The organism is Guyparkeria sp. (genome assembly GCF_041687595.1).
In the GTDB taxonomy this organism is placed as follows: Bacteria; Pseudomonadota; Gammaproteobacteria; order Halothiobacillales; family Halothiobacillaceae; genus Guyparkeria.
Window position 1 is genome coordinate 61,909 of record NZ_JAWLBP010000001.1, and the last position, 45,886, is coordinate 107,794.

Annotated in this window: 41 protein-coding genes; 28 read left to right on the plus strand and 13 right to left on the minus strand. The window is 67.0% G+C overall.

The window, feature by feature from the left end; all coding sequences use genetic code 11:
* The 3 genes from ACESL5_RS00330 to ACESL5_RS00340 form a co-directional block, all read left to right on the plus strand.
* On the plus strand, positions 1 to 1,080 hold a 1,080-nt coding region (locus tag ACESL5_RS00330; protein WP_372590784.1), incomplete at its 5' end, for a TolC family protein.
* 55 nt (positions 1,081 to 1,135) lie between these two features.
* Positions 1,136 to 2,269, plus strand: coding sequence for an efflux RND transporter periplasmic adaptor subunit (locus ACESL5_RS00335; protein WP_372590785.1), 1,134 nt, complete (start codon positions 1,136 to 1,138; stop codon positions 2,267 to 2,269).
* Positions 2,266 to 5,586 (plus strand): efflux RND transporter permease subunit, encoded by a 3,321-nt coding sequence (locus tag ACESL5_RS00340; protein WP_372590786.1) that lies wholly within the window; start codon positions 2,266 to 2,268, stop codon positions 5,584 to 5,586. Before ACESL5_RS00335 ends, ACESL5_RS00340 begins: the two co-directional genes overlap by 4 nt.
* Before the next feature lie 189 nt (positions 5,587 to 5,775).
* Here the strand turns inward: ACESL5_RS00340 and ACESL5_RS00345 are convergent, their stop codons facing one another.
* The 4 genes from ACESL5_RS00345 to ACESL5_RS00360 all read right to left on the minus strand — a co-directional run bounded on the left by ACESL5_RS00345 (position 5,776) and on the right by ACESL5_RS00360 (position 9,486).
* Positions 5,776 to 6,369 (minus strand): ABC-type transport auxiliary lipoprotein family protein, encoded by a 594-nt coding sequence (locus ACESL5_RS00345; protein WP_372590787.1) that lies wholly within the window; start codon positions 6,367 to 6,369, stop codon positions 5,776 to 5,778.
* 108 nt (positions 6,370 to 6,477) lie between these two features.
* On the minus strand, positions 6,478 to 7,446 hold the full coding sequence (locus ACESL5_RS00350; protein WP_372590788.1) for an MlaD family protein: 969 nt from the start codon (positions 7,444 to 7,446) through the stop codon (positions 6,478 to 6,480).
* A 17-nt stretch (positions 7,447 to 7,463) separates the two neighbouring features.
* Positions 7,464 to 8,183, minus strand: a complete 720-nt coding sequence (locus tag ACESL5_RS00355; protein ID WP_372590789.1) for an ABC transporter ATP-binding protein — start codon at positions 8,181 to 8,183, stop codon at positions 7,464 to 7,466.
* A gap of 94 nt (positions 8,184 to 8,277) precedes the next feature.
* Positions 8,278 to 9,486: an MlaE family ABC transporter permease gene (locus ACESL5_RS00360; protein WP_372590790.1), complete on the minus strand. Its 1,209-nt coding sequence runs from the start codon at positions 9,484 to 9,486 to the stop codon at positions 8,278 to 8,280.
* A 241-nt stretch (positions 9,487 to 9,727) separates the two neighbouring features.
* On the opposite strand from ACESL5_RS00360, the gene rluB reads away from it, so the two are divergent.
* The 6 genes from rluB to ACESL5_RS00390 all read left to right on the plus strand — a co-directional run bounded on the left by rluB (position 9,728) and on the right by ACESL5_RS00390 (position 14,915).
* A complete protein-coding gene (gene rluB, locus ACESL5_RS00365) occupies positions 9,728 to 10,708 on the plus strand; it encodes a 23S rRNA pseudouridine(2605) synthase RluB (RefSeq protein ID WP_372590791.1) in 981 nt (326 codons plus the stop codon).
* A 115-nt stretch (positions 10,709 to 10,823) separates the two neighbouring features.
* A complete protein-coding gene (locus ACESL5_RS00370) occupies positions 10,824 to 11,390 on the plus strand; it encodes a YqgE/AlgH family protein (protein WP_372590792.1) in 567 nt (188 codons plus the stop codon).
* Positions 11,390 to 11,878 (plus strand): Holliday junction resolvase RuvX, encoded by a 489-nt coding sequence (gene ruvX / locus ACESL5_RS00375; protein WP_372590793.1) that lies wholly within the window; start codon positions 11,390 to 11,392, stop codon positions 11,876 to 11,878. The genes ACESL5_RS00370 and ruvX overlap by 1 nt, the downstream gene beginning before the upstream one ends.
* A 120-nt stretch (positions 11,879 to 11,998) precedes the next feature.
* Entirely contained in the window at positions 11,999 to 12,529 is a 531-nt protein-coding gene (gene pyrR, locus ACESL5_RS00380; protein WP_372590794.1) for a bifunctional pyr operon transcriptional regulator/uracil phosphoribosyltransferase PyrR, read from the plus strand.
* 5 nt (positions 12,530 to 12,534) lie between these two features.
* Positions 12,535 to 13,548, plus strand: coding sequence for an aspartate carbamoyltransferase catalytic subunit (locus tag ACESL5_RS00385; RefSeq protein ID WP_372590795.1), 1,014 nt, complete (start codon positions 12,535 to 12,537; stop codon positions 13,546 to 13,548).
* Positions 13,545 to 14,915: a dihydroorotase gene (locus ACESL5_RS00390; RefSeq protein ID WP_372590796.1), complete on the plus strand. Its 1,371-nt coding sequence runs from the start codon at positions 13,545 to 13,547 to the stop codon at positions 14,913 to 14,915. The genes ACESL5_RS00385 and ACESL5_RS00390 overlap by 4 nt, the downstream gene beginning before the upstream one ends.
* A gap of 45 nt (positions 14,916 to 14,960) precedes the next feature.
* Here the strand turns inward: ACESL5_RS00390 and ACESL5_RS00395 are convergent, their stop codons facing one another.
* Together ACESL5_RS00395 and ACESL5_RS00400 are read right to left on the minus strand one after the other, a co-directional pair.
* Entirely contained in the window at positions 14,961 to 15,698 is a 738-nt protein-coding gene (locus tag ACESL5_RS00395) for a ThiF family adenylyltransferase (RefSeq protein ID WP_372590797.1), read from the minus strand.
* Between the two features lie 55 nt (positions 15,699 to 15,753).
* Positions 15,754 to 16,569, minus strand: a complete 816-nt coding sequence (locus tag ACESL5_RS00400; RefSeq protein ID WP_372590798.1) for a TatD family hydrolase — start codon at positions 16,567 to 16,569, stop codon at positions 15,754 to 15,756.
* 244 nt (positions 16,570 to 16,813) lie between these two features.
* On the opposite strand from ACESL5_RS00400, the gene ACESL5_RS00405 reads away from it, so the two are divergent.
* Together ACESL5_RS00405 and ACESL5_RS00410 are read left to right on the plus strand one after the other, a co-directional pair.
* Positions 16,814 to 17,266 carry an HIT family protein gene (locus ACESL5_RS00405; RefSeq protein WP_372590799.1) on the plus strand — a complete coding sequence of 151 codons (453 nt, stop codon included), beginning with the start codon at positions 16,814 to 16,816 and terminating at the stop codon, positions 17,264 to 17,266.
* 103 nt (positions 17,267 to 17,369) lie between these two features.
* The gene (locus ACESL5_RS00410; RefSeq protein ID WP_372590800.1) at positions 17,370 to 19,961 is read left to right on the plus strand and encodes a putative bifunctional diguanylate cyclase/phosphodiesterase; all 2,592 of its coding nucleotides are present in this window, start codon (positions 17,370 to 17,372) and stop codon (positions 19,959 to 19,961) included.
* Positions 19,962 to 20,016: 55 nt separating this feature from the next.
* Here ACESL5_RS00410 and polA read toward each other — a convergent pair whose 3' ends face one another.
* Positions 20,017 to 22,734, minus strand: a complete 2,718-nt coding sequence (gene polA, locus ACESL5_RS00415) for a DNA polymerase I (protein WP_372590801.1) — start codon at positions 22,732 to 22,734, stop codon at positions 20,017 to 20,019.
* Positions 22,735 to 22,924: 190 nt separating this feature from the next.
* Between polA and ACESL5_RS00420 the strand changes: the two genes are divergently transcribed.
* The 8 genes from ACESL5_RS00420 (at position 22,925) to ACESL5_RS00455 (ending at position 29,082) form a co-directional block, all read left to right on the plus strand.
* Positions 22,925 to 23,644 carry a TIGR00730 family Rossman fold protein gene (locus ACESL5_RS00420; RefSeq protein WP_372590802.1) on the plus strand — a complete coding sequence of 240 codons (720 nt, stop codon included), beginning with the start codon at positions 22,925 to 22,927 and terminating at the stop codon, positions 23,642 to 23,644.
* Positions 23,645 to 23,680: 36 nt separating this feature from the next.
* Positions 23,681 to 24,658 carry a homoserine kinase gene (locus ACESL5_RS00425; RefSeq protein WP_372590803.1) on the plus strand — a complete coding sequence of 326 codons (978 nt, stop codon included), beginning with the start codon at positions 23,681 to 23,683 and terminating at the stop codon, positions 24,656 to 24,658.
* On the plus strand, positions 24,655 to 25,221 hold the full coding sequence (locus ACESL5_RS00430) for a TRAP transporter small permease subunit (protein WP_372590804.1): 567 nt from the start codon (positions 24,655 to 24,657) through the stop codon (positions 25,219 to 25,221). Before ACESL5_RS00425 ends, ACESL5_RS00430 begins: the two co-directional genes overlap by 4 nt.
* A gap of 3 nt (positions 25,222 to 25,224) precedes the next feature.
* On the plus strand, positions 25,225 to 26,610 hold the full coding sequence (locus ACESL5_RS00435; RefSeq protein ID WP_372590805.1) for a TRAP transporter large permease subunit: 1,386 nt from the start codon (positions 25,225 to 25,227) through the stop codon (positions 26,608 to 26,610).
* 115 nt (positions 26,611 to 26,725) lie between these two features.
* Entirely contained in the window at positions 26,726 to 27,655 is a 930-nt protein-coding gene (gene dusB / locus ACESL5_RS00440) for a tRNA dihydrouridine synthase DusB (protein WP_372590825.1), read from the plus strand.
* A 150-nt stretch (positions 27,656 to 27,805) separates the two neighbouring features.
* Positions 27,806 to 28,114, plus strand: a complete 309-nt coding sequence (locus ACESL5_RS00445) for a helix-turn-helix domain-containing protein (protein ID WP_372590806.1) — start codon at positions 27,806 to 27,808, stop codon at positions 28,112 to 28,114.
* A gap of 337 nt (positions 28,115 to 28,451) precedes the next feature.
* Entirely contained in the window at positions 28,452 to 28,631 is a 180-nt protein-coding gene (locus tag ACESL5_RS00450) for a PA3496 family putative envelope integrity protein (protein WP_372590807.1), read from the plus strand.
* A gap of 49 nt (positions 28,632 to 28,680) precedes the next feature.
* On the plus strand, positions 28,681 to 29,082 hold the full coding sequence (locus tag ACESL5_RS00455; RefSeq protein WP_372590808.1) for a DUF423 domain-containing protein: 402 nt from the start codon (positions 28,681 to 28,683) through the stop codon (positions 29,080 to 29,082).
* Positions 29,083 to 29,100: 18 nt separating this feature from the next.
* Here ACESL5_RS00455 and ACESL5_RS00460 read toward each other — a convergent pair whose 3' ends face one another.
* Entirely contained in the window at positions 29,101 to 29,583 is a 483-nt protein-coding gene (locus ACESL5_RS00460; protein ID WP_372590809.1) for a hypothetical protein, read from the minus strand.
* Positions 29,584 to 29,732: 149 nt separating this feature from the next.
* Between ACESL5_RS00460 and fabA the strand changes: the two genes are divergently transcribed.
* Entirely contained in the window at positions 29,733 to 30,251 is a 519-nt protein-coding gene (gene fabA / locus ACESL5_RS00465; protein ID WP_372590810.1) for a 3-hydroxyacyl-[acyl-carrier-protein] dehydratase FabA, read from the plus strand.
* Positions 30,252 to 30,258: 7 nt separating this feature from the next.
* Entirely contained in the window at positions 30,259 to 31,476 is a 1,218-nt protein-coding gene (fabB, locus tag ACESL5_RS00470; RefSeq protein ID WP_372590811.1) for a beta-ketoacyl-ACP synthase I, read from the plus strand.
* 87 nt (positions 31,477 to 31,563) lie between these two features.
* Here fabB and ACESL5_RS00475 read toward each other — a convergent pair whose 3' ends face one another.
* Complete coding sequence (locus ACESL5_RS00475; RefSeq protein ID WP_372590812.1) at positions 31,564 to 33,183, minus strand: ABC transporter ATP-binding protein; 1,620 nt, start codon at positions 33,181 to 33,183, stop codon at positions 31,564 to 31,566.
* Between the two features lie 189 nt (positions 33,184 to 33,372).
* Positions 33,373 to 33,909, minus strand: a complete 537-nt coding sequence (locus tag ACESL5_RS00480; RefSeq protein ID WP_372590813.1) for a hypothetical protein — start codon at positions 33,907 to 33,909, stop codon at positions 33,373 to 33,375.
* Positions 33,910 to 34,022: 113 nt separating this feature from the next.
* On the opposite strand from ACESL5_RS00480, the gene ACESL5_RS00485 reads away from it, so the two are divergent.
* The 3 genes from ACESL5_RS00485 (at position 34,023) to ACESL5_RS00495 (ending at position 37,743) form a co-directional block, all read left to right on the plus strand.
* The gene (locus tag ACESL5_RS00485; protein ID WP_372590814.1) at positions 34,023 to 34,820 is read left to right on the plus strand and encodes an alpha/beta hydrolase; all 798 of its coding nucleotides are present in this window, start codon (positions 34,023 to 34,025) and stop codon (positions 34,818 to 34,820) included.
* 51 nt (positions 34,821 to 34,871) lie between these two features.
* Positions 34,872 to 37,103, plus strand: a complete 2,232-nt coding sequence (gene rlmKL / locus ACESL5_RS00490; RefSeq protein ID WP_372590815.1) for a bifunctional 23S rRNA (guanine(2069)-N(7))-methyltransferase RlmK/23S rRNA (guanine(2445)-N(2))-methyltransferase RlmL — start codon at positions 34,872 to 34,874, stop codon at positions 37,101 to 37,103.
* A 64-nt stretch (positions 37,104 to 37,167) separates the two neighbouring features.
* Positions 37,168 to 37,743, plus strand: a complete 576-nt coding sequence (locus ACESL5_RS00495) for a C40 family peptidase (RefSeq protein ID WP_372590816.1) — start codon at positions 37,168 to 37,170, stop codon at positions 37,741 to 37,743.
* 45 nt (positions 37,744 to 37,788) lie between these two features.
* On the opposite strand, the gene xseA is transcribed toward ACESL5_RS00495, so the two are convergent.
* Both xseA and ACESL5_RS00505 read right to left on the minus strand, forming a co-directional pair.
* The gene (xseA, locus tag ACESL5_RS00500; protein ID WP_372590817.1) at positions 37,789 to 39,312 is read right to left on the minus strand and encodes an exodeoxyribonuclease VII large subunit; all 1,524 of its coding nucleotides are present in this window, start codon (positions 39,310 to 39,312) and stop codon (positions 37,789 to 37,791) included.
* 153 nt (positions 39,313 to 39,465) lie between these two features.
* A complete protein-coding gene (locus ACESL5_RS00505; RefSeq protein ID WP_372590818.1) occupies positions 39,466 to 39,789 on the minus strand; it encodes a hypothetical protein in 324 nt (107 codons plus the stop codon).
* A gap of 214 nt (positions 39,790 to 40,003) precedes the next feature.
* Here ACESL5_RS00505 and guaB point away from each other — a divergent pair, with 214 nt between their 5' ends.
* From guaB to abc-f, 4 genes are all read left to right on the plus strand, one after another.
* A complete protein-coding gene (gene guaB, locus ACESL5_RS00510; protein ID WP_372590819.1) occupies positions 40,004 to 41,458 on the plus strand; it encodes an IMP dehydrogenase in 1,455 nt (484 codons plus the stop codon).
* Between the two features lie 181 nt (positions 41,459 to 41,639).
* Positions 41,640 to 43,241 (plus strand): glutamine-hydrolyzing GMP synthase, encoded by a 1,602-nt coding sequence (gene guaA / locus ACESL5_RS00515; protein WP_372590820.1) that lies wholly within the window; start codon positions 41,640 to 41,642, stop codon positions 43,239 to 43,241.
* A 40-nt stretch (positions 43,242 to 43,281) separates the two neighbouring features.
* On the plus strand, positions 43,282 to 43,737 hold the full coding sequence (gene tadA, locus ACESL5_RS00520) for a tRNA adenosine(34) deaminase TadA (RefSeq protein ID WP_372590821.1): 456 nt from the start codon (positions 43,282 to 43,284) through the stop codon (positions 43,735 to 43,737).
* Positions 43,738 to 43,819: 82 nt separating this feature from the next.
* Positions 43,820 to 45,712 (plus strand): ribosomal protection-like ABC-F family protein, encoded by a 1,893-nt coding sequence (abc-f, locus tag ACESL5_RS00525; RefSeq protein ID WP_372590822.1) that lies wholly within the window; start codon positions 43,820 to 43,822, stop codon positions 45,710 to 45,712.
* Positions 45,713 to 45,775: 63 nt separating this feature from the next.
* On the opposite strand, the gene ACESL5_RS00530 is transcribed toward abc-f, so the two are convergent.
* The coding region (locus tag ACESL5_RS00530) for a TerB family tellurite resistance protein (protein ID WP_372590826.1) at positions 45,776 to 45,886 on the minus strand (111 nt) is incomplete at its 5' end.

Below are 45,886 nucleotides of genomic sequence, written 5' to 3' on the forward strand. Positions count from 1 at the left end.
GGCTGGCATCAAAACTTCCAGACCTCCCTGAAGCTTCAGGTGCCGATCTACAACGGCGGCAAGATCCGCGAGATGCGCACGCAGGCCCAGGCCCTGTTGCAGGCCGCCGAGGCTGGCGACGAGGCGGCCCGCCAGCAGCTGGTCTTGCACACCATCGAGGCCTATGCCGGCATCAATACCGCGGAGGCATTCGTCGAGGTCGCCCATCAGGCACGCGAAGCGGCCGCCTCCTATCGCGATCTCTCCGAGAAGCTTTACAACGAGGGCGTGGTGACCAAGGCCGACCTGCTCAAGGCCGAGGTGAACCTCGGCGAGCGGGAACTGGACACGGAGGCCGCGCGCAACCAGGCGGACAACGCCGCCGACGGCCTCAAGGTACTGGCAGGGATCGACACTGGCCGCGCGATCGCGCTGCCCGAATCCATCGACGTCTCCCTGCCCGAAACCGACCTGGCCCAGGCACGCAACATGGCGATGGCGAAGAACCCCCGCATCCTGGCGCTCCGCGGGCGGATCGACGCGGCACGTGCCGAGGTCGACGTCGCACGTGCCGAATACAAGCCGCATTTCAACCTGATGGCCCAGCAGGACTTCAATGACGACTCGCTGGGCCTGCGCAATGACAGCTACACCGTCGGTGGCGTGCTCACCTGGCGGGTGCTGGATTTCGGCGCCCGTTCGGGCCAGGTCGACCGGGCGCAGGCGAAGGTCAACGCGAGCCTTGCCGAACGCCAGCAGGCGCTCAACCAGCTCCTCGGCCAGGTCGGCGAGGTCTGGCGCGCCGCCGACATGGCGGAAAAACGAGTCGAGGTGCGCCAGATGGCCATCCGGCAGAGCGAGGAAGCCGTCCGCCTCGAGAAGCTGCGCTATCAGCAGGGCCTGGCCACCATGACCGAGTTGCTCGCCACGCAGACCGAACTCGACAACGCCCGCGCCGAGCTCATCAAGGCGCACTTCCAGCGCACCATGCAGCGCGCCGCTCTCTGGCTGGCCATGGGCGAGCTGGCGCCCGATCGGGTGACAAACGAACCCGGCAACGCTGTCGCTGCGGCCCTGACGACCGCGTCGACCACCGATTGATCGGTCGCCCCAGACGGGGCGGCATTTCACGAAACATCGAGACGAGATCCATCTGATGACGAAACACGAGCCCAACCGGACATTCCCTCGTGCCTTCAGCCGAGTCCTGCTTGTCCCCGGACTGGTCCTCGGACTGGGGCTGGCTGGCTGCGGGGGCGACGACGTCGAACAGCAGCCGCCGGCCAACGCCGGCGTCGAGATACAGGGCGACTGGCTGACCGTGGACACGAGCCAGGTGGACGATACCGCCCTCTTCCCCGGTAGCGTGATCGCCAGTGACCAGTCGCCGATCGCCTCGCGCATGATGGGTTACATCCGTTCGATCGACGTGCGCGAGGGACAACAGGTCGAAAAGGACCAGGTCCTGCTGACCATCGATCAGAGCGACGTCGACAGCCAGATCCATCAGGCCGAGGCGGCGCTGGCCAAGGCCCGCTCGGGACTGGCCAACGCCCGTTCCAACTTCGAGCGTTTCGAGCGTCTCTACGCCGAGAACGCGGTCCCCAAGCAGCAGTTCGAGCAGATGCAGACCGCCTACGAAGTGGCCCAGGGCGACTTCCAGGCCGCCCAGGCCGCGGTCGAGCAGGCTCGCTCGCAGGTCGCCTACGCGCAGATCCAGGCGCCGTTCGACGGCACCATCGTCCAGCGCATGGTCGACCCGGGCCAGCTCGCCACCCCGGGCCAGCCCCTGCTGATGCTGCAGGGATCCGGCGACCGCGAAGTGCAGGTCGAGGTGGACGACCAGGCCTACGCCACCCTCGACGAGGGTGACGAGATCGAGATCGGTTACCGCCGCGCCGACGGCAGCCCGGCGACGTTCCGTGGAGAGGTGCTCCGCCTGGTAAGCGCGGCCAATCCGATCACCCGCACCCACACGGTGAAGATCAGCGTACCGGCGGACCTCGAACTCACCCCGGGCAACTTCGTCACCGTCAACATCGTGCTCGACCAGAAGCCGGCGGTGATCATCCCGGCGGACGCCCTACATGATCGTGCCGGCATGACCGGCGTGTTCGTCCTCGACGACGAGGACCAGGCCCGCTTCCGCGTGGTTCGCCTGGGCCAGGAGCGCGGCGACCAGGTCGTCGTGCTCGGCGGCCTAGAGAACGGTGACCGGGTAATCACCTCCGCCCAGGGACACCTGGCCAACGGCGTGACGGTAGTCAAGGCAGGTAACGCAGCCTCATGAGCAAGTCGCAGGAACAGGACAAGCCGAAGCTCAACCTGGCCGGCAAGCTAGCCGGCGGGTTCCTCTACTCCAAGATCACCGCCCTGATCATGATCGCCCTGACCCTGTTCGGGCTCATGGCGGTGCTGATCACCCCGCGGCTGTACAACCCCGAGATCGTGGTGCCCGGTGCGCAGATCTTCGTCCAGCGGCCGGGAAATTCCGCGGCGCAGATCGAGGACCAGGTGGTCAAGCCGCTCGAGGCCCTGATGGCGCGGCTGAAGGGCGTGGACCACACCTACGGCGTGGCCATGGATGACGTGGGCATGGTGACGGTCCAGTTCGAGGTGGGCAGCAACGAGGAAGACAGTCTGCTGCTGCTCTACAACGAGATCTCGCGCAACATCGACCGACTGCCCCCGAACACCAGCATGCCGATGGTCAAGAGCATCGGCATCACCGACGTGCCGATCATGTCGGTCACGCTGAGCTCCGACGCACTCGACAGCACCGAACTGCGCGAGGTCGGCCAGCGCCTGCTCGAACAGTTGCAGAACGTCCCCGAGGTGGGCACCAGCGAGGTGATCGGCGGTCACAAGCGCATTCTCGCGGTCAACGTCGATCCGCAGCGGCTGGCCGCCACCGGCGTGTCGATGACGCAGTTGAGTCAGATGCTCGAGGGCGCCAACGTCGTCCTGCCCGGCGGCGCAATCACCCATGACAACCGACAGTTCCGACTGCGAACCGACGCTGCCTTCAAGGGGCCCGGGGACCTGGAGAAACTGGTAATCGGCCAGCACGAACAGCGGCCCATCTACCTCGATCAGGTCGCCTCGATTCGGTACGCACCGGAGGAAAACGACCAGATCACCACCCACGCCTTCGGACCGGGCAACGCCGCCGGCAAGCCGGCCGGGGACCCCAAGGCCGCGGTGACGGTCACCATCGGCAAGCGGGCGGGCGCCAACGCGGTCAACGTGGCCGGGGCCGTGAAGGAAAAACTTGCGATCATCGAGCGCGAGCTTCTGCCCGAGCAGGTCGAGATGAGCATCACCCGCGACTACGGCGATCGGGCCGATGACGCGGTCAACACGTTGATCGAGCATCTCGGCGTCGCCGTGCTCGTGGTGCTGATCATCCTGTTCTTCTTCCTCGGCTGGCGGGAGGCGCTGATCGTCACCCTGACCGTTCCGCTGACGCTGTTCGTGGTGCTGGGCGTGGGCTGGATCACGGGCCAGACGATCAACCGTATCTCCCTGTTCGGCCTGATCCTTTCGCTGGGCCTGCTGGTCGACGCGGCGATCGTCGTGATCGAGAACATCCACCGGCACCTGCACGAGGGCAAGAATCCCTCCTTCTCCGACCTGCTGGTCCGCGCGACAAACGAGGTCGGCAATCCGACCAACATCGCCACGCTGGCGGTCATCCTGGCCTTCGTTCCGATGGCCTTCGTCTCGGGGATGATGGGCCCGTTCATGCTGCCGATCCCGATCAACGTGTCGGTGGCCATGATCGCCTCGCTGATCCTGGCCTACATCATCGTGCCGTGGACCGCCTACCGATGGCTGGGAGCCAAGGCGCGCAAGGCGCTCGCCCACCGCGAAACGCTCGAGGGCGACCCGAACCACGAGGACTGGCTGATGCGCAACTACAAGCGCATCACCAGGCCACTGCTGGGCTCCCGAGGGCTTTCATTGGTGTTCCTGCTCTTCGTCCTCGGACTGATGATCGCCTCGATGCTGATGCCGGCGTGGCAGTTCGTCCGCGACTCCGGCATGAACGGGCCGCTCTCCCCGGGCGGGGTGAGCCTCAAGATGCTGCCCGAGGGCAACGTGGATACCTTCCTGCTCGAGGTCAACACGCCCGAGGGGACCGCCACCGAGCGCACGGCCATCGTGGCCGACGCCGTCGGCGCGGTACTGGCCCGGAACGAGTACGTGACCGACTACCAGACCTACGTCGGCCGGACCGGACCGCTCACCTTCGCCGGCATGGTCCGGGGCGACATGATGCGCCAGGCACCCAACATGGCCCAGATCCGCGTCAACCTCATCGATCGGCACCATCGGCCGAACACCAGTGACGTGGCACTCGAGGCCTGGGAGCAACTCGGCTCGGTTCGCGAGCAGTTCGCGGACTCGCGCATCAAGCTCTTCCTGACGCCTCCGGGACCACCGGTCCGCGCCCAGGTGCTCGCCCGCATCCACGGCCCGGACTACGAGACGCTGCGCGAGATCGCCGGTCAGGTGAAGGAGCGCTTCGGCGACGTCTACGGCATGATCAACATCGACGACACGGTCACCTCGGACGCCCCGGAATACCGGATCGAGGTGAACCAGACAAAGGCGCTGCAGTCGGGGGTGGCACCGGCGCAGATCGCCAAGGTCGTGCACGAATACGTCAACGGGCAGACACTGGGAACGGTGCACGGCACCGACACCTCGGAGCCGGTCAACATCGTGCTGCGTCTGGATCAGGCCAACCGCGCCTGGATTCGCCAGATCCGCGACCTGACGGTTACCAACCAGCAGGGAACGGCGGTCAAGATCGGGAACCTGGTCGACATCCGCGAGGGCAACGTCACCAAGCCGATCATGGACCGGGATCAGCATCCGGTAGTGTTCGTCCAGGGCGACCTGCTCGGCTCCAGCCCGGTCTATGCCACGCTGACGCTAAACAAGTGGCTCAACGAGATGGAGCTGGCGAACAACGTCGAGATCAGCACCGGCAATCTCGGCTTCGTCGATACCCAGCCGGACGACCTGGAGGGCTACCAGGTCCTCTGGGGTGGCGACATGCGCCTGACGCTGGACGTGTTCCGCGACCTTGGCGCCGCGTTCATCGTCGCACTGGTGTTCATCTACCTGCTGCTGGTCGCCTACTACCAGTCGTTCATGCTTCCGGTGATCGTGATGGGTGCGATCCCGCTCACCCTGGTCGGGATCTTCCCGGGCCACTGGCTGTTCGACATGCCCTTCAACGCCACGTCGATGATCGGCTTCATCGCACTGGCGGGGATCGTGGTGCGCAACTCGCTGCTGCTGATCGACTTCATCCTCGATTACCGGAAGGAAGGTTACGGCCTGATGGAATCGGTGCTCGAAGCCGGTGCCGTGCGGTTCCGTCCGATCCTGCTGACCGCCCTGGCGATCATGTTTGGCTCGGCGATCATGCTTACCGATCCGGTTTTCGGCGGCCTGGCCGTCTCGCTGATCTTCGGTACCTTCGCCTCCACGATGCTGACGCTGCTGGTGATCCCGATCATGTACTACTTCTGGCAGCTCGATCAGCAGATCAAGGCCGAGAAGCGGGCACGCAAGGCCGATAACGCCGCCTGACGCGGATCGCTCCGTAGCATCACAAGAAAAGAGCGGCCACCTGTCTCCAGGTGGCCGCTTTTCTTTTGCTCATGGGTACTGACGGAAAAGCCCGGATCGCCAAGCAATCTGGCTGGAGGCGCGTCCCGGCCCGAAATCCAGCCGGTCAACTGTCTCGATTCGACGGGACACCCCTTCTCCAGTGGAGGATCAGTCGGGTATGGCACCCTTCGACGAGATCGCGCGGGCCGCCAGCTCGCGCCCGTCCCGAACGAGCTGGGCAAGCAGAACGTTCACGAGTTCCTGCGTCCCCCGTGCATAGTGTGCTGCATCGTTTTGATCGATTTCGACCTGCTCGTTGAACACCATCGAGTGGACCAGTACCCGCTCGGCCGCGCGCGACCAACTGCAGGCCACCCTCACTTCCACCCGCCCCGCGTCTGCCTCGATGACGTGTTCGAGACGGTTGATCTCGCAATACAGGCCCAGATCGGCGGGCACTCGTGCCCCGCCCCGGACCACCCCGCGCACCCATGGCTGGGCGGTAAGCGTCTCGTCTATGACCTCGTTGAGCATCACGGCCGGCGAAGCAGCCCAGCGGTTGTCCCGGTAGTACGCGATCGACTGCTGATCGGTGCTGTAGGCCATGTCGCGGCGGTCGATGCCGCTGGCAGCTCGCGTCTCGACCAGGCGCAGCACCACGCGACGGTCGTCGGCAAGCGGCGCGCTCGTTTCACCGGCAGGCAGGAAACGCCACTGTCCCGGCTCCTGGCCGCGCTCCGGCAGGGAGGCACAACCCGCCATGACGGCCCCGACCAGGATCAGCGCCGATCCGCCAACGAACCGGACCGAATTCCGTGTGGGAACAGAAGGTTGGGCAACAGTATTCACATCATGACTCATCATTTCGTTTCAGCGTTCCTCTCCCGGCCCGGGAGGACGTTCGGTGCCGCCGAAGAACACGCGAGAAGGGTCTTCGTCCAGCGTCGAGGTGAATGCCGACAGTCGGCGCGAGAGCTCGCGCACGTCCCGGATCAAAAGGCTGATGTCGGGCAGTGTCTGGCGCGAGATCTCCTCCGCCGCCTGCTCACCCGCCGAGCTGAAGCGCACGGTCGCCTCGGTCGCCTGGGCGACATCATCGGCGGCTGCCTCGAACGTGTCCATGGTGCCGGAGACCCGGATGATCGCCCGGTCGAGAGCATCGAGCGTCGATTGTGCCCGGGAGACGAGTTCGGCGCCTCCGGCGGTCATCTCGGCGGTGTTCTCGGCCGTTCGCGAGGCATTGCGGACCAGCGCCTGCAATTGCTCCCTTTCCTCGGCCAGTGCAGTCGATAGCTGGTTGAGGTTGGTCAGGGTCTGCTCCAGTGCCACGAGGTTCTCCTCGGAGAAGACCCGGTCGAACCGCTCACTGATGTTCACCACCTGCACCATCGCTTCGTTGATGCCGCCTTCCAGCTTGGAAAACAGGGACGGTTCATAGGGGATCTCGGGGCAGCACTGCCCCTCGGCCGCCTTCAGGCGCTCCCCCACCGCCCCACCCTTGAGGTTCAGCACACTCAGGCCGGTGACCCCCTGCAACTGCAGTCGTGCGGTGGTATCGCTACGGATCGGCACCGTCGACTCGATCATCACGTCGATGCGGATCTTCTCGGGATTCTCGCGATCGATACGGATTGCGTCGACGTAACCGACATCCACGCCGTTGTAGTAGACGTTGCTGTTGCTGTTCAACCCGGTCACGCTGTCCGTGGCGTACACGACGTAGGGCGTGTACTGCCGGGCCGATCCGCCCGTGTACAACCACCACGCGGTCACCAGGCCGGCGGCGAAGAGGATCAGCACGAACAGGCCGACGACGCTGTAATTGATCCTGGATTCCATATGTTTCCCGTATTGACCTATCTCGAGCTCTCGGCCAGTTTTGCGTAGCTCTCGGAGCGCTCCCCACGAAAATAGGCCTGAAGCTCCGGTTCGTCACGTCGGGCGAGCGCCGCGGCGGGCTCGAACGCCAGCACGCGCTTGCGGGCGAGGAATGCGACCAGGTCGGAACCCCGCCAGATCGAATCGAGATCGTGGGTCGCCTGCAGGACCGTCAGCCCGAGCGAGTCACTCAGCTCCCGGATCAGTTGATCGAAAGCGGCCGCCGAGATGGGGTCCAGCCCGGAGGTCGGCTCATCGAGCACCAGAAGCCGCGGATCGAGGGCCAGCGCCCGTGCCAGTGCCGCGCGCTTGACCATGCCGCCGGACAACTCGACGGGGTACTTGCCGGCGGCATCGGCCGGCAGACCGGCCAGCAGCACCTTGCTCATGGCCAAATCCTCGAGCCACGTTCCGCAAATGCGGGTGTGCTCGCGGATCGGGAGCATGACGTTCTCCAACACCGTCAGTGCCGTGAACAGCGCCCCACCCTGGAACAGCAGGCCGATGCGGCGACGCAGGCGGCGGCGGGCCTCCTCTCCCATGTCGCTGACATCCCTGCCGAACAACTCCACCCGCCCGGCATTCGGTTCGCGCAGCAGGCTCAGGGTGCGCAGCAGCACGGTCTTGCCGCTGCCCGACCCACCGACGAGCGCAACGATGCGACCGGCCGGTATCTCGAGATCCAGGTCCTCATGCACGCAGGTCTTCCCGAAACAGTTGCGTATGCCCGTCAGTCGGACAATCGGGCCTTCGCGGGAGGCTGATTTTTCTGTCTCGTTCACGACCGCCTCCCTAGTAGCCCATGAGGTTGAACAGCACGGAGAAAAGCGCGTCGATGACGATCACCAGGAAGATGGCCTGCACCACGCTGACCGTCGTCGCCCGGCCGACCGCCAACGCGCTCCCTGACACGCGCATGCCCTGCATGCAGCCGATTAGCGCGATCACGACGGCGAATACCGGCGTCTTGACCAGACCCAACATCAGTGTAGTCAGGTCGACCACCTCGGGAACCCGGTCCATGTAGACCGTGAAACCGATATCGAAACGATAGGCCGCGACAACCGCCCCGCCCAGCAACCCGAGGAGATTGGCGAACACGGTCAGCAACGGCATTACCACCACCAGCGCTATCACCTTGGGCAGGATCAGCATGTCGAACGGCGAAATGCCGATCGCGCGGAGCGCGTCGATTTCCTCGGTAATCCGCATGGTGCCGAGTTGCGCCGTGTACGACGAGCCGGTCCGCCCAGCGACGATAATCGCCGCCAGCAGGGGCCCCATCTCGCGGAGCGTGATGATCGACACCAGGTCGACGATCAACACGTTGGCCCCGTATTCAGACAGGGCCGCCCCACCCTGATAGGCCATCACCATGCCGATCAGGAACGACAGCAGGCCGACGATGCCCAGCGCCCGCAGACCGGCGGCCTCGATTTCGGCGATCACCTCGCGCCAACGAACGCGCCACGGCAAGAACAGCACTCGCCCACCGCGCACGGCCAGTTCCCCGATGAATGCGAGAAAGGCGTTCGTCTCCACGAGCTTGCCCACTGTCCCGCGTCCGATCGCCGCAAGCCACCCATCCCGATGGGGCGCGGATCGGTCCCGCGGGGGCAGTTTCTCGCGCACCAGGCGAATCAGCCGAACCTGCTCATCGGGGAGGGAGTCGATATCGACTTCGCGCCCCTCCGTCTCGAGTCCGTCGACCAGCCGCGCGATCACCAAGGCCCCGGCACTGTCCATCTCCTCGGGCGATCCGACCAGGCGGACGGCCGTACCTTCCCCGCCCAAGGCGGGCAGCCGCTGAGCAGGCTGCTCGAGCCAGTCACCCGAGTCGGGAAGCGCTTGGAGCGTCCACCGCCCCGCCACACGGATGGCCGGAATAGCCCCCTCGACACGCTCGAGCTCAAGGGTCGGCGCGTGTCCCGAACGCTCGTCCTCGGGGAGAGCGCGGGAGGGTCGTTCCGTGTTGCTGCTCTGCGGTCCGCTCGCCGGCATGGTTCGCTGCACTCAGGGGGGGTGGTCGGGCAGGCCTTCGCCGACGGGCGCAGACAGCTGCCGTGACCTTCAGGTTAGGTGCAATCGCTACCGGATTCCATCCCGGAGCCCCTCGGGGCCGTCGCGGCCTCATGTCAGGCGCGGGGATTCCTCATCCCGAACGCCAGAACCCGGCCGGGCTGTTAGAATGTCGCCCCATTTCCGACGGGGTCCCGGTTGTCCGCGCGACACCTTGCCCCGCATGACCGAGACGAGAGGCTTTCCCATGGAAAAACAGCGCTTGCAGAAGGTTCTGGCCGCCATGGGACTCGGTTCCCGGCGGCGGATCGAAGGCTGGATCAGCGAAGGGCGGGTTCGGGTCAACGGCCAGACCGCCTCGCTGGGCGACCAGGCAGGTCCCGGCGATGCCATCGAGGTGGACGGCAAGCGGGTCGTGGTCCCCGACGTGCGACCGGTTCGCCGCGTGCTGATCTACCACAAGCCCGAGGGGCAGATCACCGCCAACCACGACCCCGAAGGCCGGCCGACCGTCGCCGAGAATCTCCCGCCGATCACGGAAGGCCGCTGGATCACCGTCGGGCGCCTGGACTTCAACACCAGCGGCCTGTTGCTGGTCACCAACGACGGTGAACTGGCCAACCGCCTGATGCATCCGAGCTACCAGATCGAGCGTACCTACGCCGTGCGCGTGCTGGGCGGGCTCGACGACGAACAGCAGAACCGGCTGATCGAGGGCGTGGAACTCGAGGACGGCCAGGCAAGTTTCACGCGACTCGCCGATGCCGGCGGCCAGGGGGCAAACCACTGGTACCACGTCACCCTGCACGAGGGGCGAAACCGCGAGGTCCGGCGCATGATCGAGGCGGTCGGGGGGCAAGTCTCCCGCCTGATCCGGATCAGCTACGCCGGCGTGACGCTGCCGCCGCGCCTGCGGCCCGGCAAGATCCAGGAACTTCCGCCCGAGACCGAAGGCGCACTGGCCGAGCTGGTGGGGCTCAAACCGGAAACTCGCCACAAGACCCTCGGGCGACACGACGCGCGCCGGGCGCACAAGCCCTTCAAGGCCGGCAAGCCGGCCCGGGCGGCCCAAAAGCGCCCCTCCCGTCGCGACGGCAAGGGCCCGGAGGTCCATTCACTCAAGCGCGACACCACAATCCGGTCCCGCAAATCGCGCAACCGGCCCGAACGCGGCACAGGCGGCAAGCGCGGCGGGACTCGCTGAGCCGAAACCCCCGGCTCCTGCGACCTCACGCCGTGGCCTCGGCTCGGCCCCTGCACCCTCATTCAAACCGGGGGTCCTTGAGACCGGGGCGAAAGACACCAATACTCGGAACATCATGCAAGAAGAACGCACCAACCTGACAAACCAGTTGCTCATCGCCATGCCCACGCTGGAGGACCCGAACTTCAGCCACAGCGTGACCTACGTCTGCGAGGACAACGACGACGGGGTCATGGGCATCACTGTCAACCGGCCGCTCGATCTGAACCTCGGCGACATCTTCGACCACATGAAGATCACCTGCACCGATCCCGAGGTCCGGGCCCGACCCGTGTTCATGGGCGGGCCGATCGACCTCGAGCGCGGCTTCGTGCTGCATGCTCCCCACGGTGGCTGGGACTCGACCCTCGAGGTCACCGACCGCATCGGCCTGACCACCTCCAAGGACATCCTGCAGGCACTGGCCGATGGCGCGGGCCCCTCGCGGGTGATCGTCGCGCTGGGCTACTCCGGCTGGAGCCGCGAGCAGATGGACAGCGAGATGGCCGAGAACAGCTGGCTGAACGTCGAGGCCACCGAGGAAATCCTGTTCGAGCAACCGGTCGAGGAGCGCTGGACCACGGCGGCACGGCAACTGGGGATCGACATCAACCTGCTCTCCGGCGAGGCCGGACACGCCTGATGACCGGGCCGGCGGCAAGCGTCGAACGCGTGCTCGGCTTCGACTATGGCGAATGGCGCATCGGCGTGGCCGTCGGCGACCGGCGCATCGGCAACGGTCGGCCGCTGACTACCCTGCACAACCGAAATGCCGACCAGATCGATTGGCAAGCCGTAGAGGCGCTGGTCGAGGACTGGCAGCCCGACGCCCTGGTGCTCGGCTGGCCCATCGACGACGCGGGACGGTGCTACCCGATCGCCGCGGCCATCCGCCGCTTCGGCAACCGGCTCCGCGAACGGACGGGTCGGCCGGTATTCGTCGTCGACGAGCGGCTGAGCTCCGAGCAGGCCGCCGAGCGTCTCGGTCGCCGGGCGATCGACCGCGACAAGGGCCGGCTCGACGCCATGGCGGCGGCGGTCATCCTCGACACGTTCCTGGAGCAACCCGACGCCCGCTCGATCGAGACGGTGCCCCGCAGCGAGGTAATGGAGAACCTCGTAGGCAGGTGAACGGCGGGGCACGACTTTCGGCGGCACGAACCGCTCCGTGGTGCCGCCCTCGACTGCTAGAATGCGGCCTGACCGGGCCGGAAGGGCCCTTAACCACAGAAACCGCGAGACGCCCTCGGAATGACACAGACCGACCGCCTGCAGCCGGCGAACACCGCGATCGAGTACCTGGAGACGCAGATCCGCGCCTCGCTGGACCGGGGCGAACTGGACAACCCGCTCATCGTCGGCATCCATACCGGCGGCGTCTGGGTCGCCGACGCCCTGCACCGGGCACTGGACTGCCGTGACCCGCTGGGCCGTCTGAACATCACCTTCTATCGTGATGATTTCAATACGCTAGGCCTGCATCCGCAGGTGAGCCCCTCCGATCTGCCGTTCGCCGTGGAGGATCGCGATATCATCCTCGTCGATGACGTGCTGTTCACCGGACGCACGGTGCGCGCGGCGATGAACGAGCTGTTCGACTACGGACGCCCGCGCCGGATCGCCCTGGCGGTCCTCTACCAGCGCAATGGCCGGGAGCTGCCCGTCTGCGCGGACTGGATCGGCCAGGAACTCGAGCTCGGCGACGACGAGCAGATCCACGTGGATGGCCCCGACCCGATGACCGCCCGCATCGTCACGAGCAAGGAAGCCCAGGAGAGCTGAACACCATGGCCGTCAAGTTCGTTCGACCGAAGATCCCGAAATTCGCTCCCGATCCCTGGGCAATCCAGTTCGACGACCAGGGGCGCCTGCGGCACCTTCTCACCATCGAGGGCCTGGGCCCGGAATGGATCACGCGCATTCTCGACACCGCCGAAGGCTTTGTCTCGGTGACCGACCGCGAGATCAAGAAAGTGCCTCTGCTGCGCGGGCGCACGGTGGTCAACCTGTTCTTCGAGGCGTCGACCCGTACGCGCACTACCTTCGAACTCGCCGCCAAGCGCCTGTCGGCCGACGTGCTGAATCTCAACCTGGCCACGTCCGCGACCAAGAAGGGCGAAAGCCTGCTCGACACCCTGCACAACATCGAGGCGATGCAGGCGGACATGTTCGTCATCCGTCACGAGGAATCGGGCGCGGCCCACTTCATCGCCCGGCACGTTGCCCCCCATGTCTCGGTGCTCAATGCCGGCGACGGCTGGCACTCGCATCCCACCCAGGCGCTGCTCGACGCCTTCACGGTGCGCCGGCACAAGGGCGACTTCACCCCGCTGCGGATCGCGATCGTGGGCGATATTCGTCACTCGCGAGTCGCCCGCTCGCAGATGCACGTGTTCAACTCGCTCAACGTCGGGGAACTGCGGGTGATCGCCCCGCGCACCCTGCTCCCCACTGACGTGGACAAGCTCGGCGTGCGGGTCTTCCACGACATGCGCGAGGGCCTGAAGGACGTGGACGTGATCATCATGCTGCGCCTGCAGCGCGAGCGCATGGAGTCGGGCCTTCTGCCCAGCGAGGAGGAGTACTACCGGCTCTACGGCCTGACCGAGGAGAAGCTCGGCTGGGCGAAACCGGATGCCATCGTGATGCACCCGGGGCCCGCCAACCGGGGGGTGGAAATCGAGTCGTCCGTCGCCGACGGGCCGCAGTCGGTCATCCTGGAACAGGTATCCAACGGCATCGGTGTGCGCATGGCGGTAATGAGCCTGTGCATGAGTGCCAGTGCCACGGGGGAAGCATGAAGGACGCACCACGTAATCTCGGCATCGACTACGACCCGGTGCGCCACCCGGAAGGCTGCCGCCCGGGCATCGACTGCGCCCACTGGGTGATCCGTGGCGCACGGCTGCTCGACCCGGCCTCGGGCCTCGACCGCGTCGACGACCTCTACCTCGCCGACGGGCGCATCGTCGCGATCGGCGAGGCCCCGGGCGACTGGCCGGGCGACCATGCCGAACACGTCTGCGCCTCGGGCCACTGGCTGATCCCCGGCGTGATTGACGGCTGGGCACGGCTGCGCGAGCCGGGCCTGGAGCACAAGGCCAGCATCGCCACGGAGAGCGCCGCTGCCGTGGCCGGCGGCATCACCACCCTCGTGATGCCGCCCGATACCTCGCCCGTGCTCGACACCGTGGCCGTCGCCCGCTACATCAAGCGCCGCGCCCAGCTCGCCGGGCGGGCCCGCGTGGTGGCCATCGGTGCGATGACCCAGCAGCTCGGCGGTGAACTGCTCGCCGAGATGGCCACCCTCGACGAGGGTGGCTGCGTGGCCGTGTCCAATGCCCATTACCCGTTCGCGGACCTGCGTCTGATGCGCCGGGCGCTGGAGTACGCGGCGACTTTCGACCTGCAGGTGCTGATCCAACCACTCGACCCGTCGCTTGCCGCACGCGGTTGCGCCCACGACGGTGCCGTAGCCACGCGTCTCGGCCTGCCGGGACTGCCGGTCTCGGCCGAGACCGCCCCGCTGGCGCAACTGATCGCCATGATCAGCGAGACCGGGGCCCGGGTTCACATCCCGATGCTCTCCTCGGCCGAGGCGGTGCGGCTGGTCGAACGGGCACGGGCCGACGGCCTGCCGATCACCGCCGGCGTCACCGCCCACCACCTGTGGCTCACCGAGATGGACACCGACGCCCTGGACCCCAACAGCCACGTGATCCCGCCGCTGCGCACGATCCGTGACCGTGATGCCCTGCGTCGCGGCCTGGCCGAGGGCGTGATCGACACGGTCGTCTCGGACCACCAGCCGCACGAGCCGGACGCCAAGCTCGCCCCCTTCCCGGCCACCGAGCCGGGCGTCTCGGGCCTGGAATCCCTGCTGCCGCTGGTCCTCAAGCTGGCCGACGAGGGCGAGATCAGCCTCGAGCGGGCCCTGTCGGCGGTCACCCGCAACCCGGCAGCCCTGTACAACCTCAACGACGCCGGCTCACTGGCCGTCGGTCAGCGAGCCGACCTGGCCCTCATCGACCCGGACGCGATGTGGAGTCTCGACGAGGTAGGCATGCAGTCGGCAGGCGAGAACTGCCCGTTCACGGGCTGGGACTTCGGCCACCAGGTAACGGCGACCTGGGTCAACGGGCGACGGGTCTTCCTGCGCGAGGAATGAGCCCTTCGGCTGCGAGCCGGTCGACCACCGTGGCGGGCCTTGGGCTCAACGCTCGCCTTCGAGCAGGCGACGGATGATCTCTCCGGCCACCATGTGGCCAAAGAGGTTGGGCAGATAGCTGATAGTGCCGTTGACCGCCCGCGGCTGGCTGCCGTCTGCAGTCGGTTCGTGCGGGGCGGGCTTGCGCGGCATCTCCTTGGAATAGACCACCGGGAAGTCGGTCGGGGCACCGGCCTTGCGCAGGCGCCGACGCAGCACCCGCGCCAACCCGCAGCCGTGCACGTCGTCGAGTTTTGCCACCCGCATCAGGCGCGGATCGATGCGGTTGCCTGCCCCCAGGGCCGTGAAGCTACCCCGCCCCTGTTCCCGCGCCACCGCCAGCAGACGCGCCTTGACGGCGATCGAGTCGATGCAGTCGGCGACGAAGTCGGGCTGGTGCTCCGCGAGAAAGCCTTCCACCCCCGAGACGTCCAGGAACGTCGGGCAGGCGACCAGCTCGACGTCGCTCCGGATCGACGCCAGCCGCTCGGCGGCCACCTCGGCCTTGGACCGCCCCAGGACCGGCCGGGTGGCAAGGAGCTGACGGTTGAGGTTCGAGGCCACGAAGTGGTCGTGATCGAGCAGCAACAGCCTGCCGACACCGGCCCGCGCGAGCGACTCGGCGCAGGCACCACCCACCCCGCCGAGCCCGGCGACCAGCACGGTCGTCCCTCTCAGGCGCTGCAGCCCCTCCTGGTGGATCAGGAGTTCGGTTCGCTCGTCGACGGCGTTGTTCTTGTGCACGGAAGGCCTCCTGTCTTGGGTGGGCGCATTGTACCCAAACGCACCCGGCCGGATTTCATGCCCCGGCGCAATCGGCGGGCAGGCCGAACAGTCGGGCCGTGTTCCCGTCGATCACCGCGGCCAGTTCGCCGATCTCCATGTCGCGCAGGCGCGCCAGCGCATCCAGGTTCTCCGGAAGGTAACCGGGCAGATTGCGCTCGCCCCGATGGGCGTGTCCCGGTTGGTTGGGCGCGTCGGTCTCCAGCACCAGGGCCTCGAGCGGCAGCTGCCGGATCATACGGTGAACCCGGTGCGCCCCGGGATGGGTGACCGCCCCGCCGACACCGATGAAGAAGCCCTCGTCGATGAACTGCTTGGCCTGCTGGACCGAACCGACGAAGCCGTGCACGACGCCGCCGGCATGACGGTGCCGCCGCAGCCAGTAGAGCAGCCGGTCGGCCGACTTGCGTTCGTGAAGGATCACCGGCAGACCATGCGCCCCGGCCCAGTCGAGCTGGGCGACGAACAGCGCGTTCTGCCGATCGGGCTCGACGTCCGCGGCGAAGTCGAGCCCGACCTCGCCGACGGCCACCATTGCCGGCTCGTCACACGGCGTTTCCTCGCCGAGCCAGAGCCGATCGAGCGCAGCGATCGCCGTTTCCGGATCCACCCGGTCGGCCCACCACGGGTGGCTACCGAACGCCGGCAGCACCGGCAACCCCTCGGCGCGCACGGTGTCCATCGCCTGTCGCTGGGCGGGAAAATCCTCCGGCGAAACCCCCACGGCCACCAGGCGCTCGACACCATGTTCCAGGGCGTGCCTCGCGACCTTGCCCAGATCGCCGGCAAAAACCTTGGCCTCGAGGTGGCAGTGCGTATCGGTCAGCGGCACGGGACATCTCCTCCAGGGTCGTCTACTCGATCGCAGACAAGCATACGCGAGACGAACCGTGTATCCCGCCGCCTCTCACGAGGTACAATCTGCTTATGCCGACGACGGGCCGACGGCGGAACGCATCAGCCCGCACCGAACCAATGGAACCGCCGGTGCCCCGGGCCGTCGAAGCGTCAGAACGGTGCCGCCGCGCACTGTCGCTACGGCCGACCGGATGTCGGCACCGACCTGGGAGAAACGGATGACCGAACCTGCCCGACCCGTCCACGAGGGCTGGACCCTTCACCCGCGGCTGCTGCTCGACAGCATCCCGATCGTCGAACACGACGACATCCAGTTCCGTCTGGTCAACGATCGCCGGTTCGTCTGGGTTCTCGTGATCCCGATGCATCCCGGCGCGGAACAGCTCCACCGTCTGCCGCCAAAGATGCGCGAGAACGCGCTCCGATGGGTCGACGCCACCTGCGCCACCCTCGACGAAGTCTATGACCCGGAGCGGGTGAACGTGGCCGCGATCGGCAACGTCGTCGAGCAACTGCACATCCATTGTGTCGCCCGTTTCTCCGATGACCCGGCCTGGCCCGGGGTCGTCTGGGGATTCGGCGAACGCGAGCCGGCCGAACCCCTCGAACTGCTCGGTCGGGTCCGGCGAATTGCCGCTGGACTCGCGAACAGGCATGGGCGACACTCGTAATCTGTTTCATCCGGACCCCGATCTGCCAGGACGGCAAGATAACGTGCCGCTGCCGTCAATCCGACGACCGGACAACGACTGACAAGGAACCAGGACGACCCGAATGAGATTGCTCCCCCTCTCGCTGCAATTCCTGATTTTCATCGGCATCCAGCTGGCCCTGAGCCTCGGACTGGTGTTCTACCTGGGCAACCTCGCCCAATCGAACTACGACACCTTTGCCGAGGCCAGCCGGGGCTTCGTGGAGACGCAGAAGACCATCGAGGACATCCGCAGCGACTACGCCGTGGTCGCCGCCCGGGTCGAGAGCGAGACCGCGGCCTTCTCGCCGGGCGAACGCCGTGATGTCACTGAACTCTCCAGCGAACTCAAGCAGATCGCCGCCACCGCCAGGAACAGCGTGGCGCTGTCCTCCCTGCGCGAGAACCAGCCCGAAGCCATCCAGGGCTTCGCCTCCGCCGTCGACCATCAGGCCGCCAGCCTTATCGCTGCCTCGCAGGAAGTGCCCGCGGCCGACGAGCGGCGCGTGGCCCACATACAGGAACGGCTGGCCGAGGAACGAGCCGCCGTGATGACGGCCGGCTTCGGCCGACTGATCGACGCGGCCAACCGTGAACTCGAGAGCACCATGCGCGCCATCCGCAGCGCCAACTCGGCGGTCATCGGCAACTACCAGATGATCCTGATCGTGTTCGTGGCCCTCCAGGCCCTGCTGCTCGCGGTCGTGCTCTGGCTCGTCAACCGGCAGATCCGGCAACTGGCCGACGTCACCGAGCGGATCGTAGCCGGCGAGGCCACCACCACCGGCAAGCAGCACAAGCGTCACGATCAGCTCGGACGCATCGCCCGTGCCGTGCACCAGTTCCGCAGTTCGGTCGTCGCCCTGTCGAACTCCCGCGAGCAGCTCCAGGCGATACTCAAGAAGCACGACAAGGAATCGCTGAGCCGCCGCCAGGCCGAGGACTCCCTGCGCCTGACAGCCTCCGTGTTCGACGAGGTCCAGGAGGCCGTGCTGGTCACCGACGTCCAGGGTTACGTCACGCGCGCCAACCCGGCCGCGGAGAAGCTCCTCGACCTGAACGCCTCGGACCTCGGCAAGCGGCCGCTGCTCGAGATCCTGCTGGCCCAGCCCGCCCGGGTCGTCGCCCCCATCTGGCGACACGTCCTGGAGAAAGGCGAATGGCGCAGCGAAATCGAATTCACGAGGGAATCGGACGGCAAGGCTCTCGTGGCGCTGGTCTCCATCCGCCTGGTAGGCGAACCGCGGGAGAAGCGCGGCCACGTGATCGTCGTGATCAACGATCACACCGATATCCGCGCCCGGGAACGCGAGATCATTTCCCTGGCCCGCGAGGACGTGGTCACCGGGCTACTCAACCGGGGCTTTTTCGTCCAGCAGGTCGACGACCGCATCCACGCCCAACCCGAGCAGCCCTTCGCCATGATCGCCGTCGGCCTGGACCGCTTCACCTCGTTCAACGAGGCACTGGGCCGGCGCTTCGGCGATCGCATCCTCAAGGCGATGGCCGAACGCCTGGAAAAGCTGACCGAGCCGGCAAGCCTGCTCGCACGCATCGATGGCGATACCTTCGGCTTCCTGGTCTTCGCCGAGAATGCCAGCGATCTCGATGCCATCGCGGCCCAGGCCATGAAGCGCTGCCAAGCCGAGATCACCCGGGAACTCGAGCTGGCCGGCTACCGCCTGGACATCCGCGCGAGCGTGACCTCCGCCGACTACCCGGACGAGGGGAAGAACGCCGAGGACCTGCTGCGGATCATCGACAATGGCCTGTCGCAGGCCAAGGCCAGCGGTGGCAACGCCATCGTCGGTCACGCCGAAGGGCATACCCAGGCGGCGCAGCGCCGTTTCGAGCTGACCCAGGCGCTGGGCAAGGCGCTCGGCAACCGCGAGATGCGGGTCTACTACCAGCCCCAGGTGGCACTCGGCACCGGCGCCACGCTCGGCTTCGAGGCCCTGATGCGCTGGCGCTACCGGGGCGAGTGGATCTCGCCGAACGAGTTCATCCCGCTGGCAGAGGAACACAACCTGATCGGTGAGCTGACCGAGTGGGCACTGTCCCATGCCTGCCGCCGAATCGCCGACTGGCAGCGCCAGGCCGGCCAGGAACTGACCATCTCGATCAACCTGCCGCCGCAACTGCTGCTGCTCGACAAGATCGACCAGCAACTCGAGGGGCTGGCCCGCTCGGCCGACCTGCCGACGTCCTCCGTCGTGCTGGAGATCACCGAAAGCGACTTCGGCAAGGATCCCAGCCTGCTGGTGGAACAGCTCCACCGGCTGGCGATGCGCGGCTTCTCCATCGCGATCGACGACTTCGGCACGGGGCATTCCTCGCTGGCCTACTTGAACAGCCTGCCGATCAGCAAGCTCAAGATCGACAAGCGATTCGTCGACGACATCGTCACCAGCGAGGACGCCCGCAAGCTCTTCGGCTCGATCCTCGCCATGGCCGAGCAACTCGAGTTCGAGATCGTGGTCGAGGGCGTCGAGACCGAGCAGCAGCTCGTCGAGCTGCGCAAGTTCGGCAGCCGCCTGCAGGTGCAGGGCTTCGTCTTCTCCCGTCCCTTCGACGAGGACTACTGGGACGGCGAGTTCATGCACGGCAAGCCGGGCAATTACCCGGTACCCAACATTCAACCCCAGCGCTCCCCGACGCAAACGGCCGGCAACTGATCGCCGGCCGGGTCATCGAGCAATACCGGGCCCGTCGGCCCGGGCCCGCGTCGGCTCAGTGCGCCTCGTCCCAGCTCTCGCCGATGCCGATGCCCACTTCCAACGGTACCTTCAGGGAGGCGGCGGCGATCATCGTCTCCTCGATCTCGCGGGCCAGCGACTCGGCCTCGTCCATAGGGACCTCGAAGATCAGCTCGTCGTGCACCTGGATGATCATCCGCGCCCTTCCGGTCGACACCACGCTCTCGTGCAGTGACAGCATCGCCCGCTTGATGATGTCCGCCGCGGTGCCCTGCATCGGGGCGTTGATGGCCGTTCGCTCGGCATACTGGCGACGCTGGTTGTTGCGGCTCTTCAGTTCCGGCAGGTACAGCCGCCGGCCGAACACCGTCTCGACATAGCCTCGCTCGTGGGCCCGCTCGCGGGTCTCGTCCATGTAGCGGGCCACGCCGGGGTAGCGGGCGAAGTAGCGCCCGATGTAGTCCTGCGCCTCCGCGCGCCCCACTCCGATCTGGCGGGCCAGCCCGAAGGCGGACATGCCGTAGATCAGGCCGAAGTTGATCGCCTTGGCCGCACGGCGCTGCTCATCGGTGACCTCGCCCCCGTCGGCGAACACCTCGCGGGCGGTGGCCCGGTGGATGTCCTCGCCGCGCTCGAAGGCCTTCAGCAGCCCCTCGTCCCCGGACAGGTGCGCCATGATGCGCAGCTCGATCTGCGAGTAGTCGGCCGATATCAGCCGGTGTCCCGGATCGGCGACGAACGCCTTGCGGATCCGCCGGCCCTCCTCCGTGCGCACCGGGATGTTCTGCAGGTTGGGATTGGACGAGGACAGACGCCCGGTGGCGGTGACCGCCTGGTGGAACATGCTGTGCACCCGGCCCGTATCCGGGTCGATCCGCTCGGGAAGCCGGTCGATGTAGGTGCTCTTGAGCTTGGTCAGGCTGCGGTAGTCGAGGATCATCTGCGCCAGCGGATGCTCGTCGGCCAGGGCCGACAGCGCCTCCTCGTTCGTCGACGGTTCGCCCTTGGGCGTCTTGACCTTCACCGGCAGTCCCAGGCGCTCGAACAGGATCTCCTTCAACTGCTTGGTCGACCCGAGGTTGAACTCGCACTCGGCGGTCTCGCGGGCGCGCCGCTCGATCTCGGCAATCCGCTCGGCGATCGCCGCACCCTGGGCGGCGAGCTGCTCGCTGTCGATCGCCACACCGGCCCGCTCCATGGTGAAGAGCACCGGCACCAGCGGCCGCTCGATCGTCTCGTAGACGGACATCAGCGCCGGCACCTCGGCCAGTTTCGCCCGCAGGCGATCGGCCAGTTGCAGGGTGATGTCGGCGTCCTCCGCCGCGTAGGGCGCGGCCGTCTCCAGCTCGATCCGGTCGAAAGTGAGCTGCTTGGCCCCCTTGCCGGCAATCTGCTCGAAAGTCGTGGTCTGGCGAGCGAGCTCGCGCCCGGCCAGCGTGTCCATGTCGTGGCGAGAGGCCGTCGGGTCGAGCACGTAGGATTCGAGCATGCTGTCGTCCACCAGCCCGCGCAGTCTGATGCCGTGGTTGGCCAGCGCGTGCATGTCGAACTTGGCGTTCTGCAGGATCTTGGTCGGCCGCTCGTCCTCGAGCCAGTCGCGCATCCGTTCGAGCACCGTCTCGCGCTCGAGCTGGCCCGCGATCCGACGCCCCTCGGCGTCCACATGCGCCAGCGGCACGTAGGCCGCCTCGTGCGGTTCGATAGCGAACGAGAGCCCCACCACCTGCATCTGCATGGGCTCGAGCGAATCGGTCTCGGTGTCGATCGCGACCCTCGGGGCCTCGCGCAGTCGCTCCAGCCAGCGTGCCAGCGCGTCGGCATCGGTGACCGTCTCGTATTCGACCTCCGGATTCGCGGCCGCGTCACCCGGCTCGCCATCGCCTCCCGGCACGTCCTGCTCGCCGAACCAGCGGCGCAGGGTATTCAACCCGTAGCGATCGGCCATGGCGAGCCCCGTCTGCACGTCGGGCTCCTCGATCACCAGCTCGCCGAGCTTGACCGGCAGCTCGCAGTCGGTACGGATCGTCACCAGGTGCCGGCCGACGGGCAGGAAGTCGAGCGAGTCGCGCAGCGACTGGCCCACCTTGCCCTTGATCTCGTCGGCGTGCGCGATGATCCCGTCGAGCGAACCGTACTGGTTCAGCCACTTGGCGGCGGTTTTCGGCCCGCAGCCCGGCACGCCGGGGATGTTGTCGACGCTGTCGCCGACCAGGGCGAGGTAGTCGATGAACTGCTCGGGCCGGATGCCGTATCGTTCGACCACCGCATCGACGTCGGTGGTCTTGTTGCTCATGGTGTTGACCAGGGTCACGCCAGGGGCCACCAGTTGCGCAAAGTCCTTGTCGGCCGTGGCTACGATCACTTCCTCGTTGTTCTCGCGGGCCTCGTGCATCAGCGTACCGATGACGTCGTCGGCCTCCACGCCCTCGATACACAGCAGCGGGAATCCCAGCGCGCGCACCAATGCGTGCACCGGCTCGATCTGCACGCGCAGGTCGTCGGGCAGCGGGGGTCGGTGTGCCTTGTACTCGGGGTAGATGTCGTCGCGGAAGGTCTTGCCCGGGGCGTCGAACACCACGGCCATGTGGCTGGGATCGGCCTCCCGGCGCAGCTTGAGCAGCATGTTGATCACGCCGTGGATCGCGCCGGTGGGCGTGCCGTCGGGGGCGTTCAGCGGCGGCAGGGCGTGAAAGGCTCGGAACAGGAACGAACTGCCGTCGACAAGAATCACGGGCCCGTTGCGATCGGTCATGGTAGGATTTGCCCCTTTGAAACCGTGGGTTGGAAAAGCCGAGCGCAAGTCCGGGCGCGGCTTGCCGGCCATTGCCGGAACCCACCGGGGACTCGCGCAGGCGGCGTCCTTGGATGCGGATACTATGCCACAGGCGGCCAGCCGGCCGGCCCGACCACGGTTCGAACCCGATCGCGATCAGCCACCGACCATGAGCAGAAAGCTACCCCATCACCCGACCCGGCTGGACCAGAAGCAGCGCCTCTCGCAGGAGTCGTGGAAGGTCTTCCAGATCATGGCCGAGTTCGTGCAAGGCTACGAAACGCTCGCCAGCATCGAGCCGGCGGTGAGCGTCTTCGGCTCGGCACGCTTCGACGAGGACAACCCCTGGTACGAACTGACCGTCGAGATCGGCGAGAAGCTCTCGGACGCGGGTTTCGCCGTCATCTCCGGCGGCGGGCCGGGCATCATGGAAGCGGCGAACCGCGGCGCCCAGGCCGGCGGCGCACCGAGCGTGGGCCTGAACATCGCCCTGCCCCACGAGCAGCAGGACAATCCCTACCAGGACGTCTCGCTGCACTTCCAGCACTTCTTCGCCCGCAAGGTGATGTTCGTCAAGTACGCCTCGGCCTACGTCATCGTACCCGGCGGCTTCGGCACCCTCGACGAGATGGCCGAGATCCTGACGCTGGTGCAGACGGGAAAGACGCGTCGCATCCCGATCATTCTGGTGGGCTCGTCGTTCTGGGAGGGGCTGATCGCCTGGTTCCGTGACCGGTTGCTGGCCGAGAAGACCATCAACGAGAGCGACATGGAGCTGTTCACGCTCTGCGACACGGCCGACGAAGCCATCGACGCGATCTTCGACTTCTACCGTAACCGCGGCGTGACAGCCACCGAGGAGGAGCAGGAGAAGCTCCTCGACCTGTAACGCCACCCGAACATCCTTCACAGCCAAGAGACCGTCATGTCGGTTTTCACCACAGTCGATAGCGATCAGCTCACCACTTTCCTCGACCAGTTCGACTGCGGGGAACTGGTCGAGCACAAGGGCATTGCCGCGGGCATCGAGAACACCAACTACTTCGTCACCACCACCGGCGGGCGGTACGTGCTCACCCTGTTCGAGAATCACGGTGCCGACGAGCTGCCGTTCTTTCTCGACCTGATGGCCTACCTGGCCGAACACGACATCCCCACCGCCCACCCGGTGCCCACCCGTGACGGGGCCTACCTCACCGAACTCAACGGCCGTCCGGCCGCACTGGTCCAGCGCCTGACCGGGGGATCGCTCGATCATCCCGACCCGGCTGCCTGTGCCGAGATCGGCCGGACGCTGGCCCGCTTCCACCTCGTGAGCGCCGACTTCCCCGAGTACCGCGCCCCGGACCGCGACCTGGCCTGGGCGGAAGAGACCGCTGACCAGCTCCAAGGCGCGGCGACCGACGACGAGAAGGCGCTGCTGGCCGACGAACTGGCCTTCCAGCAGGGGCAGCCCCGGGACGACCTGCCCCGCGGGGCGATCCACGCCGACCTGTTCCGCGACAACGCCCTGTTCGACGACGGACGACTGACCGGCATCATCGACCTCTACTACGCCTGCACCGACGCCTTCGCCTACGACCTGGCCGTCACCGTCAACGACTGGTGCACCGACGAGCATGGCCGCAGCCTGGCGGCCGAGCGCGATGCACTGCTGGGCGCATATCTCGCCGAACGGCCCTTCACCGCGACCGAGACCAGCGCCTGGCCGGGACTGCTGCGCGCCGCCGCCCTGCGCTTCTGGGTATCGCGCATGCAGGACAAGTACTTCCCCCGCGCCGCGGCCATGACCTACATCAAGGATCCCACGCCTTTCCGTCGCATTCTCGAGGCCCATCGCGAGACCGGTGAGGCGCTCGCCGACTGGATCGTGGACAACCAGCCGAGCGGAGTGGCCCGATGAGCGCAAGCCACGACAGATCCGCTCTCAGCCGGCTCATCGACCGGCTCGACGCGGTCAACGAGTGGACCGGACGGTTCACCGCCTGGCTGGGGCTCGTGCTCACGCTGACCGTCTTCGCCGTCGTCGCGCTGCGCTACGGCTTCAACGACAGCGACCAGTGGCTCTCCGAGTCCATCTACTACTGGTTCGCACTGATGTTCATGCTCGGCATGGGCTACACCTACCGCCACGACGGGCACGTTCGCGTCGATGTGCTGGCGCGCAAGACCTCGCCCCGGCGACGGGCCCGGATCGAGATCGTCGGGGTCATCCTGCTGCTCTGGCCGGTCTGTCTGTTCATTGCCGTCTCCAGTTTCGACTACGTGGACAATGCCTGGGCGCTCCGCGAGGGCTCGCCGGAGCCCGGCGGGATCCCGCTGCTCTACCTGCTCAAGACCCTGCTGATCATCATGCCGGCGCTGCTGTTCTGGCAGGGGCTGGTCGAGTTGCTGAGATCGGTGGCCGTGCTGCGCGGCGCGGACCCGACCGTTCCGACGCGCGGCGACGTCGAGGAGGGGATGTAGACCATGGAATGGCTTCTGCTCCTGATGGTGCTGACCGTCTTCGCCGCGCTGATGAGCGGCTTTCCGGTCGCGTTCGTCCTCGCCGGCGTCTCGCTGCTGTTCGCCGGGCTGGGCACCCTGCTCGGCCAGTTCGACAGCGGGCTCCTGTCGGCCATGCCCAATCGCCTGTTCGGCATCATGCTCAACCAGACCCTGGTGGCGGTGCCGCTGTTCGTGCTCATGGGCGTGCTCTTGGAGAAGGCCCGCGTGGCCGACGACCTGCTCGAGAACATGACCGCCCTGTTCGGTCGCCGGCCCGGTGGGCTGGGCCTGTCGATGATCCTGGTGGGCGCGATCCTCGCCGCGAGTACCGGCATCGTCGGGGCGACGGTGGTCACGCTGGGACTGATCGCCCTGCCCGTGATGCTCCGCCGCGGCTACGACCCGAAACTCGCCAGCGGCTCGGTGGCCGCCGCCGGCACCCTGGGCCAGATCATCCCGCCGTCGATCATCCTGGTACTGCTGGGCGACCAGCTCTCGAACGCCTACACGCAGGCCCAACTCGACCAGGGTATCTTCTCGCCGGAAACCGTGGCCGTGGGAGACCTGTTCAGCGGGGCCCTGATCCCGGGGCTGATCCTGGTCGCAGCCTACGCCGCCTACATCCTGTTCGTCGCCTGGCGCCAGCCCGAACGTGTCCCGGGGCTGTCGGAGGCCGAGCTGGCCCAACGCCCGCCCATCGGCCGCCTGCTGCTGGCTCTCGCCCCGCCGATCCTGCTGATCGTGCTGGTGCTCGGCTCGATCATGGGTGGCATCGCCACGCCGACCGAGGCGGCCGCGGTCGGGGCGGTGGGCGCACTGGTCCTCGCGCTCGCCAAGCGCCGACTGACCCTGCGCGTGCTCCACGAGAGCCTGACCAGCACCCTGCGGGTGACCGCAATGGTGTTCATGATCTTCATCGGCGCCTCTATCTTCTCGCTGGTCTTCCGCGGCTTCGGCGGCGACGACATCGTTCACGACCTGCTGTCCGGCCTGCCGGGCGGGGCGCTCACCGCCCTGTTGATCGTGATGGTGCTTGTGTTCCTGCTCGGCTTCATGCTGGATTTCATCGAGATCACGTTCGTGGTGGTCCCGATCGTCGCCCCGGTGCTGCTGATGATGGGCATCGACCCGATCTGGCTGGGCATCCTGCTGGCCGTGAACCTGCAGACCAGTTTCCTGACCCCGCCATTCGGCTTCTCGCTGTTCTACCTGCGCGGCGCGGCCCCGGCGAGTATCGAGACGGCCCAGATCTATCGCGGCGTGCTGCCGTTCATCGCCATACAGATCGCCGTGCTGGCCCTGCTGATCGTCTTCCCCGACCTGGTCACCGCCCTGCCGGAGGCGCTGGACGTCCGCTCCAGCCAGTGACGTCGTAATGTCTTTCGACACGCAACATCACCGACCCGCCGGTGGACTCGCCGCGATCGTCCTGCAGGGGCGCGAGGACCGGGTAGTGATCGACTTCCCGCTGGCGCTGGCGCCCATGGCGGGCGTGTCCGATTGGCCCTTCCGCCGGCTCTGCCACGAGCAGGGCGCGGGGCTGGTCTTCAACGAGATGGTCAGCAGCAAGCCGGGGCTGCGCGACACCCGCAAGAGTGAGCTGCGCCGCATCCACCCGGACGATCCCGAGCCGCGCGCCGTGCAGTTGCTGGGCAACGACCCGGACGACCTTGCCCGGGCGGCCCGCCAGGCCCACGCCGACGGGGCCCAGGTCATCGACATCAATCTCGGTTGCCCGGCGAAGAAGGTCTGCCGCAGGGCCGCCGGCTCGGCCCTGATGGCCGAACCCGACACCGTCGCCCGGCTGCTCGAGGCCACGGTCGACGCCGTCCCCTGCCCGGTCACCCTGAAGATGCGCACCGGCCCGGATGCCAGCCGGAGAAATGCCCCCGAGATCGCCGCGATCGCCGAGGAGGCCGGCATCGCCATGCTCAGCATCCACGGGCGTACGCGGGAACAGAAGTACACCGGGGAGGCGGAGTACGACACCATTGCGCGCGTGGTGGCCGAGCGCGGCATCCCGGTGCTGGCCAACGGCGACATCGACTCGGTCGATCGCGCCCGGGCCGTGCTCGCCGCCACCGGGGCGGCCGGGCTCATGATCGGCCGAGCCGCCTTCGGACGCCCCTGGCTGTTCGACCAGCTGCGCGCCGGGCTCCAGGGACGGTCCGTGCCCGACGAGCCGCCCCCGCCGGCCATCCTGGCATTCGCCCGGAGGCAATTCGAGAATATTTATTCGCATTACGGAAATGTGATGGGCGTGCGCATCGCGAGAAAGCATTGGGGATGGTATTCTTCCCTTCTGCCGTTTGAAGAAGGGATGCGCAAGCAGTTCAACCGCCTGGAGACGATCGAGTCCCAGCGCCGGTGGCTTGACGAACGCGAGGCCGAACTGGCCCACGCACTGGCTTGATCTCCCATCTCGCGGCCCGACCGCACCCACGGGCTCGCCTCGGTACGGTCATCCGAACGCCGGAAACGACCGCCTCGACCCGGTTAGCCGTCCACGTCCGTGCGTGGGCCATCACCTCGATCTGAAGCACTGCAGCGTTGTGTTCATGCCATGACCTATACATCCACCTCGTCTGCCGCCTCCATGCCGGAATCCTCGCTCAACGGCACGGCCCGCAAGGCCGCCGAGTGCCATCAAGATGTGCACGAGACCATCGTCGATGCCCTCGACCTTCTCTGGGACGCCTTCGAGGAAGACCAGCCCAGCAACCTCTACCAGTTGGTCATGGGCCAGGTCGAACGCCCCCTGCTCTCGCGTGTGCTCGAGCGCTGCGACTACAACCAGAGCCGCGCCGCGGCCTGCCTGGGCATCAACCGCAGCACGCTCAGAAAGAAGCTCCGGGAACACGACCTGATCTGACCGCGGGCGATCCGACAGCCCCTCTTCCTCGCCACGAGCACCCCCTCCAGACCTCCGCTGATGGTCCCGCGCGGACATCCATACCCCCTCGCGAAAGAATCGCTTTTCAAGCTTCGAAAAACAGGTTATAACCCGCCGGAAAATCGGCTGGTCAACCCCGGGAACGGGGCGCCGGAACGAGCCCCGCAGCACGCTGGCGGCGGGTTTCCTCGTCCGAAATGGCCTGCAGGACAACCGGCGCCTCCACGCGCCCTTGCCATGACCGTCGATCGATGCCATGCGGCCACCGGACAGCCGATCCGACCGCAACGACCGTGTTGATCAAGCAGGTACAGACATGAGCAAGGAAAACGACTACCAGGACCTCGACGAGGAGTGGGACGACGCCGAGGACGCCGACGAGCCGGACAACGAGCCGCTGCTCGACAGCATCAGCGGGCACAAGGATGCCCGCCGACGGCTCGACGACCTCATGGAGGAACGCCGGCTGCGGCTGGAGATGGATGATGATTTCTGACCGGTGCGAATTTTCCCCTACCCACTGAACAACGACCGGAGGGACCTTCATGCAAGTCCGGGACACCGCCATGCCTGACCGCCTCGCCCTCGGCACCGGCCTGTTCAGCGCCCTGATCGCCGTCATCCTGGCGGCAAGCGGGGCGCATGGACCGCTGGCACCGGTGGAGGCGACGGCCATCCGCTATCTGGACACGGCCGTGACCTTCCACCTGTTCCACAGCCTCGCCCTGATGGTGCTGGCCTTCTGGCCGGCCGGTCGAGCGTTGCGCCTTGCCGTCCTGACCGGCCTGGGCGGCGGTATCCTGCTGTTCAGTGGCAGCCTGTACCTGCAGGTCATGTCACCCTGGTCCTTGCCCGGCGTGATCACCCCGCTCGGCGGCCTGCTGCTGATGGCCGGCTGGGGCACCTGGCTGGTGGCCGTGCTCGCGGGGGCGAGAACACGCGCCTGACCTCTCTCCGGCCCGCCTTCAGCGGTTGCCGGCGTAGAAGTGCTCGCGGAAGTCCTGGCGGAAGTTGACGTGGCAATCCAGACAGCGGTTCTGCAGGTCGGCGAAGGCCGAGATCACGTAGCGTCCCTCGCCGGCCTCGGCGAATCGCGCCACGTCGGCCGCCATCTCGTGAGCCCCGCGGTCGTAGCGCTGGAACTCGTCGAGCCGGTCACCCGCGAACTCGTGAAGTTGGCGACGTTCGTCCGCCGGCGGCTTTGGGTGGTCGGCGATCGACTGGGCGAGTTCGGCCACCCGTGGCCAGTTCTCGTGGTTGATCGCATCGACGATGCCCTCCGTCCACTCACCGAGTTCCTCCATCGTCTCGTGGAACTCGTGCGGCCCCTCGTGATCGTGCTCCTCCTCGCTGGCGAGCACCGGGGTGCCGACCATCAACGCCCCGACCATGACCGTCCCGATGATTCGTTTCGCGCGCTTGTCCATGTGCATTTCCTCTTGTGACATTCCCGAAGACACGGGTGGAAAAGGCGATGATAGAACATCGAGCCGGCGTCCATCCGAACCGACAGCGTCCGACGCGCCGCCGACCGGCCAGGCATGATGCCAATCGGCCACGAATGCGGTAACATCGCGGTTTTTGATCCAGGAAAACCATGACCCAAGCCGCCTTTGAATACGATGACCTGATTCGCTGCGCCAAGGGGGACATGTTCGGTCCCGGCAACGCGCAACTGCCGATGCCGCCGATGCTGATGTTCGATCGCATCGCCAAGATCACTGACGAGGGCGGCGACTTCGGCAAGGGCGAGATGCTGGCCGAGCTCTCCATCAAGCCCGACCTGTGGTTCTTCGACTGCCACTTCGAAGGCGACCCGGTCATGCCCGGCTGCCTCGGCCTCGATGCGATGTGGCAACTGGTCGGCTTCTTCCTCGGCTGGAGCGGCGGCAAGGGTCACGGGCGCGCTTTGGGCGTGGGTGATGTAAAATTCACCGGACAGGTCTTGCCCAGGAACAAGAAGGTTGAATATCGTGTTCAGATGAAGCGCGTGATCATGCGCAAGCTGACCATGGGCATCGCGGACGCACAGATGCTCTGCGACGGCGTCGTGATCTACGAAGCCAAGGACCTTAGGGTAGGACTGTTCACCAGCACAGAAGCACTTTCGGAGTAAGAACTCAATGCGCCGAGTCGTCATTACCGGCATGGGCATCGTCTCCAGCCTGGGCAACAACTGCAAAGAGGTACTCGCCTCGCTCAAGGAGGGCCGCTCGGGCATCGAGCGCAACCCGGAACAGGTCGAGCACGGATTCCGCTCACAGGTCGCCGGCACGCTGAAAATCGATCCGGCCGAGCACATCGACCGCAAGCTGCTGCGGTTCATGGGTTCCGCGGCCGCCTACAACTACCTGGCGATGCAGGAAGCGATCGAGCAGGCGGGTCTGACCGAGGAGCAGGTCTCCAACCCGCGCGCCGGCCTTATCACCGGCTCCGGCGGCTCTTCCTGCGAGAACATCGTCGCCACGGCGGATATCGCTCGCGAGCGCGGCATCAAGCGCGTCGGCCCGTACATGGTCACACGCACCATGGGTTCGACCACCTCGGCCTGCCTGGCCACGCCGTTCAAGATCAAGGGCATCAACTACTCGATCAGCTCGGCCTGCTCCACCTCGGCCCACTGCATCGGTGCCGGCGTCGAGCAGATCCAGTTCGGCAAGCAGGACGTCGTTTTCGCCGGCGGCGGCGAGGAACTGCACTGGTCGCTGTCGGCGATGTTCGACGCGATGGGTGCCCTGTCGTCGAACTTCAACGACACCCCGGACAAGGCCTCTCGCCCCTACGACGTCGATCGCGACGGCTTCGTCATCGCCGGCGGTGGCGGCATGGTGGTGCTCGAGTCGCTCGAACACGCCCAGGCGCGCGGTGCGAACATCATCGCCGAGGTCACCGGCTACGGCGCGACTTCCGATGGCTACGACATGGTCCAGCCTTCCGGCGAAGGCGCGGTGCGTTGCATGCAGCAGGCGTTGTCGACGGTCGATGCACCCATCGACTACGTCAACGCCCACGGCACCTCGACCAAGGTGGGAGACCTGCGCGAGCTCGAGGCGATGACCGAGGTCTTCGGCGACCACCAGCCGGTCGTCACCTCGACCAAGTCGCTCTCCGGCCACGCGCTGGGCGCCGCCGGCGTGCACGAGGCAATCTACTCGCTGCTGATGATGCAGAACGACTTCATCGCCGCCTCGGCGAATATCGAGTCGATGGAACCGGAGGCCGACAAGGCCAACATCCTGACCGAGACGCGCGAGGGCGTGAAGCTCAACACGGTGCTCTCCAACAGCTTCGGCTTTGGCGGCACCAACGCCTCGCTGGTGATGCAGCGCTTCGACGGCTGACCCCGCCCTCAGGCGCAATCGTCAGAAAGCCGGGCCCTGCGCCCGGCTTTCTTGCGTTCCGTCCCGACAAAATGCCCGGCGGCGGGCTCAGGCCATCAGGGCACTGTCGATCAACTGGCGGGTGTAATCGTGTGACGGCTGCTCGAGCAGCGCCCCGGTGGGGCCGGACTCGATCACCTCGCCGTCGAGCATCACCAGTACGCGGTGGGCCAATGCCCGCACCACGGCCAGGTCGTGGGTGATCAGCAGATACGTCAGGCCGTGCTCGCGCTGCAGGTCGCGCAGCAGACGGAGCACCTGGAGCTGCACGGCGGCATCCAGGGCACTGGTCGGCTCGTCCAGGATCAGCACCTTCGGCTTGAGGATCACGGCGCGGGCGATGGCGATGCGCTGGCGCTGGCCGCCGGAGAATTCGTGCGGGTAGCGAGACATCACCGAGGGGTCGAGACCGACCTCCGTCAGAGCCGCCCGGATTCGTTCCCGGCACTGCGCGCGGGAGAGCCCCGGTTCGTGGACATCCAGCCCCTCGCCCACGATCTGGGCGATGTTCATCCTCGGGGACAGCGCACCGAACGGATCCTGGAAAACCACCTGCAGGTCACGGCGATATCGCCGGAACCGCTTCTCGGAAAGGCCGTCGACGCGTTCGCCATCGAGGCGGATCTCGCCACTGGCGCCTTCCATCAGCCGCAGCAGTGCCAGCGCCAGCGTGGTCTTGCCCGACCCCGACTCGCCGACCACCCCGACCGTCTGCCCGGCGCGCAGCGACAGGTCGATACCGTGGATGATCTCGGTCAGGGTGTCGCGGCCAATCCAGCGGCGCTTGCCGACGATCACGCCCAGGTCCCGGCAGGACAGCCTCTCCACGGCCGACTCCTCGACCGGGTCGACCATGGGGGCTACCTGGCGAGCCTCGAGTAGCGTGCGGGTGTAACCGTCCTCCGGCCGGGCGAAGATCTCGCCGGTCCGGCCGCTCTCGACGATCCGGCCATCTCGCATCACCAGGACGCGGTCGGCGTACTGGCGCACCACCGGCAGATCGTGCGTGATCAGCAGCAGGCTCATGCCAAGCCGCTGCTGGAGGTCGACAAGCAGGTCCATGATGGTCTTGCGCAGCCCGGCATCGAGCGCGGTCGTCGGTTCGTCGGCGATCAGAAGGGACGGGTTGCAGGCGATCGCCATGGCGATCATGGCCCGCTGACGCTGACCGCCGGAGAGCTGGTGCGGCATGGCCCGCATCACGCGCAGCGGGTCGGGCAGGCGCACCTGCTCGAGGAGCTCGCGGACGCGGCGCTTCAAGGCCTCGCCCCCCAGCCCTTCGTGCCGGGCCAGCACCTCGGCGATCTGCGCGCCGATGGTCTTGAGCGGATTGAGGGCCGTCATGGGCTCCTGGAAGATCATGCCGACTCGCGCGCCCCGGAGTGCCCGGATCGCCGGCATGCTCATGGCCAGTACGTTCTCACCCTCGAAGCGGATTTCGCCGCGCGTTTCCATCCCGGCGGCCTCGAACAGACGCAGGATCGAAAGGGCCGTCACCGTCTTGCCGGAGCCCGACTCGCCCACCAGGGCCAACCGCTCGCCGGGACGCAGGGAGAAGGACACGTCGTGAACGATTGTCGTACCGTCGACGGACACATGCAGGCGATCCATCTCGAGTATCGCGCGAGAGTCGACCTCGGGGGTCCGGGTGGGCTCGGCCTCGGCCATCGGTTCTCCTCGAATCCGGTCAGTGTTCATCCAGGCGGGCAAGGCTCGCCGCTCGGGACGAGGCTCCCGGCAAACGATAAAGCAAATTGTGCCTGAACGTGAGTCCCGGAGCGCGTGGACCTGCCCGGATACGAGAATCCCCGGTCGGAAGTCCGCCGGGGATGTGATCTCACGCGAGCGCGGGAACGATCAGTTCCGCATGCCGCCGCCCCCACCGGCGCCACCGTTGTCCCGGCGACGGTCGTAGGAAGGATCCTGGTCGCGGATCTGTTCCTGCATCTGTTCCTGACGCTCCTGCTGGATGCGCTGGCGCTCCTCGGCCGACTCCGCATCATGCATGCGCTGCCGCTGGTCCTCGCGGTAGCCCTCGTTTCGCATCGGGTTGTCGTTGTTCGGGCCCATGCCCTGCCCCTGGTTCATGCCCGGGCCGCCTTCCGGTCCCATGCCCTGACCACCTCGCGCGGGCGGCTCCTCGGGCAGCTCGACGCCCTGTTCCCGGGCGCGCTGCTGCATCTGCTCGTGATGCTCGGTCCGGATGCGTTCCTGCTCCTCGGCGTCTTGCGCCGACTGCATGCGCTGCCGGTATTCCAGGCGCTCCTCCTGGGTCATCAGCTCACTGCCGTAGATGGGAGCGGGGTCCGGTTCCTGCGCCCCCGCGACCATGGGCATCGACAGGCCGAAACTCAGGGCCGCCACCGCGGCGGCCGAAATCATTGAGCGTTTCATACTCATAAGCGTGTCCTCCTCGATGTGAGGTGGTCGAGGGAACGACTCCCTCACCCGCAAAGATAGCCAACCAATCGGGTTCATGCCGGCGGATTGTCGTCTATTTTCACGGGATGCCAGCCCGCCAGACCAGCGAGGTCCACCCCGACATGCGCGACTGCCCGACTCACTTCCCGCCCATCCGTCGCCGATCGGCATCCCGCCACAGGCATCTTTTCCTGGTGGCGCTTGCCGCCCTCCTGTTCGCCGCTCCCAGCCTGCATGCCCAGAACACGGAGGCCGAATGGGAGGCGGCCTGGGAGGAGGCCGAAGAGCGGGAACGCGAACACCAACGGTTGTTGGAGAAGGCCCGCAACGTCAACGAGGGCGACCTGGTGTTCCTCGAGACCGCCCCGGCCCCGGACGGACCCCGCATGGAAAAGCGCATCGAGCTCACCGCCGACAGCCTCGAGGACGGCTGGGCCCGGATGATGCAGTGTCATTACAACCTGGATGCGGTGGCCGCCGCCCAGATCGTCTACAACGGCGAGCGCACCCGGGAGATCGAGGTCACGCGCGCCGTGAACATCGGCGAGGCGGTCGCCGAGGAGGCGAGCGTCCAGATGCGCGACGTCGGTCACGGCGCGATCCTGTGCGTCCGGGCCGACTCGTGGGCGATCGAGCCGCGGGCCGACGGCGACGGCTACCGGGTCGAGAACGGCCCGTTCATGCGGCGGTTTCTCGACGGCTACTACCCGATGCAGGTGCGACTCGAGGTCCGCTGGCCCGAGGGCATGCTCCGTTTCGTCGAAAGCGACCCACCCGTCCAACCCGGGTACGCGGTGGAAGCCGACAGGGACTCGGTGACGGTGACGGCGCATTTCGAGGGTCGGCTGCACTCTGTCCTGCACCTCCAACCCGGAAGCGAATGAACAACGGCTTAGGTCAACACGGGACGATCGGCTAGACTCCCCGGTTTTGCCATGAGCGATCCCGTGCAAGACGAATCCAACGGCGACTCCCTCTGGTCCTTCGAGGCCATCGCCCCGCCCGGCCTCGAGACCGCGCTGGCCGAGGAACTGCGCCATCTCACCGGCGAAGCCATCAGCGACCGCCCCTTCGGTGCGAGCGGCGATCTGCCGCCCGCGCTGGTCTACCAGATACTGGCCGACAGCCTGATTGCCGGGCGGATCTACCTGCCCGTCGCCCGCGGTCACGTCACCACGGCCGACAGCCTCTACGCGCTGGTAGCCGGGATCGACTGGTCGGCGCACATGTCTGCCGGGGATACCCTCTCGATCTCCGCGACCGGCGGGAATGCCGAACTGCGCCATACCGGCTTCATCGCCACGCGCATCAAGGACGCGATCGTCGACCAGTTCCGGGACCGCGAGGGCCAACGCCCCGACGTGGACACCGAGCATCCGGGCCTGCGCATCCACTGCCACATCCAGGCCCAGGGAGAGGCGATCCTCGCGATCGAGCTCTCCAACGGCTCGCTGCACCGGCGGGGCTACCGCACGGACGGTGGCGAAGCCCCGCTGCGCGAGAACCTCGCAGCCGGCCTGCTCTGGCGCGCCCGCTGGCCACAGGTGGCCGCGGCAGGCGGCAGCCTGTTCGATCCGATGTGCGGCTCGGGCACCTTCCTGATCGAGGCGGCGCTGGCCGTGCTCGGCCAGCCAGCGTCCATGCGTCGACAGCGGCTCGGCTCGCCCGCCTGGAAAGGTCAGGCAGGCCATGTATGGAAGGACGTGCTCGATGCCGAACCACGCTGCTGGCTCGACGCCCCGGCAAGTCGTCAGACCCTGACGATCTACGGTCAGGACCGCGACCCGCTACAGCTCGCTGCCGCCCATGCCAATATCGAGCGCGCCGGGCTGGGCGAGACGGTCGAGATCCACCATGCCGACAGCTTCGCCTCGCCCTGCCCCGCCGACACGCAGCGTCGCGAACAGGGCCTCCTGATCAGCAACGTCCCCTTCGGCCAGCGGGTCGAGGACACCCACGAGGCCGACGAGTGGGCGGCCCTGTGCACCCAGTGGGTACGCTGCCTGCCCGGCTGGTACTGGGGCATCCTGCGCTCGGCCGAGGGCGAATCCGTCTGGCCGCTGCGCTTCGACAAGCGCCTGGCTGTCATCCACGGCGGCGTGGAGGTCGAGTTCCTGCGTGGACAATTCAGCGACAAGAGCCTGCGGCGACCAGCCGGGCCACATGCACTCGCCCAGCGGCTGATCGCACAGGGACGGGAAGGCGAACAATCGGCCGATGACTTCGCCAACCGGCTGAAGAAGAACTGGAAGCAACGGCAGTCGCTGCTCAAGCAGGGCGACACGGCGCTGCGCATCTACGACGCCGACCTGCCCGACTTCAAGCTGGCCGTCGACTGGTATCTCACCGAGGATGGCGAGGCCTGGCTCGACATCCAGGAGTACCAGGCACCGAAGCAGATCGACCCGCAGAAGGCCCGCGCCCGGCTCGCCGCCGCCACGGCCGCCGCCGTGGAAGCGCTCGCCGTCGACCCGGAGCACGTGGTCGTCCGTCAGCGCGCCCGCCAGAGCGGCCGGCAGCAGTACGGGCGCATGGGTGCCGAGGGCATCGAACGCGTCATCCGCGAGCGCGACACCCGTCTGCTGATCAACCTGACCGACTATCTCGACGTCGGCCTGTACATCGATCACCGCCTGGTGCGCGACCGGGTGGCCGAACTGGCCCAGGGCCGGCGCCTTCTCAACCTGTTCTGCTACACCGCCAGCGTGTCGGTACGTGCGGCGGTGGCCGGTGCGAAATCGACCTGCTCGGTGGACCTGTCGAACACCTATCTCGACTGGGCCGAGCGCAACTTCGCCCTGAACGGCATCAAGACCGACGGCACCCACCGGCTGGTGCGCGCCGACGTGCTCCGGTGGCTGGACGACGCGGTGAAGACCGCCGCTCGCTACGACGTGATCTTCCTCGACCCGCCGTCTTTCTCCAATTCCAAGGCAATGGAAGACACGCTCGACATCCAGCGGGACCACCCGGCGCTGATCGAGTCCTGCATGCGCCTGCTGAGCCCCGATGGCGTACTGGTCTTTTCAAACAACCGCAAAGGCTTTACATTGGATCCTGTTATGGAAAACAGGTTCCAGGTCCATGATCTGTCGAGAAAAACGCTGCCGAAGGATTTCTCCCGCACGCCGACACGACGGTACGTCTGTGAAATCCGCCGTCCCTAGTCGCCTCGCGGCCGGTCACTGGCACCTCCGTCGGGCGCTGGTTCCGGGAGGGCTGGCCGTCGCCATGGCACTCCTCGGCGGCTGCGCCACGCAAATGGGCCCTACCGCCGACACGACGGGCGGGCCCGACTCGGCAGCCGCGGAAACGGCCGATCCCGAAAATCTGCCCTACAACCCGCTCCAGACCATCGATACCCGCTCGGGCATGCACACCCGGTCCGAGGAGGTGGTGGTGCAGGCAGTCTCGCAGCTGGGGACGCCCTATCGCTGGGGCGGCGAGTCGGCGGAATCCGGGTTCGACTGCAGCGGACTGACGCAGTACGCCTTCCAGGCGGCAGACATCGACCTGCCGCGCACCTCCTACCAGCAGTACCGGGCCACCAGCCGGGTCGAGCGCGACGAGCTGCGCCCCGGCGACCTGGTGTTCTTCCGCCTCAAGGGCAAGCGCGTCGACCACGTTGGCATCTACGTGGGCGAGAACCGCTTCGTCCATGCCCCCTCGCGCGGCAAGGACGTGTCGTTCGCCCGGCTCGACAACGTGTACTGGTCGCGCAACTACATTGGTGCCGGCCGCGTCCCCGAGGCCGATCAACTGCAACTGGCCAGCCAGCGCATGGAAGACTTCACGACCGAGCAGTGACCGGCGCGGCGCCTTCATGACGCGCCGACCGGATACCTTCGAAGCTCAGTCGCCCGATTCGTTCTCCTGCCAGTCGACCCGCAGCGCCTCGTCGTGAAAACGGATCCGGAGCGGCACCTGACCGCCCCGGCGAGCCGCGAGCTCCCGTACCTCGGTGGCCCGCTTGACCAGACTCGCCCCCTGACCGCCGGCGTCATCTCCGTCCAGCGCCTCGATCAGCGCATACCCTCGCCGCTGCACCTGTTCCGGCCCCAGCGCGCGAAGCTGACGACCCAGTCCATCCAGATGCACCCGCTCCTGGCGCAGGCGGTCGAACAGCACGCGACGCGGCGGACGAACCCGGTCCAGACGCTGACGGAGCGCGGGCAGCAGCCGTTCCCTGGCGATCAACAGGCGGCGGGCCAGATCCGTCAGGTGATCCTCCCGGCGTCCCAGGTCGGCCCGAATGGCGGCGGAAAGCGCCTGGCGCGGCATCGTGAGCCGGTCACGCAGCGCGGCGAGCCTCCGGCGCGGATGACCGGCCTCCAGCCGCTGGCGCAGGGCGTTAAGTTCCTGGCGCCGGCGGGCGATCCGTCGCTCGACCTGCCGATGCAACGGGGCCAGCAGCCCGGCGAGCCGGTAGCGGTCCATCCGCAGACGCTCGCCCGGCCCGTGACGGTCCAGCCCCCGCCGGAGATCGTCGACACGCTGGGCACGCGCTTGAAAGCCGCCTTGCCAGATGGCCGTTCCCCGTTCGGCCAGTCTCAGGATCCGCTCACGCATCTCGACCACGGTCACCGGCGTGGCCAGCTCGGCGGCGCCCGTGGGGGTGGCCGCACGCCGGTCGGCCACCAGGTCGCAGAGGGTCGTGTCGGTCTCGTGACCCACCCCGCTGATCACCGGCACCGGACAGGCGTGGATCGCGCGCACCAGCCCCTCGTCATTGAAGGACCACAGGTCGCTGAGCGAACCGCCGCCGCGCACGATCAGGGCGACATCGAAATCGTCCGCCGAGAGTTGCCCGACCGCCGTGCGGAGCTGGGCTGCCGACTCGGCGCCCTGGACCAGCACCGGAAAGAGCGTGACCCGCGCGAGCGGGAAGCGACGCGCGAGCGTGACCCGCACGTCGTGGATGGCTGCACCGCTGTCGGATGAGATCACCGCGATGCGGCGGGGCAATGTCGGGGTCGGGCGCTTGTGCTCGGACTCGAACAGGCCCTCGACCAGCAGACGCTGCTTGAGCCGCTCGAATTCCGCGGCCAGACGTCCCTCGCCGGCCGGGGCGACCGACTGGACGATCAACTGATAGGCGCCACGCTCGGTGTAGATCCCGAGCCGGCCGGTGACCACCACCTCTTCGCCCTCGCGCAGGGGATGACGGTTGCGCATGGCATTGCCGCGGAAAAACGCGCAGCGAAGTTGAGAGCGGTCGTCCTTGAGCGCGAAGTAGTGGTGGCCGGAGGCCGCGCGCTTGTGCTCGCTGATCTCGCCGATCACCTCCACCACGCCGAAGACCTGGCCGAGCAGATCCCCGGCCTGCTTGTTGATCTGCGTGACGGAAAGCGCCGTGGAACCGCTACCTGTCTGCATGTCGTGGAGAACCCCTGCCTGGCCGGTGAGGCGAGAATGAAACCGGAAATGAAAAAGGGTCGCAACCGGTGTCGCGACCCCTGTCTGAATGCTGTTTCCGTCAGCATGCCCGCCGGAGCCGAGCGCCCCGGTCGGCATGCAAGCCCTTAGGGCTTACCAGGCGCGGTACGGACCCGCTTCGCCCTGCTCTTCCCATTGCTGCTCGGCCAGGGCCTGCAGATCCTTGATCTCGTTCGCCTTCTCGATGGCCTTCTCGTACTCGCCCTTCTCGGCCAGCTTGTCGGCCGCGCCGAACAGCGCGCTCTTCGGGTGCGGGCTCCAGGCGAAGTAGCCCTGCTCCTGCACGGCCTCAACGGCGGCCTGAGCTTCCTGCTTGGCCTTCTCGTAGTCGGACTCGCTGGCGGCGTTCGCCGCGCCAACCGAACCGATCAGGGCCAGGCCCGCTGCAGCGGCAACAACACGTGTTGTTTTAATCATTATTTAATGCCTCCTAGGTGGTTTGCTCTTGTAGCGAGTTCGACTTTAGCGCAATCGTTCGCGCGATGCCAACACCCCGGCGAACCGCGCCACGACGAGCCCGGGCATTCGGCGGCGCGCAGCCACACCACGTGGTCGGCAGACGTTTACCCGCCGGCCGGCAGTCACTATAATTGCGCGGACACTTTCTACCATCCGCAAGAGTCCCCATACCATGCGAATCCTCGAGGAAGGTCTCACCTTCGACGACGTGCTTCTCATTCCGGCCCGCTCCTCGGTCATGCCCAGGGATGTGTCGCTCGTCACGCGCCTGACCCGCAACATCGAAATCAACATCCCGCTGATCTCCGCGGCGATGGACACGGTCACCGAGGCACGCCTCGCGATCGCGCTGGCGCAGGAAGGCGGCCTGGGGATCGTCCACAAGAACATGTCCGTCGCCCAGCAGGCCGAACATGTCCGTCGGGTGAAGAAGCACGAGTCGGGCGTGATCAAGGACCCGATCACCGTCACCCCGGACACCAGCATCCGCGACGTGCTCAAGATCACCCGCGACCATTCGATCAGCGGCGTGCCGGTGGTCAGCGAGGGGCTGCTGGTCGGCATCGTCACCAGCCGCGACCTGCGCTTCGAGCAGAATCTCGACCAGTCGGTGGCCAACATCATGACCGGCAAGGAGCAGCTGGTGACCGTCAAGGAGGGCGCCAGCCGCCAGGAGGTCGAGGCGCTGCTGCACAAGCACCGCATCGAGAAGGTGCTGGTCGTCAACGGTGACTTCGAGCTGCGCGGCATGATCACCGTGAAGGACATCCAGAAGTCCACCGACTATCCGAACGCCTGCAAGGATGCCTCCGGGCAGCTGCGCGTCGGCGCGGCCGTCGGCACCGGCGGGGACACCGAAGAACGCGTCGAGGCGCTGGTCGCCGCCGGCGTGGACGTGATCGTGGTCGACACCGCGCACGGCCACAGCAAGGGCGTGATCGACCGGGTCGCCTGGGTCAAGAGCCGGTACCCGCAGGTCGACGTGGTCGGCGGCAACATCGCCACCGGCCAGGCCGCACTCGAGCTCGCCGAGGCCGGCGCGGACGCGGTCAAGGTCGGGATCGGCCCGGGTTCGATCTGCACCACCCGCATCGTCGCCGGCGTGGGCGTACCCCAGGTCACGGCCATCTCCAACGTCGCCGAGGCGCTCAAGGGCACCGACGTCCCGCTGATCGCCGACGGCGGCGTACGCTTCTCCGGGGACTTCGCCAAGGCGATGGCCGCCGGCGCGCACTCGGTGATGGTCGGCTCCATGCTGGCCGGCACCGAGGAGTCGCCTGGCGAGGTCGAGTTGTTCCAGGGCCGCTCGTACAAGTCCTACCGCGGCATGGGCTCGCTCGGCGCGATGCAGCAGGGCTCCTCCGACCGCTACTTCCAGGGCGGAACGGCCGCCGAGAAGCTGGTGCCGGAAGGCATCGAGGGCCGCGTCCCCTACAAGGGCTCGCTGGTCGCCATCGTTCATCAGATGATCGGCGGGCTGCGTGCCTCGATGGGCTATGTCGGTGCCAAGGACATCGAGACGATGCGCAAGCTGCCGCAGTTCGTGCGGATCACCAACGCCGGCATGCGCGAATCGCACGTCCACGACGTGTCCATCACCAAGGAAAGCCCGAACTACCGGGTATGAACCGGTCTCGCGCCGCCCGCGCGGCGCGCCGACGGATTGCTCGACCCGGCCGACGCCGGGTCGAGTCGTTAGAGGCCACCCGGTCGCCACGGCGGCCGATGAACTTTTCGAGCCGGCAGCACGTTGCCGCCGGCCCAGACCGGCCCGGGGCCGGCACCAAACCGCAACCACGGAAAACACGATGACCGATTCCGCGACTGCCCAGCATGCCGACATCCACGCCGAGCGGATCCTGATCCTCGATTTCGGCTCGCAGTACACGCAACTGATCGCCCGCCGCGTGCGCGAATCGAAGGTCTACTGCGAGATCCACTCCTGGGATGTCGACAACGCCTTCGTCCGGGACTTCGACCCCACCGGGATCATCCTCTCCGGCGGCCCCGAGTCGGTGATCGACCCGCAGAACGCGCCGGCGGCCCCGGAGTTGGTCTTCACCCTGGGCGTGCCGGTACTGGGCATCTGCTACGGCATGCAGACCATGGCCGCCCAGCTCGGCGGCAAGGTCGAGAACGCGAGTCATCAGGAATTCGGCTTCGCCAAGGTGCGCGCCCGTGGCCACACCGCGCTGCTGCGTGACATCGAGGACGAGGTCACCGAGGAGGGCTTCGGTCTGCTCGACGTCTGGATGAGCCACGGCGACCACGTCGTCGAGATGCCGCCCGGCTTCAAGCTGATGACCTCGTCCGACAACGCGCCCATCGCCGGCATGGCCGACGAGACGCGCCAGTTCTACGGCGTGCAGTTCCACCCGGAAGTCACCCACACCCGCCAGGGCGCTCGCATCCTGGAGCGGTTCGTGCGCGACATCTGCGGCACACAGGGGCTGTGGCGGTCGGATGCCATCATCGAGACCATGATCGAGCAAGTCCAGGAGCAGGTCGGCGACGAGGAGGTGATCCTCGGGCTGTCCGGCGGGGTCGACTCCTCGGTGGTTGCCGCCCTGCTCCACCGCGCGATCGGCGACCAGCTCACCTGCATATTCGTCGACAACGGCCTGTTGCGCGAGGGCGAAGGCGACCAGGTCATGCGCACCTTCGCCGAGCATCTCGGCGTCCGGGTGATCCGGGTCGACGCCGAGGACCAGTTCCTGTCCCGGCTGGCCGGCGAAGCCGACCCCGAGAAGAAGCGCAAGGTCATCGGCAACACCTTCATCGACATCTTCGACGAACAAGCCGGCAAGCGCGAGAACGCCGCCTGGCTGGCCCAGGGGACCATCTACCCCGACGTGATCGAGTCGGCCGGCTCGAAAACCGGCAAGGCGCACGTGATCAAGTCGCACCACAACGTCGGCGGGCTGCCCGAGCACATGAAGCTCAAGCTCCTCGAGCCACTGCGCGAGCTGTTCAAGGACGAGGTGCGCCAGATCGGTCTCGAGCTGGGCCTGCCCAGCGAGATGATCATGCGCCATCCGTTCCCGGGACCGGGCCTCGGCGTGCGCATCCTCGGCGAGGTCAAGGGCGAGTACGCCGCCCTGCTGCGCCGCGCCGACGCCATCTTCATCCACGAGCTGCGCGAGGCCGGTCTCTACGACCAGGTCTCCCAGGCCTTCGCCGTGTTCCTGCCAGTCCGGTCGGTGGGCGTGATGGGCGACGGTCGCCGCTACGACTACGTCGTCGCCCTGCGCGCGGTGGAAACGGTCGACTTCATGACCGCCCGCTGGGCCCGCCTGCCCTACGAGTTCATCGAGAAGGTCTCGCTGCGCATCGTCAACGAGGTGCGCGGCATCTCGCGGGTTGTCTACGACGTCACCGGCAAGCCGCCCGGTACGATCGAGTGGGAGTGAGCGGACACCGTCGCGATCCGATCGGGCCGTGATCGACCGCATGCCGAGCCGTGACCGCCACTACATGACCGAGGCCCTGGCCCTTGCCCGTCTGTCGATAGAGGCCGGTGAGGTCCCGGTCGGTGCAGTCGTGGTCGACGCCGATAGCACGATCATCGGTCGTGGTCACAACCGCCCCATCACCCTGCACGACCCCAGCGCACATGCCGAGGTGCTGGCCATGCGCGAGGCCGGACGCCGTCTGGGCAACTACCGGCTGGACGACTGCACGCTCTACGTGACACTGGAGCCCTGCCCGATGTGCCTCGCCACCGCCGCGCACGCCCGGGTCGCCCGGATCGTTTACGCGGCCCCCGACCCGCGCGCCGGCGCCTGCGGCTCGGCCATCGACCTCAACCGGGCCGACTGGCATCACTTCCGCCCCGTGATCGACACCGGCCCCTGCGAGGCCGAAGCCGCGGAACTGCTGACCGAATTCTTCCGCGACCGCCGCTGACGGGCGAATCCTCCCGCTTCGGGGCGAAGCAACCGCGTACAATGCACACATCTTCCCGCTTTCAGCTTCCAGCTCGGACCCTATGCCCCTTCTGACCATCGACAATCTGCAATTCGCCATCGGTGACCGAGTCCTGCTCGATCACGTCAATCTCACCATGGAGCGTGGCGACAAGTTCGCGCTGATCGGGCGCAATGGCGAGGGCAAGTCCACCTTCCTCAAGATGCTCGCCGGGATCCAGCGCGCGGACGACGGCCAGATCCGCCTCGAGCCGGGGGCCAAGGTGGCCTACCTGCCGCAGGATCCGCACCTGGACACCGACGATTCGGTCTATTCCGTGATCGCCGAGGGTCTGGGCGACCTGCACGACGTGCTGACCGAGTACCACAAGCTGATCCAGAACGCCGACAGCGACGCCGCGCTCGAGCGCCTGTCGACGCTCCAGCACGAACTCGAGACCCGCGACGGCTGGATGGCCGACCAGAAGATCGACGAGGTGGTCACCCGGTTGGGCCTCGACCCCGATGCCTCGGTGCGTGGCCTGTCCGGCGGCGAGCGTCGTCGCGTCCTGCTCGGCCAGGCACTGGTACTGGAACCCGAGCTGTTACTGCTCGACGAGCCGACCAACCACCTCGACATCGCCGGCATCGAGTGGCTGGAGGACCTCGTCCGACGTTTCAGCGGCGCCGTGGTCTTCATCACCCACGACCGGGCGTTCCTCCGGCGGCTGGCCAACGGCATCATCGAGCTCGACCGCGGGCACCTGACCACCTGGCCGGGCGACTACGACAATTATCTGCGTCGGGTCGAGGAGCGTGCCAACGCCGAGGCACAGGAGAACGCCCGCCTCGACAAGACGCTGGCCCAGGAAGAGGTCTGGATCCGCCAGGGCATCAAGGCGCGACGCACTCGCAACGAGGGCCGGGTGCGCAATCTGGAGAAGCTGCGTGCCGAGCGTGCCGCCCGACGCGAGCGCGCCGGCAAGGTGGCCCTGTCGGCAGACTCGGGCCGAACCTCGGGCAAGATCATCGCCGAGACCGAGCACGTCGACGTGACCTTTGGCGAGAAGACCGTCATCCGGGACCTTTCCACCACCATCCTGCGCGGCGATCGCGTCGGACTGGTCGGTCCGAACGGGGCGGGCAAATCCACCCTGATCAAGCTGCTGCTCGGCCAGATCGAGCCCACGGCGGGCAAGATCAAGCGCGGAACGCAACTGGAGGTGGCCTACTTCGATCAGCATCGTGCCCAGTTGCGCGACAACTGGACCGCACTGGAGAACCTCTGCGACGGCGGGGACCGGCTGCAGGTCGGCGAGTCCAACGTCCACGGCATCGGCTACCTGCAACAGTTCCTGTTCACGCCGGAGCGGGCGCGCACCCGCGTGGAACTGCTGTCGGGCGGGGAACGCAACCGCCTGCTGCTGGCGAAGCTGTTCGCCAAGCCGGCCAATTTGCTGGTGCTCGACGAACCCACCAACGATCTGGATCTCGAGACCCTGGAAGTCCTCGAACAGGCGCTGGCCGACTATGACGGCACCCTGCTTCTTGTCAGCCACGACCGGGCGTTCCTCGACAACGTCGTCACCAGCCTGCTGGTGTTCAAGGGAGACGGTGAGATCGAGGAGGTCTTCGGCGGCTACCAGGACTATCTCGACCGCCGCGAGACCCGGGTCGCCGAATCCACGACGACAAACAAGCCGAAGCCTGCCGCACCCAAGTCACCGGCGAAGCCGAACAAGGCGAAAAAGCTCTCCTACAAGGCCCAGCGCGAACTCGATGCACTTCCCGAGCGCATCGAGGCGCTGGAGACCGAACAGGCCAAGCTCAACGAGACCATCAACGACCCGGCGTTCTACGACGGCGACCCGGCCGAGGTGCAGCGCACGCTCGACCGCGTCAGCGAGCTGGAAGCCGAGCTCGAGGGCGTGCTGGAACGCTGGATGGAACTGGAGGAAAGCCGGGAGGGTAGCTGACGGCAGGTCCGTCCATGCCTGCTCCAGTCGCTTTTTGGCTGGCGACCAACGGGGTCGGTCCGGCTACCTGCCCTTCTTCCCGGCGGAGAGCTTCGCGCGGATGAAGTCACTGTGCGGGACGTACAGGAGTTCCGCGATGTGGCGAATGATCGATTCCTCGAGGCGATGCTTGTC

What these genes read in the sequence shown, in the direction of transcription:
- ACESL5_RS00335 (WP_372590785.1), top strand. Translation starts at nt 1,136, where the DNA reads ATGACGAAACACGAGCCCAACCGGACATTCCCTCGTGCCTTCAGCCGA.
- ACESL5_RS00340 (WP_372590786.1), top strand. Translation starts at nt 2,266, where the DNA reads ATGAGCAAGTCGCAGGAACAGGACAAGCCGAAGCTCAACCTGGCCGGC.
- ACESL5_RS00345 (WP_372590787.1), bottom strand. Translation starts at nt 6,369, where the DNA reads ATGGCGGGTTGTGCCTCCCTGCCGGAGCGCGGCCAGGAGCCGGGACAG.
- ACESL5_RS00350 (WP_372590788.1), bottom strand. Translation starts at nt 7,446, where the DNA reads ATGGAATCCAGGATCAATTACAGCGTCGTCGGCCTGTTCGTGCTGATC.
- ACESL5_RS00360 (WP_372590790.1), bottom strand. Translation starts at nt 9,486, where the DNA reads ATGCCGGCGAGCGGACCGCAGAGCAGCAACACGGAACGACCCTCCCGC.
- rluB (WP_372590791.1), top strand. Translation starts at nt 9,728, where the DNA reads ATGACCGAGACGAGAGGCTTTCCCATGGAAAAACAGCGCTTGCAGAAG.
- ACESL5_RS00370 (WP_372590792.1), top strand. Translation starts at nt 10,824, where the DNA reads ATGCAAGAAGAACGCACCAACCTGACAAACCAGTTGCTCATCGCCATG.
- ruvX (WP_372590793.1), top strand. Translation starts at nt 11,390, where the DNA reads ATGACCGGGCCGGCGGCAAGCGTCGAACGCGTGCTCGGCTTCGACTAT.
- pyrR (WP_372590794.1), top strand. Translation starts at nt 11,999, where the DNA reads ATGACACAGACCGACCGCCTGCAGCCGGCGAACACCGCGATCGAGTAC.
- ACESL5_RS00385 (WP_372590795.1), top strand. Translation starts at nt 12,535, where the DNA reads ATGGCCGTCAAGTTCGTTCGACCGAAGATCCCGAAATTCGCTCCCGAT.
- ACESL5_RS00390 (WP_372590796.1), top strand. Translation starts at nt 13,545, where the DNA reads ATGAAGGACGCACCACGTAATCTCGGCATCGACTACGACCCGGTGCGC.
- ACESL5_RS00405 (WP_372590799.1), top strand. Translation starts at nt 16,814, where the DNA reads ATGACCGAACCTGCCCGACCCGTCCACGAGGGCTGGACCCTTCACCCG.
- ACESL5_RS00410 (WP_372590800.1), top strand. Translation starts at nt 17,370, where the DNA reads ATGAGATTGCTCCCCCTCTCGCTGCAATTCCTGATTTTCATCGGCATC.
- polA (WP_372590801.1), bottom strand. Translation starts at nt 22,734, where the DNA reads ATGACCGATCGCAACGGGCCCGTGATTCTTGTCGACGGCAGTTCGTTC.
- ACESL5_RS00420 (WP_372590802.1), top strand. Translation starts at nt 22,925, where the DNA reads ATGAGCAGAAAGCTACCCCATCACCCGACCCGGCTGGACCAGAAGCAG.
- ACESL5_RS00425 (WP_372590803.1), top strand. Translation starts at nt 23,681, where the DNA reads ATGTCGGTTTTCACCACAGTCGATAGCGATCAGCTCACCACTTTCCTC.
- ACESL5_RS00430 (WP_372590804.1), top strand. Translation starts at nt 24,655, where the DNA reads ATGAGCGCAAGCCACGACAGATCCGCTCTCAGCCGGCTCATCGACCGG.
- ACESL5_RS00435 (WP_372590805.1), top strand. Translation starts at nt 25,225, where the DNA reads ATGGAATGGCTTCTGCTCCTGATGGTGCTGACCGTCTTCGCCGCGCTG.
- dusB (WP_372590825.1), top strand. Translation starts at nt 26,726, where the DNA reads ATGGCGGGCGTGTCCGATTGGCCCTTCCGCCGGCTCTGCCACGAGCAG.
- ACESL5_RS00445 (WP_372590806.1), top strand. Translation starts at nt 27,806, where the DNA reads ATGACCTATACATCCACCTCGTCTGCCGCCTCCATGCCGGAATCCTCG.
- ACESL5_RS00450 (WP_372590807.1), top strand. Translation starts at nt 28,452, where the DNA reads ATGAGCAAGGAAAACGACTACCAGGACCTCGACGAGGAGTGGGACGAC.
- ACESL5_RS00455 (WP_372590808.1), top strand. Translation starts at nt 28,681, where the DNA reads ATGCAAGTCCGGGACACCGCCATGCCTGACCGCCTCGCCCTCGGCACC.
- ACESL5_RS00460 (WP_372590809.1), bottom strand. Translation starts at nt 29,583, where the DNA reads ATGTCACAAGAGGAAATGCACATGGACAAGCGCGCGAAACGAATCATC.
- fabA (WP_372590810.1), top strand. Translation starts at nt 29,733, where the DNA reads ATGACCCAAGCCGCCTTTGAATACGATGACCTGATTCGCTGCGCCAAG.
- fabB (WP_372590811.1), top strand. Translation starts at nt 30,259, where the DNA reads ATGCGCCGAGTCGTCATTACCGGCATGGGCATCGTCTCCAGCCTGGGC.
- ACESL5_RS00475 (WP_372590812.1), bottom strand. Translation starts at nt 33,183, where the DNA reads ATGGCCGAGGCCGAGCCCACCCGGACCCCCGAGGTCGACTCTCGCGCG.
- ACESL5_RS00480 (WP_372590813.1), bottom strand. Translation starts at nt 33,909, where the DNA reads ATGAAACGCTCAATGATTTCGGCCGCCGCGGTGGCGGCCCTGAGTTTC.
- ACESL5_RS00485 (WP_372590814.1), top strand. Translation starts at nt 34,023, where the DNA reads ATGCCAGCCCGCCAGACCAGCGAGGTCCACCCCGACATGCGCGACTGC.
- rlmKL (WP_372590815.1), top strand. Translation starts at nt 34,872, where the DNA reads ATGAGCGATCCCGTGCAAGACGAATCCAACGGCGACTCCCTCTGGTCC.
- ACESL5_RS00495 (WP_372590816.1), top strand. Translation starts at nt 37,168, where the DNA reads ATGGCACTCCTCGGCGGCTGCGCCACGCAAATGGGCCCTACCGCCGAC.
- xseA (WP_372590817.1), bottom strand. Translation starts at nt 39,312, where the DNA reads ATGCAGACAGGTAGCGGTTCCACGGCGCTTTCCGTCACGCAGATCAAC.
- ACESL5_RS00505 (WP_372590818.1), bottom strand. Translation starts at nt 39,789, where the DNA reads ATGATTAAAACAACACGTGTTGTTGCCGCTGCAGCGGGCCTGGCCCTG.
- guaB (WP_372590819.1), top strand. Translation starts at nt 40,004, where the DNA reads ATGCGAATCCTCGAGGAAGGTCTCACCTTCGACGACGTGCTTCTCATT.
- guaA (WP_372590820.1), top strand. Translation starts at nt 41,640, where the DNA reads ATGACCGATTCCGCGACTGCCCAGCATGCCGACATCCACGCCGAGCGG.
- tadA (WP_372590821.1), top strand. Translation starts at nt 43,282, where the DNA reads ATGCCGAGCCGTGACCGCCACTACATGACCGAGGCCCTGGCCCTTGCC.
- abc-f (WP_372590822.1), top strand. Translation starts at nt 43,820, where the DNA reads ATGCCCCTTCTGACCATCGACAATCTGCAATTCGCCATCGGTGACCGA.